Raw genomic sequence first — 57671 nt, 5'->3', positions numbered from 1 at the left:
CACGGTGGCGAAATCCAGCGGGCGGTTGGTGGTTTTTATGCCGAATTGCGGCCAATAGGTATGCAGTGCGTGCTGTTGTGCTTTAGTGATGCGACTGCAGCGTAGCGCATAGCTGCGTAGCGGGTATTGTGGTATCGGCTGTGCTAATACTTCGGGGTGTCCCATAGGCTAGAAGAATAATTGCTCCGAAGGAGACGATGCCGATGCAAACCGTCGTTTGGGCATGCGTCCAGCAAGCCATGCCAGATGTCCTGCTACCACTGCTTTTTTCATCGCCTCTGCCATCAATACTGGATTATGTGCCTCGGCTATAGCGGTATTCATCAACACACCGTCGCAGCCCAACTCCATTGCGATGCTGGCATCCGATGCCGTGCCTACGCCGGCGTCGACGATAACCGGCACCTTTGCGTTGTCGACGATAGTCATAATATTATACGGGTTACATATCCCCAAACCCGAACCGATGGGCGCAGCCAAAGGCATCACCGCAATACAGCCGGCATTTTCAAACTGCTTGGCAGCGATTGGGTCGTCGTTGGTATATACCATCACATCAAAGCCCTCTTTGACTAAAACTTCGGTTGCTTGCAGAGTTTCGACAACATTCGGGAACAAAGTTTCAGCGTCGCCTAATACTTCTAGTTTAACGAGCTTGTGTCCGTCCAACAACTCGCAAGCGAGGCGACATGTGCGTATCGCATCCTCGGCAGTGTAGCAACCGGCAGTGTTCGGTAATATCGTGTACTGTTCGGGCGACAACACATCCAACAAATTGGCTTGGGTTTTGTGCTGACCTATATTGGTGCGTCTTATCGCAACCGTTACAATTTCCGCACCACAGGCCTGTATCGCTTGTTTGGTTTCGGCGAAATCTCGGTACTTGCCGGTGCCGACCAACAACCGTGAACTATAGTTGCGACCAGCAATATTGAGCGCTTTGTCTATTTTTTGTGTCATTGCATATCGGTTTCAACCACCGCCGATAGCTTCTATAATCTCGACCTGATCACCGTCTTGCAATTGGGTTTGCTGGTGCTGAGATTGCGGTACTATCTGGCGGTTTATTTCTACTGCAATTTTGCGCTCGGATAACGCCAACATCTGCACTAACACTGCGACGGTGGTACCTTCTTGCACACCGCGCACACTACCGTTGACTTCAATCTGGATGTTGGTATTCATATGGCTATATTATACTGTAGCAACCTTCCTACATCGTTAAGGTTTTGCATAGCAGCAGGGTGTGTGCCATCACAAAAGCACACCTTGCTACCTTGATGCTGCCGACACTAAGACGACCATTCTATACTGAATAGATAATGACCACTGCGCGGGATGCAGCATTTATATTTCTGCCAAAAGTTATAGCCGTAAGCTCCCTCAGCGGATGCTTTGTCGCTCGACCAATCGTTTTCGCGGTTGGCGTGTTGATCAAAGGAAGCACATTCGGCTTCTGTTTCGGGATAAATCATCTGCCAGCGGTCGGTGCTTTCATCGCCCACATCGCGTTGTTGCACCGAATGTTGTTGCAGGCATTTTCCTCGTGTGCTGGATGGTCTGTTTTGCATCAATTGTTGCCAGCGTCCTCCTGAAGCAATGCATTTTCGGCGGTTAGGTGTCTGCGTATTGCCCCAGGTTTCCGGTCGCTCTTCGTTATGCACATCAGCGGCGGTTACATTTCGGTAGCCGGCAGGATTACGGACGACAATCTCAATCGCGCGTTGGGCGATGACTGCACCAGCGTGCACATCGTTCGGATTTAACACGGTGCCGCGCCGCGGATAGATACTGCCCCAACCGCTGTGTGGTAATAACGAGTCTGGGATAATGCCGTTCTGAGAGGTATTGCTTCTGCCGACCATTCGACTACTGAGCTGCCAACTTTCTATCTTGTCTGTGTCGGTCGCAGCTGTGCCTGGTGGTGCAGTCAAATCTATGCCACGCCAAGTCAACGCGTTAAGCCCCTGTCTGGAATTGAAATATATGTGCATTGGTTTTATGCGACTTTTGCATAGAAAGCGGACATTGAATCGATCTGTTAATGCAACGATAGGATTACCTATTACCATAGTATCTTTAAATTTCATTGCATAACGATCTGTGCGACCGCCTTGCCCGGGGTTGCCACCGCTTGTTTTATTGAGCAGTTGGTGGGCGATATTACTCGGCGAGCGCAGAGATAGCAAGTTTGCTTCTTGCCACGGGCATTGGCCGGGACTATTGGTAACGGTGAAATCAGGCAGATAGTGGGAAATTTTAGGCGTTGTTCTAATTTTGCATTTTGGGCTACATTTTAACCAGAAACATAAGCCGACGATTTTCCAATCTACACATTTGATTTGCATAGAGTTATAGAGCAACTGTGCGGTATTGAAGCCGCCGGCGTGACTTTGCTCAGGCACTAGGCATAGCAATAATACAGATGCTATGAAAGTGTATTTACCTATTGCTTGGATTGTTGCCATAACAAAAATCCTGCATAGACATCGTTGCCTTTGTATAAATAAAAGTTTTTCTGGTGTTCTATAACAGCGATGGGAAGGTCGTCAATCATAACATCGTAGCGGGTTTGTAAATCAAACAGATGCAGTTGTGCGGCAGCTAATTTTTGCAGGCGGTCATCGGCTAGCTGCTCAACCGCAGTTTTCATTTCAGCAACTGACAACTGTTGCTTTTCATCATTTATATAGGCGTTAAAAATTGCTTCCATTTCGGGAATAACTGACAGATCAATGATGTGTAGATCGGTAAAAGGCTCTTTTTTCAACTGCGATACGCCGACTAGTTTATTGGGTGCTACGCTATAAATCCGCACCTTAATCAACGCACTGTTAGGGTCCGATGCAATAGCAATATTAATGTTTAGCAACAGCATTAATATGAACATTATTATGGACATTATTATGGGTGGGCAGATGTTTATCGTGATACGAAGGTGCGTGCCATACCTGATGGGTTCGCTGAGTCGGTGGCACACGAAGTCAGTGCGCAAAATGGTATCCATAGCACCGATATATCTCTTATTAATGTCATTCATTGCTGCGAGTGCTTCTTTTGATGCCGAGCATCAGCGCGATAAAATAAGCGATGGCAAGCACCAGTGGCAAATACGCAAATACACTAGCGACAATTAGACGATCCATATTGACCGCAAATAATCCTATTCCTTGATAAAGGCTCTCGGTTACTTTAGCGCTCAGTGCGGCAACCACTGCATAGATCATCGGCATCGCCTGCACACCGGCAATCACTGCTGCATAGTAGCAAACACCGATTATTTTCAGACTGCTTGCCAATAAAAATAGCGGGATGAAAAAATAGAGTGCCAATAGCACTATCGGTTGTGCGTACGAGACTATCCTTTTTAGAAAATAGGCGCGATTAAAAGTAGCAGACACTTGCTCAGAGAGACCAGACAGCCCCGCACCCGACACATAGTCTGGTGCCGTTAGATTGAGACCCATACGGCTGGGCTGTGTCGCATGGGTCGCGGCAGATGCAGTTAGTTCTATCGGATTTGATTTAAGCATGGCTTTGATAATACGGTCTTCCAGGTTGCGGCTAGCCGAACCTGAGATCTGCGCAAGTTCCAAAGGTGGCAGCTGCTGTGTTGCTTGTTCAAGCAAAATCTCTCTCAGCCCTTTATTGGCTGCATTACCTTGCCACCACGCTTTGCAACTTCTGACCGCCTTAGGCTGCCAGCGATGCAATTGAGTCGGCAACAAGAAAGCATCGTAATAACCCGGCGTGTTCAAATAATAAGAACTTCCTAAGTAGGCGAGGTCATCGGCAGATGGTGGTGTGCCGCTACCGCGATGTCCGGTCTTTTGGTATTGATGGCGCGCAAGCCCATAACACTTTGTTGCAAAGAGACGATATTCATCGGCCAACGCCGGGTCTTGTATCTTGCTTGTTCTGATAATGGTTTCCACTGCTTGCCAGTCGGTGTAGCAATCTAATCCGTCAAATACCCGATAATAAATTCCCGCACCTATCTTATGCAGCAATGCCCATAGCAAAGGGATTTTTACATCAGCGGTATCGGCTATCAACTTTTGCTTGAGGTCTTCATCGACGGCAACGGGTTCAAATGCAATTTGCTTGCCGTATTCTTGACAGCTACCCGAGAGCGCCAAGACTTTTATGTTATCTACTCTAAAGATAGGGAAAAAAGCAAATACTACCACTGCTACGATTATCAATGTGCGCATCTCCAACTTTCTTTGCATGGCTTGCGAGACTTGCCCACTATCAGCTGCCGCTGACCATACTGAGACGAATGTGGCAATCATAACCACCAGCACGATACCTGACGAGAATAAAATATCGGTGTAGAAATTATTTAGCAACCAGCCGTATAATGTAAGCACCTTCTCCCATTCTGAGAATACTGACAACTCGACAGTCATCGCTAATCAAACCCGCAGACCCCAAATCAACGCTTCGTAAAAGCACAGCAAAACCAACAAACCTGAATGTGTCGCTATGCCTAGTGGGGCAAGCTGTTTCAGCTTGAAGCCAATGATTAGCTTACGCATTAAGATCTGCCAACATACGAATACCACTGCATAAATCGTATATCTGACTAAATCCAATACAAACAACATCTCGGAGTTAATCATTCATCTAAATAAAGCACAACAAAGCACAACAAAGCACACAGGGGGTTATGGTTGCACACCCGTGTAAGGCACATCGGGTGTGATAGTTTTGCCGGCATTTTGTCGTTGCTCGGCTCTTTCTAAAATCCGCATCACAAAATCGGAGACAACTTTACTGCGCGCATCGGCTTCCATCAGCAGCTGCGTAATCTCACCCTGCAGATGTGCCAATGCCCGATCTACTTCAGCGGTCACGAATTGCTTATGTGCATAAAGGTTTGGTTCTCTCGCACCTATCAGCAATAGTCGTCTGGCGAGCAGCGCTTCGTCCAAAGTCTGTGCAATTGAGATTTCGTTAGCAAGACGATCTATCAACCAATCTCTGTCGGGATCTATTTGCAAAGCGGTGAGTATCTGCGGTAGCATCTTTTGCGACTCCGAACTCAAAAATTCCAAGTCTTCATCGGCTATATCGTAGATGTTATCAGCTGATATTTGGGTCAGTTGCTTGAGCTTTGCTTTAATCAACGGTTCACGCACACCGACTTTAGTGGTGAGGCCTAAACCGGCATAGCTCTGCGGCGGTGGCGCGCCCTGATAGATCCAAAAACCAATGTCGCCGACGACATCAGTAATCCATTCTTTTAATTCGGTCGCCACAGGCCATGTTTGGGTATATTCGTTGTCCGCCGCCGACACTTCACAATCGCTGCGCTTCTCACCGTTCGCTATGCACCAACCAGCGGCGATGGTATGTCTTATCGGTCTGATTTGCCGTTGCCCGCGCCCGCCATGCTTGTTATTGCCGACCCAGTCTATGCCTTGGTCTCTCACCTCAGCCATCTGCGCTTGTACCTGCTCAGGAGTTTTGTTTGCTTGTTGACCTTGCGTCCAAGCATTCTCAACTGTCACATTGATAATATCTTGATAAGGATTGCGCCCTTGGGTGGCATCGGCGATCATTTTCTCACAGCTTTTGACCGCAAGATTAAAACGGCTTTCAAACCGCGCAATGTATTCTTGTGCCAGTTCACAAACTCCCGGCAATGCCCGACAAAAGACGACCCCAGGCAACGATGAGATCACTGTCTTCGGTATAGAATCTACCGTGCTCATCGTTTCTTCTAGACCAGTCATCGCCTGGTCTACTGATAGCTTGGGGTCGAACTTGCTACATGCCAACCGAGCATCCAAATTGACTTCTGCTCCTATGTAAAGACTGCTTTCTTGCGGCGGTGCCGGTGGGGTGCGGTATGCGCCGAACTCTATATAATCCTTTAAGTTGTCAATAATGAAGTTATCAATAATGTTATTTTGTGCGCGCACATCGCTAGCCATCAATAACATCAGCATACCCAGTGCGTATATCCCATATATCGTGCGTATCATGTATATATAAGGGGGGAGGGATTTCATTGCGTCCCGCCTTTTGCTCTGGTTCGTTTGATGCGCTCAGCAATTCGGTAGACCGCTTGTAGCTCGCTACATTGATGCTGCTTCATTATTTCCGCTCGTGCGGCTTTTTCTGATTTCTCAGTTTGTGCCAACGCCAAAGATAAGGGCGGCACGACGCTTCTAAACAAAGTGAGCAACACATCAGAGATGACCACACCTTCAACATAATCCCCCGACGCTTTTCGCGCTGCTAGCAACAGTGCTTTTTGATCTTCTGATAGATGCTTGAAACGGGCGATTTGCTCGACTTCGCCGCGATCCATAGACAGTGCGAGAAGCCATTCGGGTTGGTTTAGCATTTCCCTAGCATTCTCCGGAAACTGTGCCAGAGTCTGGGTTGCCAGCCACAGCCACGCCCCGAAAGTTCGCCACATCGCCATAATGTTATTCAGCGTCGGCACAACCAACGGGTTTTTAAGCAATATATGTGCTTCGTCGATGATAGTGAGTAGCTGTCGGCTTTCGTATTGGCTGCGTTCGGCAACCTCGTTAATTTTGTTGAGCAAACTTAAAATCGCTACCGACAGTTGCGCCTGATAGTCTTTCTTAGCAAATGCGCCTAATTCTATGATGGTGATATCTGCTTCCGGCCACAGACTACCTTCGCGATTAAAAACATCTCCGGTCATTCCTTGACAAAACAAATCCATCGCATTGGCATAACCTATCAGCTTATTGGCTGCCGCCGAGTTAAGCAATGTTGTATCGGCAGGGTCGTGGTTGCTTGCCAAGGTGCGCATCGCCTGCACGACATCTGAGGTTTTAGTGCGACGGTTCTGTTGGTCGGCAGTCTCTGCGGCATTGATGATAGCGCGTCTAATCATATTCATATCGGCGCGTCGCAGATCTGCTTCCTCGCGCATATCGCCACCAGTGATCATCAACCTGGCAATACTTTCCATCTCTGCTAATCGATCGCGCATGGGCGCATCGTCATCGTCTATTGCCAAGTGATCGCGGTGATGTTCACCCAGCAGTTGATGCGCGTCGGCAAACGGCGGCAGGCTGACATCGGCTTCGCCTATACGCACATAGTTGACGCTTATATCTAGGCTTTGTAGATATTGTGCGAGTAGTCCGAACGCCGGCAACGAAGTAATAATAAAAAGGCGCGGACGATGCACTGCAATCATCTGCAACAACATATAAATCAATGTTGCCGTTTTGCCAGAACCGGTAGGACCCAACATCAGTAAATGCGCGTTGCGCTTTCTATCTTCGGGATTCAAAATGTCAAAGCTAAGGGGTTCCGCACCTCTGTTCCAAAACAGCAATCCGGGATTACCCGTGCCGGTGCTACGCCCCCAAATCGGTGCAGTGCGCTGTATGTGCTCGCCGAACCATAATCGACTGCGGCGTATATACGGTCTGCCATCGTGGCGGCTATTGTAAGAAAAGGGCAGGGCGCGCAAAAAGCAGTCTTGGGCAATTAAGTCGTATTGCGGCGCCACCATGCGCAAACCGTGGGCGTCCAAAATAGAGGTTGCTTGCAAGACATTGGACTTCAGCTGTTGCAAATCATCACCGCGCACGAACACGCCGCCGTAGACGCGATACAGCTTATGACCTGCTGCGATATAATCTTGTGCGCGACGCGCCATTGTTCTTTTTGCCTCAGCCTCTGATGTGCCGCCGCCGGAGTTTTCTATCAGCTGCCTGATATGCTCGGCAATTTCGGCTTGTGCGCAAAACTGTATCGTCAAAGATAGTGTGCTCGCCGGTGGCATATTATCCCAAAGCACGCGCCGCTGCGTGCCGACCTTTTGCTCGGCAGTCAACAGCCCGATAGGAGGTTCGTCTGCTAAACTATCAAAACAAACAAAACGAGTCGCTTGCTTGCGAAAATACCAGTTGCCGTGCGCATCGCTACCCGGATAAACACCCTGACAAGCCCGCGCCACCAGATCTCCGCCATCGTCATCCAACAAACCAAATCCTACTCGTGCCGTTTGCTGTGCAGTGCCCGCATTTTTAATCTCGTTTGCCGCACCGGGTGCAAACCACCGCCTGAGCCAATCGTGCAAGTCAGCAGGCGTGCGCGCAATCAATTTGATGTTTGCTTGAGCAAAAGCGTTTTTCAGTTTCTCAGATACCTCGGCTAGCGTATTGCCATCCTCTCCTTGACCGTTATGCCACAGGCAAAGCCGCACGCGGCGCATGCGGGCGCGCCATATCCCTCCTGAGACTTGCTGGTCAAAGAATAAACCATTTGCTTGACCGGCTTGTTGCAAATGTGCCCGCAGATGCTCTAGCCAGTTTTGCGTATACCGGCTGTCCAACAAATGCGGTGCTATATATTTTTCTAAATGCCTATAAACACCTTCCAGCGATGCTTCGTCTTCCAAAAAGAACTGTACGAACCAAGTGTTTTTTTCGTCCTCTGGAATCACATTGGAGAAGGTCGGCACCGCCTTATTGAACAAACTTTGTATATATGAATCCGATTGTCCTTCAACACCGACCGGCACCAATTCAAATAGCCGTCCGATATTACTCAGGTTTCTCAATAAAATGTCGGTGCCGTTGACATCTGCACGCGGTCCCAAATAATCCAAAAAGCCCGGTGCCGAATAGAGGCAACGACTTTGCTTGCCGGGGTCGGCAATCTTCAAAAAATCGCGCTGTGTCAAATAAGACTGACCGCTACCATCCCAGTAAAAATAAGGTGCGACACCCTCTGGCACATAAGCCGGCGCTTCTGTGCGCTCATCTCTATATAGACCTATATATCTTTCCCACCAGTTGAATCGCGAGGTCATCTCGGATACTCCGCAGGCAGTGCATAATGATCTTTCTCATACAGATTAAAGCTGGTGGCGTAGCCCGGCACCGGCACACCTTCGGCAATGTGCGGAAATACATAGAGCACAATTTTAGGATTAGGCAATAACGGGAAAAGCACCTCCAACTCATTGTCGGCAGTTCTGGTATACGCCGCCAAGTCGGCATCGCCGTGTCGCAGTTCTCTATTGAGAGTAGGCGCACTGGCAATATGCTCTTGGTAAAGCTCCAACATCGGCTTGCGCTCAGTATCATCTCCCGGGAACTTAGAAGTGCACGCCGCCATCAACACGACAGCTGCTAACATTGTGACCGTCCGCAAAGGCGAACCCCAAAACACCATACCGCTTTTACATTTGGTCATAAATAAACTCCAACGATGATCCTGCTTAAAGTCAATGATACGAGTAACGATACATTGCCCGACACGGTAAATTTTCATCGTTCAGACGAACGGTCGCTGACAACCGACAAACGGCGAAAAGCCCTAAATTGGCTATGCATTGGCTATAAATTGAGGCTAGGTTAATCGGCACACCCTTTAGATATAATGGCCGATGAGTTTGCTAACATATATACTAGTAAGGATAGTTTCTTTATAAAGTATAAAAAAAGCAGACATCAATCTATTGCGTAAGGTGAGGTATGGACAAACCTAAAAAAACTCGTTGGCTACAACGCTTCGATAACTTTGACCAGTTCTTCCCCCAATTGACTCAAGCATGTGAAATAGCTGAATACGACGACCTTGGTCATGCTGGTCTTATTAAGACCTTTGAATTGTGTTTTGATTTATCTTGGAAAGTACTAAAGGATCTACTCTCCTACGAAGGTTACGATGTGACAGTGCCGCGTGAAGTGATCCGCAAAAGTTTTGAAGCGCACTATATCAACGAGGGCGACTGTGAAATACTGCTTGAAGCTCTAGACAAGCGTAATGTCCTCAGTCATGTGTATCGAGCAGACATCGCACTTGAGGTGGAAGCCTTGATTAAAAAGTACTACTATCCGACTCTACTGCGCCTGCACGCAACCCTGAACGAGAAAAGCAAACAACAAAGCAAACAATGAGGCAATGGCACACCAAATCAAAGATAAACACCGTAAGGCAATTATTAATATTATTTCTGGCTATAACAAAGTAGAGCGCGCTGTACTATTCGGTTCTAGAGCTACCGGCACTAACACCGCCACCTCGGATATAGATATTGTGCTATTCGGCGACCACATTAGCCTCAGCGACCAAGCTCGCATCGGCGCAGCCTTAGACGAAATTCCAATGGCACAAACAGTAGACCTGATACTATACCGCACTATAGACAACCCGACACTCCTTGAACACATCCGAGTATACGGAACCGAATGGTATAGTCGGGTGTAAGCTAAAAAGAAGTAGCATTGTGGATAGAGCTACGCTTAGACTCTCCTAAAGTAATGCTCATTTTATTGTCTTTTATCCAACAACATTTTTTGTATTTTTTACCGCTTCCGCAAGGGCACGGCTTATTTCTATGTGCACCTGCTTTACGTGGATGTACCATAGTGGATTCATAATCGTTTTGAGCTTCTTTTAATCCTTTAGATCCATGTGAATATTCGCCGACTGGTGGTATCTCTTTATACTTCGCATAGTAAGCTTGCCAAACAAAGTAAGGAAATACATCATTTATAACAAATTCACTCAAAGATTTCTTTTTCTTTTCTATGTCTATACCAAGGCAGCAACTACCATTGGGATATAGGTGCAAATCAGCATATTTTCTTTTAAGTTCTTTAGCAATTTGTTTTATTTTTCCTTCAAATTCATATACTCTTCCGGTTTTCAGATCAATGATAACGGCATATTCACCAGTAATAACTCCTTTTGCATTCGTATCACAGTGTTTTACTACCCATCCAGATATTTGAGTTTTATCTTCCACATAATGACAGGGTAAAACCTTAAGATCTATAGCTAATGTATTTGTATCTTTTTGATAATAGACTATTGATGTGGGGGGAAATTCTTTTATCTTCTGTAGTTCATCAAGGAATGGCTTGAACGACCGTACTTTTTCTGTATTTTTATCAGTAGCGTATGGTTTCTTTGCAGCCACAGTCGGGGTTACTAATGTTGTAGTGGCAGCAGTTTTAGTATTGTTAGAGTTTGACGACTCATCTTTTTTTAATTCACCAAAGTCATCTCCGAATATCTCTCTCCATTTTTTTACGCTTTCATTATGATCTGTCTCTTCATAAGCCTCATTTATCTTATCAGTATATAACTTAATTTTATCTCGGAAATTCTGATATTTATTTTGATCCCAATGTCTATTAAAGTTTTCACTAATAAGAGCAGGATTTGTAATAATAGGCATTGTCGTATAAGTTTGAAGAAAACGATTTAGACGGGTTGAAAGCGTTTTTAATGTTGTTGGAAGATCAGGAAAAATTTCGTCGTTTTCGTTATCATATACCTGATTACCCAATAGAGTGGTGAGTAGTATAGATTTGACTGAAAAGGTGTTTTTGTGGTCTCTTAAATACTTTAACAGTTTAGTCGTCTTTCTAAAATTATTGCTTCCTGCGCCGACAGTTTTGTTTTTTTCTAATAACCATTTTTTATAACTATCTCCGTCTGTTTCTTCATACTTTTTATCTTTGGGATTACAAATATAATGATTGCCATTATGTTCTATGCAAGGAACGACATCTAAGTGGAAGTCTCCTGTATATTCAATTGTTACACACCTAGTATTCTTTTTGACTTTATCTTTATAAGTCTTATTGTCTTTGAATACTCGATAGACTTGCTCTACGTAATCAGTGCGATATAGGTGGGGGTTAAAATTACTGTCTTTTATAAAAACTAAAATATCAGCATCAAACTCATCGTTATCGTCAACTGGTTTGATAATAGTTTTGAGTGCATACGAACCCTGATTACTATATGCTTGATAACTGCTATGATTTTCAGCGATAAAATCAGTGATAGCATTTACATGCTGTTTTAATTTATCAATTCTAGATTTATTTAAATTTACTGTATCTTCTAGAAATTTTTCAAAATATGTGCCGTGTTGCATAGTCGCCTCCGTTTCTAAAATATTTTATGTAGCATAATCAACCTCGTCGGTTAAAAAATTTTTAATTTGTGTTCGTTTATCTGCAAACTCTGTCTTAGCAGTTGCCGTCAATGTGGGGATGGCTTTGTAATTATCAAGTCTGCATTTTTTAATCTCTGGGTTAATGCGTAAGATACCTTCGCTATCAATCAGCTGTAACGAATTTTGAGGAAACATCGTCTGGCAGGACATAACAAAATCTACAAACTCTGTTCTTCTCCATCCAGTGCAGAATCCCCATGCTCCAAATCTCGGCCATTTATAAGACTGCTTTTTTATACCTGTTCCCAGTGAAAAAATTTTTATAGATGTAGCCTGAAAATTCACTTTTGCATCAACATACCCTACAAGCGCAGGATTGTTTGCCCAGAGACCGCCATCACAGACGAGAACCCCGTTTATATCTATCGGGTCGAAATAAGTCGGAGCAGCGCAAGAGGCCAAAACTGCCTTAAATAAAGGGGTATTACCATCTCTAGAATAATTCTCCTCCCCTCGTTGCTTTTTTTGGTAGCTTGACTTGAAAACATAAACACCACCATGGCTAGCATCTGTAGCATTAATAATCAGAGGTTTTTCTATGTCACCTAATTTTATATTTTCAAATGTTTGATGAAGGTGATCTTCTAATGGCTTGGAATCATATTTTGAACACCAGTGTATCCATGAGCCTATTCTTTTTTTCTTGAATACCTCTTTTGCCCATGTTGTATAGTTTCCTACAAGTTTTTCTAGTGGATATTTTATTGATATAGCACCTGCGGCAATACTTCCCGTACTTGTCCCCACTATAATATCAAAAGTGTCATATACTCTTATCCCAAGTTCTTTTTCTATAAGTGATAATAACTGGATAGAGAAAATGCCTTTTACTCCTCCTCCATCTAAGGCGAGGATCTTAAAATGTCTTTGAGTTTTTTCTTTGTTTGTTCTATTATCCACACTTATTAATAAATAACTGTTGCGATTGTGCTCATGTAATATACCTTATAAGTTATACTTTATGTTATAACATATAATATACGATTCTACACTAGGAGATCATATAATGCAAGAAAAATTAACAGAAATCAGAAAAAAACTTAGCTTAAGTCAAGAGGAGTTAGCTTCTAGGTTGGGTGTTTCTTTTGCGACGGTAAATCGTTGGGAGAATGGCAAAACGGCTATTAGGAAGTCAGCGAAAGAGAAGATTGATAAACTTTATGATGAGGTGTTGCATATAGATGAAACCGTTGACACTGATATGAGTTCGCAGCGTTCTAAAAGAGGTGTGACTAGGAGTCAGGTTTTGAGTACCCAGTCTATGGAGCAGATGCTGTGGAGTGCCGCTTGCTCTATTCGCGGCGCAAAAGACGCACCTAAATTTAAGGATTATATATTACCGTTGCTTTTCATTAAACGGCTTTCTGATGTGTTTGATGACGAGGTCAAGAGAGTTGCCGACGGAGTAGGAAGCAAAGAGACAGCATTGGAACTTATCAGAAAGGATAAAGCGCTTGTCCGCTTTTATATTCCACCATCGGCGAAGTGGTCGGTCGTTAGTGGAGAAGAAAATTTTAAGTGGCCTAAAGCTAAACGACCCAATTCTTTAGGTGAGCAATTGACACTGACTATGCGCGATATCGTAAAGGCAAATCCTAATCATTCCCTTAGTGGTGTGATTGATATAGTGGACTACAATGCATCGTTGCAAGGAGAGAGGGAAATCAGCGACGCTGCTTTAAGAGGGGTCATAGATGCTTTTTCTAATCCGCGTTATCGTTTAGGTTTACGAGATGTAGAACCTGACTTTTTGGGGCGCGCCTATGAATATCTGCTGAGGAAATTCGCCGAAGATAGCGGACAGTCGGCAGGAGAATTTTTTACACCTCGCGAGGTGGGTTTTGTTATGGCAAAAATTCTACGACCGCAAGGTGGAGAAACTGCTTATGATTTTGCCTGCGGTTCTTTTGGGTTATTGGTGAAGTTGCAACTGGTACTCAAAGAAAACGACCCATTAAACAAAAAGCCGCTTAAGCTATATGGGCAGGAGCTTGGCCGAGAAAATTTTGCCCTAGGTTGTATGAACAAAGTCCTCCACGATATTGAAGGCGATATACAAAGAGGGGATTCTATGGAAAATCCTAAATTTAAAACTAAGAGTGGGCGGTTGAAAACTTACGATATCGTAATAGCCAACCCAATGTGGAACCAGCCGTTTGATACAAAAATTTATGAAAATGATCCATGGGAACGTTTTGAAAATTACGGCGGCTTCACATCAGGGAAAGGAGATTGGGCATGGGTACAAGTAGCAGCGGCATCTCTTAACTCAAAGGGTAGAGCTGCAATCGTGCTGGATACCGGAGCAGTTACTCGCGGTAGCGGTAGTAAACACGATGATAAAGAGAAACTTATACGCAAGTGGTTCGTAGAACAAGACTTGATAGAGGGTGTGATTCTATTCCCCGAAAACCTTTTTTATAATACAACTGCGGCAGGTATTATTGTTTTCTTAAACAAACAGAAATCTGCTGACAAGAAAGGAAAAATTATTTTATTGAATGCCAGCCAAGAATTTTATAAAGGGAGACCTAAAAACCATATTTCCGATGAGAGTATTGAAAAAATAACCCAAGCCTTCATAGCAGGCAAAGACCAAGAGAAATTCGTCAAAGTCATCACGATTAAAGATGCAGAAAAGAACGACTACAATCTATCACCGTCGCGCTATATCAGCTTGAGCGATGTAGAAACTTATAGGGAAATTCCTGACATATTGACTGAACTAAAAACACTACACAGTCAATCTAACCGCTTGGATAAAGAGATGAATAAAATTATTTCTATGATTGAACTAAAGTGACTTCAGGATTACGACCATGATGCAAGAAAAAATGAAACAAACTGAAATTGGAGAGATACCAGAGAGTTGGAGTATTACTAAAATTAAAGAGATAGGGGAAGTGATAACAGGCTCTACACCCAGCACAAAAAATGAAAATTTCTACGGTGGTGAATACAATCTTATATCTCCTGCTGATCTTGATAATGGTAAATATGTCCAATCAGCACATAGAAAATTAACTCAGGCAGGATATGAGCGCTGTACTCCTGTACCTCAGAATTCTATTTTAGTTGGTTGTATTGGTAATATCGGAAAATTAGGAATGATTAACGATAATTATTCAACTACAAATCAGCAAATTAATTCTGTTATAGTAAATTCTAACTATAACCCACATTTTATATATTATATGCTTCATAACTGCCGGCAACGTTTAATCCAGAGTGCCGCAAAAGTAACAGTCCCAATATTAAATAAAAAAAATTTTGAAAATTTTTCTATCCCTATTCCTCCTCTTTCTGAGCAAAAGAAAATCGCTACCGTTTTATCAAAGATTGAACAGAACATTGATGCTAAAGATGAGCTTATAAAAACCATAAAAGAGCTCAAAAAATCCATGATGCAACATCTTTTCACTTATGGAACGAAGAGCGAAAAAACAAAAGGTAAAACGATTTATTGGAAGGGATGGCGGGAGATAAAGTTGGGGGAGGTAGCGGTTTTAAATTATGGTAAATCGTTACCAAAGCAGAAGAGAATTTTAGGTGATGTGCCAGTGTTTAGTTCTGCTGGCTTAATAGGAAAGCATAATGAACCATTGGTAACAGAACCAGGAATCATTATTGGTAGAAAAGGAACGATAGGATCTGTTTATAAGAGTGATATATCATTTTTCCCTATTGATACTACTTTTTATGTATCGAAAAGTGACACAAAATGTGATTTAGATTTTCTTTACTATTTGCTTAAGGGTCTTGCGTTAGATAGATTAAATTCGGATTCTGCGGTACCTGGTTTGAATAGAAATACCGCGTATGCACAAGATATAAAGATCCCGCCTCTTCCTGAGCAAAAGAAAATCGCCTCAATCCTTTCTATAATAGATGAAAGGATTGAAAACTATGAGGGGCAAAAATCTGCATTGCAAGCACTTTTCAAATCTATGCTCAATAAACTAATGACTGGACAAATTAGAGTAGATAAACTGGCTATTGATGTTTCGGAGTTAGAACTGCAGTGAAAGAATTTTTACAAGACCTTGGTTTGAATCACGATGCAGTATCGGAACTTTCTTATATTATTAAGGACTACTCTTATGCAATTGCAACTTTAGACGCATACGACCGCAATGCTCTGAGCATAGAGCAAACGACATCGCAACAAGGATCTGCTATTAATTATGAAAATGCCTCGTCTGCTATAGCACATCTGCAAAAGAAGCTCATTGAGAAAAAGCAAGCGACTGATTTATTCGGTAAAGAGAGAGAGCAAAGTGGATTTGATAGTTCGCTAAATGCTATCTATCAAACTTTCAGTGGCAAGGATCTTTATCCGAGTATTGAAGAGAAAGCGGCACACCTGCTTTATTTTATTGTTAAGAATCATCCTTTTGTGGATGGTAATAAAAGAATCGGCGCTTTCATCTTTATCTGGTTCTTAAACTTAAACAAACTTCTGTATTCGGCGAAAGGCAGTAAACGCATCGCCGACAATGCTTTAATTGCATTGACACTTTTGGTTGCCGAAAGCAAAACCAAAGATAAAGATACCGTTATCAATCTAATTGTTCATTTAATCAACAAAAGCAATCAATAATGTCTCGTTTGATAACCGAAAGGGAAGCCGTGCAAAAGCCTTTTATCAAATACGCACAGCATATTGGTTGGCAATATATAACAGTAGAAAAGGCATCGGCTTTCAGGGCAGGAACACAAGGCAAATTTTTCTATGATATATTGGCGCAAAATTTAGTACGGCTCAATCCATTTATAAATGAGGATGACGCACGAGGGATTATCAGAAATATAGAGAATATTCCGGATACTATGGAGGGTAACAAACAAGTTTTGGATTGGCTACAAGGACGCAGAAGTTTTTATGATCAGCAGGAGCGAAGAGAGCGACCTATCTTCCCTATAGACTTCGAGAATCCTGAGAATAACGAGTTTTATATCACCCAAGAATGGGCGCATGCCAGTATCTCACATAAAAATCGTTCGGACATTATATTCCTTGTCAATGGTATACCGCTTGCCATTGTAGAAAACAAGAATCCTAAAAATAAAGACCCTATGCAAGAGGCTATAACACAACTTGCACGCTATGAAGAACAAACGCCTGAGATGTTGTGTTGTCCGCAAGTCTTTAACATAGCTGATGTTTGCGAGTATTTCTACGGAGCTACTTGGAACTATTCAAGAAAAAATATCTTTAACTGGAAAAAAGAATTAAAGCACAAAAGAGAGAAAAACATCACTTGGGAAGAGGCGGTTAAATCTTTTTTTGATAAAGCCAACTTTTTGAGACTAGTTAGACAATGTGTATTATTTTTTTATAAGGATGATGAACTAAAAAAGACCGTATTGCAACAACATCAGATAAGAGCCATAGATAAGATTGATAAGCGATGTACGAAGGAGAAAAACAAAACGAGAGGGCTGATTTGGCATACTCAAGGATCTGGGAAAACCTTCACGATGATTACTGCGGCACGCATAATTTTAGAGAGGAAACCAAACGCAACGGTGATGATGATTATAGATAGACAAGAACTCGAAGGACAGCTTTCGGGTTGGATTGACCGCTTGATAGAAAGCCACCAAGAAATCGTGGTCCGTAAAGCCGAGAGTAAAATAGAATTGCAAGAAATATTAAAGGCGAATGCTGGTGGTTTGATTATTTCAATGATCCATAAGTTTGATCAAATTAAAAATAACAGCTGCACTCGTCAGGATTTTTATGTTTTGATTGACGAGGCGCATCGTTCAGTTAATAAAGATTTAGGAAATTACCTTACCGCTGCCTTGCCCAATGCCACGCTATTTGGCTTCACCGGAACGCCGGTAGATAAAACCGCTAGCGGCAAAGGCACCTTTAAGATTTTCGGTAAGTACGATAAAGAAGGCTATCTGGATAAATATTCAATACGAGAGTCCATAGAGGATGGTACAACTTTACAGCTAAGGTATGAAAATGTCCCCAACCAATTAAAACTTTCTGACGAGTTGTTGGAAGAGGAATTTCTACAGCAAGCAGAGAGCGAGGGTGTTAGCGATATAGACGATTTGAACGAAGTGCTTAGAAAAGCTGTGCGCCTTAAAACTTTTTTGAAAGCCGATGACCGGATTGATAAGGTTGCCGCATTTATTGCCGATCACTTCAAAGAAAAGGTGCAACCGTTAGGTTATAAGGCTTTTGTTGTTGCCGTTGATAGAGAGGCTTGTGCACTTTATAAAGAGGCGTTAGATAAACTTTTACCCGGAATGTCGCAAGCAATTTATTCAAAAGGGCATAATGACCGAGGAATACTTGATAAATATCAAAAGAGCGAAGCCGAAGAAAAACAAACTAGAGAGTTTTTTAAGAAAGCGGATAGCGAGCCTCATATTTTGATAGTGACCGATAAACTACTGACCGGCTACGATGCCCCTATACTCTACTGTATGTATTTGGATAAACCTATGCGTGATCATGTATTGTTGCAGGCTATTGCGCGAGTCAATAGACCTTATGAAAATAGCACAGGTATTCGCAAACCTTGTGGATTAATAGTAGATTTTGTTGGAATTTTCAAGTCTATGAGTAAAGCATTAGCCTTTGATGCCAACGAAGTGAATGCTGTAATAGAAGATATAGATCGCCTGTTTGATAGGTTCAAAAACCTAATAGATGAGGAGTTGGGTTATTTGCCTATGATCTTGGCAACCCAAGACGATAAATTAGTAGAAAAGCTACTTTATGAAGATTTCAAAGACTCTAAGATAAGAGATGAGTTTGTAGCAAAAGCAAAAGAACTGGAAGATGCTTACGAAGTGCTTTCTCCAGATAAAAGACTACAACCTTACATGTCCAAATACCAAAATATTATCGAGATTCAGCGACTTTTAATTAGAGCATATAGCGGAGATCCCGATGCGAAGGAAACTAAATTTTTGGATGAATTAGGCCGAAAAACGGAAAGATTTATCCGAGAAAATCTACAAGCACATACATATAAGGTTGACCAAGTTTTTGAAATTAATGCCGAAACTTTAACGAAGCTCAAAAAAGATAAAACTACCAGCGAAATTATCAAAGTGATGAATCTTCTAAAATCCATAATAAAGATGGCAAATGAGGAGCAAAACGAAAATCCGGCGCTTATTTCTATAGATGAGAGAGCAAATGAAATACTAAAAGAATTTAAGGATGGGCAGGAAAAATCAAGGGAAATCTTACGAAAGGCCTATGAACTGTCTAATGAGGCTATAGAAAGTCAGAAAGCACAAAAAGAATTGGGGTTGGATAAAGAAACATTCTTAATCTATTGGTGTCTTAAAAAAGCAAACTTGGAAAATCCTAAGCAACTAGCCATAGAAATAAATACTTCTTTTGAGAAGTTCGAAAATTTCAACGACAATACCGACGAGAAACGACAACTTAAATTAGAAATCTATGCGAGACTGGTGCCACTCATGGAACAAGACAATATGTTAGATGTAACGGACAAGATTCTAAAGCTAATGGAGAAAGTCTATGGGAGTAGATAAATTAGAGAGAGACTTTAGATATAAAGTGAATGCATGGGCTAGAAAGATACGGGTTTTCCCACACGATGTTCGTATAGAAAGGCTCGAAAAGAAGTGGGGATTCTGTACTGCGGATGGATTTGTAACCTTCAATAGCGAGCTTTTGTTTCTAGATGAAGCAATACAGGATTATGTAATCATTCATGAACTGCTACATCTTAAAGTTTCTCACCATGGCAAATTGTTTCGTTCTTTAATGAGTGTTTATTTGCCAGATTGGCAAAAGCAAGAGGTAAAATTGTCTAAAGAAGCAACTCGCATTTAGGATAATCGATCTAGGGCGGTAGTTTTGATACGAGTGATTAGTATCTTTTCTTATCTATTTGCCTATGTTGGATTAGGTTCGGGGATGTCGGGCGATGTGGTTTGTTCGCTTATGCTAGAGTCATTGAGAACTTCCAGCACTTGATCTCTTAATACCAGTCCGATAATTTTCAGAAATTTTTCTATTTCAACGCCTTCTTTATATCGTAACTTATGGCTTAGATTTCTCCAGTAATTCAGTAATTGCTTTTGCATTTTTTCTAATAGGCTCAAGATCATCCAGTTTGAATTCTGCCTCCGTTCGCCACTTAACAAAGGAGAAGTATGCTTTCATAATGACAAGAGCAAGCAAGCCACCCAACAAGGCTGCTACTGTCAGTATTGCTTGGTAATAATTTTGCAAAAAATTAATAATATCCATTTTTCTCCTCGTCTATGTTTATATTATAGGCATACGCTATAGGTATTCAACATAGCACGCACGCATCTCAATCAAGGCGAGAGCTACCCGTATCGTTGCCAACCTTAAAGGCGAACATTGAACTATCGTATAGTTTTTGTCCTGGGTCATAAATAAACTCCAGTGGTTGATCTACATTGATGACGACTTGCTGTTCGGGAGGCACATATATTGCATCCCAAACATCGTATCTAGAAGCCAGATAATTCCTAACATTGCCGACTGATTTAGCGAAGCCTTGTCCGATGAGTACCCGCACTTCTTCGCCGGTGATGCTCTCCACCGTATTGCCCTCAGGGCTCACTGTGCGGGTTCGTTGTGTGTCGGCATAGCCTTCGCCTATGCCTTGGGCGATGCCTAGTATGGCTTCTGCGGTCATTTGCTTGGCAGCGTTGCTGACGAGTTTGCCTTTCAGGCAGGGTTGCCCGTAGCTATCGCTTAAATAACCTAAGCCTTTGTCGGTATCGGATGCTTCTACATAGCTGACTACGGCGCTGGGTAGCACCGAAGTTACCCGAGTGAGCACAACCCGCACGCATTCAAAATTAGCATCACCGAATGCTTTACCATCCCATATCATTTGTGCGGCATCAACGGTGTATCCGTTGGCGGCATAACCTTCCATAGTGCTGATGACTTTAATCGGCCAAGGTTCGTTCAACTGCCCGCGCACTGGTAGGCGGCCTATAGCAGCGGTCAATGTGACACCGCGGATGATGGTGGCAGGTGGAATAATAAGCGAGGTGTCATCGCGCACATTGTCGGTTACAGGAATGGTTTGCAGGCTATCTATATTCAAGTATTCAAGCCCTTCATTCGTCAGGGTATCGGATTGATTATTAAAATCGTATGTTGATGCGCTGAGGTCTTCTATCCATAGCCAAGCCGGTGGCTTTTGGGTGGTGGGTGGGGTGACCTTTGGTGGTTCTTCGTAGTAGGGTGCAATCGGTTCCGAGCCGCGTGTTGTCGGGTTCAATGGTTGGCGGGTGGTCTCCGATGATAGATTGGATGGACGACCATCGGTTGGATAGGGGTTGGTACTCGGGCGGTTGTTAAGTTTTGTGATTGCGCTGTTTAATGTCCGTAATTCGCGGTGTAGCTGTTCCACCGTTTGATTCATATCTGCCTTAAAGGCGGATTGCTCTGCGCGCAGTTGATTAATTTGCGAACCGACTGCCTTCACCGCCTCCGAAGGGTTGTCGCTATCTGCGGCTAAATAGTCGGGTGCAGATTGCGCAGACGCTACGCCATTGGGTGTCGGTAATAAATGATCGTCGCTGCTATCGGCTATCAGTATCAATAGCACGACTATGCTGAAGCCTATCGCTAAGATATAGACGAAGGGGTTGCGCTTCATTGGGTTGCTATGGTGTAGTAGGGTGTTCTGCTACTGATGTTCTATCCAGCCATCGTTGTTTTGCTATTGAGCGGCTTAAGGGTTTGTCGCCGATGACGACTAGCGCGGTCACCGATTGCGCGCTGTCGGCAGCTTCTAATCTATGATGGGCGAATGCCGCGGCCTTAAAGTCGCCGACGATAGCACGAGGGTCTAGAGTGATAGCGGTTTGCAATGTGTTTTTAAGTTCCAACAAACTGGCATAGAACTCAGTCGTGCGCCACGCCGCAATGGGAGCTGCCATCACACCACCGCCGCACACAGCTTCATTAATCTTCAAACAGCGCATGATGTCTATCATATCTTTAGGATAGTTCGTGGCTCTGATACAAGGGTTTCTATTTAATAAACGATGCGGTGCATAAGCCCATTGCAGTGCATAGCGCACCAGTGCTACCATCCCGATAGCGCAATCTTCATTATCTGCATCAGCTAATAAATTATCCTGCCCAGAGCTTAAATAGATAGTCTCGCCTGCTACATAGTTTACTGATGCAGAGAGTTCTAATATCATCTGGGTGGAAGGCGTTTTGAGCAGAATTTTCTCATCGGCAAAACTATAATCGGCACGCAGCCATACTTGCGAGCCTATCGTCGTCACCGATAGCTTGTCGCGCAAAGATGCCGGCATACCGACTTTGACCGACGGCTCAGACATCAAAATAATGTGTTGTTCTTGTCCGACTTGCAGTTGCATTTGCAACGGTTCGTGCTGATAAAAGATATGCGAGCCTTCGCTTGCGCTCAAACATTGACTTGCCGATAACAATATGAGTGCTATGAAAAAGCCTCGCATCATTGATTGGCTCCCTTAGCATACTGCAGGTCTTCGTCTGCGGTTTTGGGAATACGGATGAATGGTTGTTGGGGCACATCTAAAAGTAAACCCCACGGGTTATACGCTGAGTTAATGTCTTTGTAGATAACGGGTATATGTTCGCGCACTGCGATGCGGTCTTTGATTTTGATACCGTTTAGGCTTTCATTCAATATCAAATCCAGTTGCACGACCCAGGCATTCTTTGCTGTCTGTTTGACTAAACCGCCTTGGTAAACACCGGCTGGCTGCAGATTGCGTTTGCGTCCCTTGAGTTCACCGCGCTTTGTTAACTCGCTGTGTTTTTGCATTAAGAATTGATGAAAATCATCGGTTATCAGATAGCGCAGCCTCTGTATGTTATCGGAAAAATCTGCGTTACCATCTTGCAGCCACAAATAGAGCTGTTGGTATACTGACCCGGCGAATAGATAAACTTCCTGTGGTTCTATAGCGCCGGTAGTTAGCTTAGAGCCGAAGCGCAAATCAGGCGGCAGCGATAAGCGATGTTCGCGTGCCACCCAAAACAGCGCGGCAGTCAGCAACAAGCAGATAGTGAAGAGACCTGTGCCGACCATCCTCAGAGTTTTGATGTGGGCAACTAGATTGGCTTCCGCCGAATGATAGCGATTCATCTTATCGTCCTAAAACTTATGCGCTCTAAAGCTACCGATGTGCTGGCATTGATGGAAGTAGCCAGTCCAATGCAAACGGTGTGCTAAATATTGCAAATGCCAACGCCGAGGGCGGCTGTTTTTGAGGTGGCTGTACCAAACAGTTATTAGCCATACCGTTATAGGAACCGTTATCATAAATAGTATAAGACCGACGAAGATATTCCACAGCGTTAAACTCACTACCACCGACAGAAACAGCCAAAAGATAGCCGAGGCGATTATTACAAAAGTTAACTCCGAACCAGTGCAGCCTTTTAACATCAAGGGTTCGTCGTCTAAAAAGTCGGCGGGTTTCATACCAATCTCTGCTCTATATTTCGTTGATATACTGGATGATCTGAACAGTGCCGAAGATAATCAACACCAACACTAAGATGGTTGCAATCACGGTAATTGCGAAATGCCCCCACTCGCCTTGCTCGCGTCCCTTTTTCAGCGCATTCAACAGTCCCCCACCGGCACCTAGTACCGCCATAATCAACAATGCCACTGCGGCGACTGTGAAAATGGCGATCAGTGCGTTTCTAAAATATTCCCAAAAATCACCGCTGCTACCGCCACCGAAACTAGGCGGCGTAGGTAGTTGTGCTTGTGCTAGCGAATATGCTAGGAACATTAAGGCTATGGCAATTATGGGTTTAAGTATCAATTTATTTTTGGACATAAAAACTCCTATTCGAAAATCTCCTATTTGAAAAACTCCTATTCGAAAAACTCCTACTCATTTATGAGGAAAGTAAATAATGGGCGAAAGCCATAATCAGAATAATCAAAGCTATCGTCCGTAGCACTTGAAACAAAAAAGCAGTTTCGGACAATGCACCGTGTTGCAGACCTCTATACAGTGCCATGAGTCTGTATACAAACCACATAAAGATAAGAATGCTCAGCGTGGTAGAAAACAACAACTCTAGATTGGCCGGCGAAATGCCGCTGGCGACGACAAAGGTGTTATCGTTATAGTTTCTATTCAACATCTGAGTACCTCGCTTTTAGTCGGTTCGGCGGCAATGCCTGAAAGCCGCGCGGGGTGTAATCGTCGGCTGCCAAATAACGTTTGATAGCAAAGATAACGGTGTCTACATCTATTTCATAAGCACTGTAATTGAACACTTTGCGTTGCTGAGGTGGTACTTGTGTTTGCGCGTTCGCCGCCAGCATTTTAGTCTGTTCCAACAGTTGCACGATATTTTTCAAATAAGTCGCTTCTTCGGTATTGTCGCTGCGCAGTGCACTATTGGCGCGTAGCGTTGCAGGTGGTAGCTGCATTGCCAGCGGGCGTTGAAAAAAATCTTGTTCAGGATAAGAAGCCATAGGTCTATCTTGTTCAAAAGTCATCCATGGATATGCCTGACATCCACTGAGTAGGATGGCTGCTAAGATGCATACCGCTAATATCGTGTATGCAAAGATGCGTGACGATATTTTGCCAGTCAAATACATCTGCTGAGCATACAGTTTGTATCGCATAGCAATAAGCCTCATTACTGAAATATCGAGCAGCGCGCATCACCGACACACACTTGCCGAGCAACGAGTACCCGCAGCCTATCATTCTGTCGCTGATGGTGTATCCCACACATAAACTCTCGGCGGGTGTTGTTTATGGGCACATTTGTTGGCCATGCCGTATATGGGTATTCGCTCTCGCCAGCAGGCGATATAACTCTCTCCCATCAGCAAACCGCCTAGGGTCAATTCATAGGAACCGCCCAGAGTATGTGTGCATAATTTGGTGCCTTTAGCAAAGTGACACATGATGCTAGTTTTACCTGCATATTTTTCATTTTCTGTTTCACAGAGCGATCTGCCTTCTCTGTATCTATATTTAGAGCAAGTCAATTTAGGTGTATATTTTTGTATTGCCAGTCCGCCGGCATGCTCGATCACTTTATACCTTAAATCTTGTTCATAGATTGAGTAGTCACCGCTGTTATCGACCGTGGCTCGCAGTCCAGCAAAAGTCTCTTTGATATCTGCTCGGGTCAGCACGGTCAAAGGATTAGCGTTATCCATCACTTTGAAATCACTCTCTTTCATTTTCTGTAAGTTTGTTGAGTCCTGCGCCGGCTGCGCTAATGCAGTAGCGGTGATGAAAAGTGCACACCAGAAAACGATGTACAGATTGAAGTTCTTAAACATAATATTCTCCTCTAAGTTGTGTTGGGTTAAGGGGGGTTAGTCAAACGAGATACCTCTTCTAAGTAAAGCGTTTCAAAATTCTTCGTATCGTTGATTAGTTTTGTGCGGATGCGCGCGGCTGCGCGTGCGTACTGTTGTCGCTTAGCGGTATCCTGTGCAAGTATTCCTAATACTTCGTGAGGGGATAATCTGTCGGTATTCAGATAACCCTGATAGATCTCTCGCTTGAGTAAAAACTCGCGCATCTCGGATTCTTGCAGACCCAAATGCTGCATTTGGTTTTTTTGCAGTGGGCTCAGTTCTAAATTGATAAAGTCAACATTATTGTCAGACATGCCAAGCATAAAGAACAAAACAGTGACTGCCGCTGCCGCTATAAAATAGCGTATATATCGATGTTTTATCTTCATTGCCCCGGCGCCTCCTTATAGACGATGGCGTCGGCGTAGAGCGTATAAAGTTTGTCGGTTGCTGGTTCGTACAGCGTAAGCGATTGTTCGGCAACCGATAGATTTTCAACTTTCAGTCCGGCAAAAAAATTACCCACTGATAACCCGGTTTTTCTATTGCCCAAAGATACAATTGCCACTGCGCCGTCGTCCCAGATAGAAACACTTAATAATTTCAAACCGACTACTGGTAACTGGTTGGCTGATGGTGGCTGCGGCTCAGTGTTAATTGTTTGTATAGAGGCTTCTATACGAGCAACAGTATTGCTCAATGTATTGTCGGTAGCCACTAATTCAGCCATCCGATTCTTCAGGCTTCGCATTTCTGCGGCCAAGCCCTGCGATGTCTCCACTGCCGTGCTATTGTAGTTTGATAGTTCACTTTGCAGTAGCACAGCCGATTGTTCTATAGCTGTCAGGCGTTCGTCTGTGGCATCCAAACGACGACCGAAGTCGGAGACCCCAACCGTATCGTCGATCGCTAAACCCGTGCTTTGCTCTAAATCGCTTTGCCGATCGGCTAACGGATTGAGTAGCACCTTTGTCTCGTTGTAGGTATACGATGGATCATCGGATTGATAGACCATGAAAATAGTGGTAGCCGAGAGTATAAAGATAATAAAAGCACTGGCTAAGACAATTTGTGCTCTAGACATCGTCTTTGTTGCGATAAACATTCTCATCGCCTCAATCATGAACTGCGCCTCAATTTCCGCTGCCTATCGATAAATTAAGTTGCTGCAATTCTTGCCACACTTCTTTTACTTTAGTTCGGTATCTTTGCGAGAGAGGTGCTGTACTTGAATGATAAGCACCGACCCCCTCCCATAGGCCTTTGCGTTTAATATTATTGGCTAGGATCCAAGCACCCACCGCGATATTGGTGCAGGGAATTTCTAAATCGTTGTAGTCAATGCCGTAACGATGTAGTGTGTCTCTCCAGACCGTATTGATTTGCATCAGCCCAATGTCCCAAGAGCCGTTTTTGTTATAGCGTATGGGTGTGTCGGTTCGATCAGCGGTCTCGACATATTTCACAGCTAGCAGCAGCAATGGATCCAAATTGTGTTGATGTGCGGCGCTTGCAATGCACGCGGCAATCTCGGAAGTTAGATTATAGTCAGGGTCTATATTTGCCGCTGCCGAATGGGCTAACGATACTATGAGTATCAGTGCGTATTTAATGTAATTGATCATTTTCTGAGCTCCTGTCCGATTTAAAGTAAATAACGAAAGTAAAGATACTGCGGTTGTCCTATCAAAAAATCATAATTCCGACAAACGGTCGTTATCAGCAGACAAGCGGTAAAATCTCAATATATATGGCTATATGCGTTGCGTGTTATAGAATAGACCCTCAAATCAAGTAGAAATAAAATTACTAAAGCATGATATCCACTGAGGCCTATCTGAGAGTTGACGACCGCCATATCTTGTATGACTATCAATTACCAGTTACACCGCACTGGTTTAACCGCTATGAATTATTTGAAATTGCACAGGTGTCTGGTTATACTGAAGCAGGACGCAACGGTTCAATTTTCTTTAAGTTCGACGACGACGAACAGGAGTATCTGCTCAAGCATTATTACCGCGGTGGTGCGGTGCAGCGGTTGCTAAGAGATTATTATCTATATATTCACAGTAGCTATGTCAATGTGTTTGTAGAATGGCGGCTGTTGCATCAGTTACAACGCTGGCACCTACCGGCGCCGGTGCCCTGTGCTGCGTCTTATGTTGACAGGCTCATTTTTTATACCGCTGATATAGTACTGCAGAGCTGCCGACCGGCTAGACCGATATCAGCCTTGTTGTGCGAACAGCAGATAGAAGAAAAGCATTGGCAATTAATTGGCAGGACTATCCGTCGTTTTCATGATAAAAATGTTTATCACGCAGACCTCAATGCGCATAATATTTTACTGTATCCCGAAAAAGATCAGGCTTACTTAGTCGATTTTGATCGCAGTTGCATATGCGTTAGAAGAAGTCCCTGGCGGCAAGCCAACCTTAATCGTCTAGCGCGTTCATTGAAAAAGTTATCTGCTAAATACGGCAGTGATTTTCACTACGCAGAGGATAATTTTTCCGCTTTGGTGGATGCTTATCATCAAGGTTGAAAATTCAGCGATACCAATTCAGCGATATAATTTTGTGCCACATCGGCGCGCTGTGCTAGATAGTTTTTTGCCGCGACAGCATTCTGTTGATAGTAGTTCGGTTGTTGGACAACACGGGTGAAAATATCAGGCAGCGCGTTGGCACTATCAACAATAATAAGTCCGCCAGCTTGATTGAGCGCCTGTGCCTCTTCGGCTATGTTGTCTAAGTAGAAACCAGTGACTTGCGGAGTACCTAGCATTGCAGCTTCTAATATATTATGCCCACCTTTGTCAATCAACGAGCCACCTAAAAAGACTAGATGCGCATGCTTGATAAGTTGAGGGAGCTGGCCGATACGATCATATACAACGGTATCGCCATCGCCGATGGTCGCATTGGGGTGATAGCAGTGGGCGCGTATACGATGGCGGTTTAGGGTGTGCAGTATCTTTTGTAGCCGTTGCGGATGGCGCGGTGCGATGACCAATGCGAAATTACCGTGCTCTATTTGTTGCCATGCTTTGGCGATTTGCAGTTCTTCGTCGTCGTGAGTGGAAGCGGCGAGTATATAAGGTTTGTTAATCAGGTTCGGTAACTGCCGGTCAGCGAATTGCACAGCGTATTTTAGATTGCCTAAGGTTTTTATTTTCCACGGCACAACTCCCACCCGCATATAGGTGTCTCGGTCGCGTTCAGATTTTGCATAGATAGCTTTAGTCAAAGCCAGGCTCTGCTGGTAATAGCGGCGCAGCCAAACATTCGCTTCAGCGGTGCGTTTTGATAGGCGAGCGTTGATAATTACGCTCGGGATATTCAATTCGGCACAACCGTGAAACAGATTAAACCAGACTTCGGTCTCCATAACAATCGCCACCCTTGGCTTGAGAGTCTTTAGAAAGCGCATTATCGACCACCTATAATCTAAGGGCAAATAGCAATGCTGCATACGCGCATCGGCTTTTGATGCAAAGACTGTAGCGGCACTCGTCGTCGAGGTGGTGACGAGTATTCGGTCTTCAGGGTATCTATCAAGCCATTGTTCTAATAACACGAGCGCAGTGTTGAGTTCACCAACCGAAACGCAGTGTATCCATAATGGTTGCTTTGACATCGCCGGCAGTCGCAAGCCGAATCGTTGCAGGATGTAGCGAAAACTACGAGATCTAACACCTACGGTAATGGTATAAAGCAGTAGTAGCGGTAGCCCGGCCCATAGTAAAAGCCGATAGGCTATAGAGAGCATTTATCTACAATCCGCCACTCGCCTTAACGAAGCCACTGATCTATTTGCTGTATGTCGGTTGCCGAGAGGATACCTGCTACTCTTTTCAGATTGATTAAATCGACGACATAGCGATGGCGGGCAGTGATATAGTCACGCTTCGCAGCGAACAACTCTTCTACTGCAAGTAGCACATCTACTGAAGAGCGGGTGCCGACACTAAATCCGATTTCATTTGCCTCGTAAGCACTTTGTGCCGATTCCACGGCGCGTGCTAACGCCTGGGTTCTGCTGATGCTCGCCAGCACATTCAAATACGACTCCTGTGCTTGTTGTTTGATCATGCGATGTGTTTCTTCAAGTTGCTTGCGGTTTTCCAGTGCAAACTGCGAGGCTTGCTTGGTTCTGTAGTAGTTTTCGCCACCAGAAAATAGTGGGATTTGCAGTTCTATACCTAACTCAGTGCCTCGTACTGTATTTTCAGTTGGTATATTCCCAAATGTTTCGTTTTCGTTGCGCCGCACATAAGCGTCCAATGTTGGGAAATAATTGGCGCGTTGTCGCTTCACCTCGTCTTCGGAGATATTGACCGTTAACTTTTGTGCAAGTAGTTCCAGGTTTTGTTCTGTGGCAGTACCCACCCAAGCGTTTATATTTTTGGGTTCAGGGTGCACGATAGGGGTATCTTCCGAAATAGTTTTTAGCGCCCATACATGCTCGTTGATGATGACTTGCAGCTTAGACAGATTGACCGACAATTCGGTCTCGTCAGAGATTTCATTGGCAACCGTCAGGTCGTAAGAGGCTTCGGCTTCTTTAACATCACTAATCGTTGCCAAGCCGACATCAAAGCGCGCACGCGCCTGTTCCAACTGCCGTTGCACGGCTTCCTTCTTGGCGCGGGTAAACTCCAATTGCGTTTGTGAATCGAGCACCGTGAAATATGTCTCGACCATACGCTGCATCAAATCGTGCTGTGCGGATTGCAGTTCAAGCTGGGCGCGTTGCGCTCTAGAGCGAGATTGGGCGAGCTCTATATAGTACTTTCTGTTGAATATAGACTGGTCAAGTGATAGTGTCATATTGCGTCTTTGATAACTGAAATTACCTCCTCCTTCGAATGTGACACCTCTGACCTTCTGGTCGTTTACTTTAGTGCGGTTTGTTCTAAACGAGACGCTCGGCAATAACTGTGCGCGACTGATATTCGGTTCCAATGAGTTTGCTTCAAAATTAGCGACACTGGCTTGATAACGCATATCGTGTTCTGTTGCCAGCTCATAGAGTTCTAGCAAACCGCGCTTTTCTGCTGCCCGCATGGTATTGGGTTGAGTTGCAGTTTCGGCGTATGCAAAGGCGCATAGACCCATGACCGCAAATAGCAAGCCGCTCGTATTTTTAACTATTGAACCATAGCTGTCCTTTTTCATAAGTTTTGCTTTTTTATAAGTTTTAGATGTTATATCATTATACTTCAACGATAGGTCGGCATACTGTGATCTACTTCATGCGCCCAGGCATCTATACCGCCTTTTAAGTTAATGACCTTTTTGAAACCTTGTTGCTCTAAATAAAGGGCTGCTGCGCGGCTGCGTATACCGTGATGACAAATCACCACAACTTCGGCATCTCGGTCTAATGTGTCCAGTTGTGTTGGTAATTTTGCCATCGGCACCAATTCAGAATTCGGCAGATGGACGATATCGTATTCCCACTGTTCGCGCACATCTATCAACAACGGTGGATTGCTCGCTTCGCTCATATAGTGCTTTAGTTCTTTAGGGTTTAACTCTTTCATGCAAATTACCCCAATTTCTGTTCTATCATGTTGTCGTTCTGCCCAAATTGCTGTTCTGTCATGTTGCCGTTCTGCCGTGTTTGTTCAACGGACGCGACTACTGTGTTGCCTGTGTAATCCTAACGGTGCCAGCATAAATACTCTGAAGTTTTGTTGCAGTTAATCTGGGTAATCCAATAGCCGTGCGTTTGTATCACCTATTTAATTTTTGTTGCTTGCTGTTTTGCTCAATGCTTAGCTGTGTCTTGCGTGTCGAACATACCACGGGTGCCTGCATAACCTAAACACTCACTTATGCATAGCTGACTGCTATCCTTAACATTATCAGCTCTAGCCAGCTATCGCGCTCTGAAATGTCATCTGTTTCGTGCCAGTTATAGGCATTGTTATTACTCTGCCTTGACGAAAGCCTAGTATAGCATGCCGACCTACAAGGTCGTGCTTTCTGTACGATGCTGTTAAACCAAAGCACAAATTTAGGGGTGAGCTTGTAATCTAAATCGTGTAAGTTTTGACCTTCCCCCCGAAAACCGGGCCATGACAAAGATGAGATTTCCAGTTAAATTAGACAACAGGAGGAAGACGATATACAGAAGAGCAAATTGTAGGTGCGATTAAGCTTCACGATGCAGGAAAGAAGACAGAGGATATCTGTCGCGAGCTCGGCATCTCACAAGGCACCTTTTACAATTGGCGTAGCAAGTATGGTGGACTAGAAATAGAGGAGAAATCGCATTGAAATATTTAATTTTTATTACGGCTTTTGTTTCTTTGGCTTGTAGTGGTTATGATTCTACTAAAAATTCTCCTGATATTGTTTCAAACGCAGAGCTAAAATGGGAAAAGCTAAACCCTGCTAGAGGAGAAAAAAGCCCTCAAGCAGCTGTACTATGGGGTGATCTTAAAGGCAATAAAATAGCTACGGGTTTCTTAGTAAGGTTTATAGATGGTTTTGAGTCTCCTCCACATATTCATAATGTAACCTATAAAGGGGTTGTCATAAGCGGTTTAGTGCATAATGACGATCCAAAAGCTGAGAAGCTATGGATGCCTACTGGATCATTTTGGAAACAGCCTCTTGGAGAAATTCATATTACTGCAGCAAAAGGTAAAAACAACCTTGCCTTTATTGAAATTGAAAGTGCTCCTTATTTGGTTATGCCTCCTGAAAAAGCCTTTCTCACTAAAGAAAAACCTATAAATATGTTTCCCAGTAATATTATATGGCTTGATGATCAAAGCTCTAGCTGGATAAGCGGTCCTCATCTTAGGATTGCGTATTTATGGGGTCAGCTAGATAAAGAGCATAAGAATGGTACTTTTCTTAAATTGAAAAAAAGATATTCTGGAAGATTTAAACATAACTCTAACAATTTAAAGTTAGTTATTATTACAGGTAAGATAAAATTAAAAATCAATGGGGATGAAAAAAAACTCTCTCCTAGTAGTTATGTAGGCTTCAATAGCCCTGTAAATCATGAGATTTTATGTGAATCTAGTGAAGATTGTATTTTTTATGTGAAGTCTCTGGGAAAGTATGAATTTGCCCAAGCAAGAGAATAAAAAGAACAAGAAATATAAGAATTAGAGTTTTTTATAGATTTGACCTGATGCCTTATTAAAAGTCAACTCTTTGTAAGATGCCACCACACATGAGCGAACTTTTAGTTCATATCTGGCATTGGTGTGTCACCTCTGGCTTCCCAGGCATTGCATATGCCCAAGCGTTTAGCTTACAGTAAATAAGCTGAGTCTAAATATCCCTATCTGGCATTAATACACAACCTGTTTGGTCGCTGGTCGCACTCTACACCGTGGCAGCGACCCTATTGTAAACCCTCGCTTGCGCATATATCGGCATTAGGTGATAATGATAGGCACAATGAGCAAAACACCCGAACAGTTTGAAAAGATAACTTTGCCTGCGGCACTTAAGCAAGAGGTTTCACGTAAAATCCGCGTAGCTGGTTCGCGGTCTGATTTACGGGTAGCAATGCGAGAGATTATACAAAGTGACACACCTAGTGAGAGTGGCCCTATAGCCAATCCGCCGATTCCAGTGTACGACACTGCAGGTCCCTACAGCGACGATTCTATAGCAATAGATTTATATCGTGGCATAGCAAAGACTCGCCATTTATGGATAGACGAGCGTGCCGATTGCGAGACAGTCTCGTCTAACAGCCATGCGCCGGCGGTGCGCCGCGCTACTAAAGGGCGTTGTGTCACGCAAATACACTATGCGCGCAAAGGCATCGTCACGCCAGAGATGGAATATGTTGCGCTACGCGAAGACACTCGGCTGAGCGAGATTAAAAAAGATCCGGCTTATGCCGATTTATTATGCCAGCATAGAGGTATGCGTTTCGGAGCCGAGATTCCAGATACGATAACCCCTGAATTTGTGCGTGAGGAAATTGCTAAAGGACGGGCGATTATGCCGTCTAACATCAATCATCCGGAGCTTGAACCGATGATCATAGGGCGTAATTTTCTGGTCAAGGTTAACGCCAATATAGGTAACTCTGCCATCCGTTCTTCTATTGCCGACGAGGTCGAAAAGATGATCTGGGCAGTGCGTTGGGGAGCAGATACCATTATGGATCTCTCCACCGGCAAAAATATACACGAGACCCGAGAGTGGATTATTCGTAACTCGCCGGTGCCGGTAGGCACTGTGCCTATCTATCAAGCATTGGAGAAAGTCGGCGGCAAAGCTGAAGATTTAAGTTGGCAGATTTTCCGCGATACACTGATTGAACAAGCTGAGCAGGGCGTCGATTATTTTACGATTCATGCCGGTGTGTTATTGCGTTATATTCCGTTGACTGCTGAACGCGTCACTGGTATCGTTTCTCGCGGCGGTTCAATTATGGCGAAGTGGTGTTTGTCGCATCACCAAGAAAATTTTCTCTATACGCATTTTGCAGAGATGTGTGAGATTATGAGACAGTACGATGTGTGTTTTTCATTAGGCGATGGGTTGCGCCCTGGCAGTATCGCCGATGCTAACGATGCTGCACAGTTTGCCGAATTACAAACTTTGGGTGAATTAACCCGTATTGCTTGGCAACACGATGTGCAGACTATGATAGAAGGTCCTGGACATATACCGATGCATCTAATAAAGGAAAATGTTGATAAGGAGTTGCACGATTGTATGGAAGCACCGTTTTACACGCTAGGTCCTTTGGTAACCGATATTGCCCCAGCTTACGACCATATTACCTCGGCGATAGGGGCTGGGATGATTGGTTGGTATGGCACTGCAATGTTGTGTTATGTAACGCCTAAAGAGCATTTGGGTTTACCGGATCGTGAGGATGTGCGCGATGGCTTGGTTGCTTATAAGATAGCAGCTCATGCTGCAGATTTAGCGAAAGGGCATCCAGGCGCACAACTGCGAGACAATGCCTTGTCTAAAGCTCGTTTTGAGTTTCGCTGGCAAGATCAATTCAATCTGAGCCTAGACCCCGAACGAGCTAGGGAATATCACGACCAGAGTTTGCCGCAAGAAGCTGCCAAGCTCGCTCACTTTTGCTCGATGTGCGGACCGCGTTTTTGCTCGATGAAAATTACCCAAGATGTGCGTGCCTATGCAGCAAACATTGGGGCTAGTGATGTAAAAGTGGCGGTGCAAACAGGACTGAAAGAAAAAGCCGACGAGTTTAGGGACAGTAGCGCAGAAGTTTACCGTAAGCTATAGATATTATCTGCCTGGTTGAAAAAATTGTTGCGAAAATTGTTGCAAACATTACACTAGCCAATCCGTAGTCCGAGATGTAGTATTTCACGGATAGATATACTGGGTGAATAAAGTAAATTAAATAGAAGAGCGAATTAAAATATCAGCTAAAATATCAGCTACACATTTGTAAGGCGACTCATTTATCTTCTATTGCTTTGCTGAGCGAGTAAAAATATTGGCATCCGTTTGCCATATAATAATTGCTTTATACTAAGGATCATTTTATTTTTACAGATATGACCGAAAAAGATTTTTCCAATTCCGTAGGTTTAGTTGAGTCTACACAGCTCAATTTTAACCAGAGTTTAACCTTGGATTGTGGTCATGTGCTCCCTGAGTTTACGCTGGCTTACGAGACCTATGGCACGCTAAATGCGCAACACTCCAATGCCGTTTTAATCTGTCATGCATTGTCGGGCGACCAGCACGCGGCAGGTTATCATAGTCAGTCGGATAAAAAATCCGGTTGGTGGGATAACTGTATAGGCCCCGGTAAACCTTTCGACACCAATCATTTCTTCTTTGTTTGTCCGAATAATTTGGGTGGTTGTAGCGGCAGCAGTGGTCCTAATAAGATTAATCCTAAAACGGGCAAACTGTATGCGTCCGATTTCCCTATCGTTACCGTTAAGGATTGGGTGCGTAGCCAAAATATGTTAAGAGAGACTTTTGATATACCTTGTTGGGCAGCAGTGATAGGGGGTAGCTTAGGAGGTATGCAAGCTATGCAGTGGGCGATAGATTATCCCGACAAAGTAGCCCACGCTTTTCTTATTGCTTGCGCACCGAGGTTGTCGGCGCAGAATATCGCATTCAACGAGGTGGCAAGACAAGCGATTGTGTCGGACCCTTTGTTTTGCAACGGTAATTATTACGACAAAGGTGTTCCTGCTAAAGGACTGATGTTAGCGCGAATGTTAGGGCATATCACTTATTTATCGGATGATGCGATGCGGAAAAAATTCGGCAGAGAACTCAAAACACCTAAACTAAGCTACGGGTTTGATGTTGAATTTCAAGTTGAAAGCTATCTGCGTTATCAAGGAGAGTCTTTTGTCAATCGTTTTGATGCAAATACTTATTTATTGATGACCAAAGCGTTAGATTACTTTGATCCAGCAGCGGAATACGAAGGTGATTTAAGTAGCGCATTCAGACAGACTAGTTGCGGTTTTTTAGTCGTTTCTTTCTCTGCTGATTGGCGATTTTCCAGCACGCGCTCGCATGAAATAGTCAAAGCCCTCGTACAATCTAATAGCCGTGTCAGTTATTGTGAGATTGAGGCGCACCACGGACACGATTCTTTTTTGATGCCAGTACCCAGCTATCATAAAATTTTGCGTGCGTATATGGAACAGATAGCGAAGGGGTTATGATGCGTGCTGACTGGGAGCTCATCAGTAATTGGATTAAGCCGAACACGCGAGTGCTAGATTTAGGCTGTGGCGATGGTGCGTTATTGAAATATCTGCGCTCAGAGAGGAATGTATCTGGGCTCGGATTGGAAATAAGCGATGACAATATCGTGCGTTGTATAGAGAACGGCGTTGATGTGATACAAGCCGACCTTGAGGGGCAGTGGCACAATTATTTTTCCGACTACAGCTTTGACTATGTGCTGATGACGCAAACCCTGCAAGCGGTGCGCCACCCAGATAGAATTTTGGATGAAATGCTACGCATTGCTAATCAGACGATTATCACTTTTTATAATATGGGATACTGGAAGAGTCGGTGGGAGCTATTCAATGGCCGGATGCCAGTTACAACCGTGTTGCCGGCGCAATGGTACGAGACCGAAAATATCCATCTGTGTACGATCTCTGATTTTGAGGCGCTCTGTGCTAAAAAAAATATCCGTTGTATAAAAAATGTCGGAGTGAATCACTCGTACCAAGTTTCTCCGACTACACGCTGGATGCCTAATCTGATGAGTGAGGTTGCACTCTATTTGTTGAGCATCAAATAACTGGCCGGATACATCCACCCTTCGTGCGAGGCAAATCGCGGGTGCGACCTTAGAGAACGGCATAGTGTAAGTTCAAGCAAATAGTATAAAATGGAGTATAAAATGGATAGCTTTAGATCAAAGAGGTAAAAATGGATATAAAAGATCAATCAAACTCTAATCCGCAAAGCAACAACGAAAGCTGGGCACAAAACACGCTGCGTTCTTTGCTGGAAGATTATACGAAAGAGCAGCGACGGACAAGACGCTGGCGTATTTTCTACCGACTTTTAATCGTTGGCATCATCGTATCATTTGTGATATCGTTGAAATCGCCAGAGGGGATACAGCCGACGCTAGTAGACGAGCATACTGCGTTGATAAAATTGGAGGGGCCAATTATTGAGGGCACACCAGCATCGGCGGCTGATATCATTGAAACCTTGCAGCAGGCATACGAAAGCAAAAGTGCGAAAGCGGTTATCTTGCAAATTAATAGTCCTGGCGGCAGCCCAGTGCAAAGTGCGCATATCAGCGATGAGATTTTACGCCTGCGATCAAAATATGCCGATAAGCCGTGCTATGCGGTTATCTCAGATATCGGTGCATCAGGGGCTTATTATGTTGCTGCCGCTGCCGATGCAATCTATGCTGACCGCTCCAGTTTAGTCGGCTCTATAGGCGTCATTTTCAACGGCTTTGGTTTGGTTGATGCAATCCACAAACTAGGAATAGAGCGTCGTGTGCAGAAGGCTGGGAAATATAAAGATATGCTTGATCCTTTTGCAGTCTCTAATCCGGTCGTCGATGCGCACATGCAGGGATTGCTAGAGCAAGTGCATCAGCAATTTATCAACCGTGTAAAACAGGGACGAGGCGACAAACTCGCTGCAGAAGAGCGGTTGTTTTCCGGCTTAATATGGACTGGTGAAGACGCTAAAGATTTAGGTTTGATAGATAATTTTGCTTCACCACAGCAAGTTGCGCGAGAAGTTGTAGGGGTTGAAAACATCGTAGTTTATCGACCACATAAAGATCTGTTAGATAGAGTTGTCGATAGACTCGGCACACAGATTAGCAGTTTGCTATTATGGCGGATGCAAACCCCAGCATTATATTAAAGCAACGCTAACGGATAAAGTCCTGCCATGCCAACCTTTTATCGCTTCTTTACGCTCAGCTCGATGGTGTTCTATATGACACACGCGACACATTTAATTTAAAAACTTTATCATCAATCCGGCGGCTGTGACAATTATTCCCGCAACCGCATATATTCTATTGGTCAGCCTAGTCTCTAGGTTTGCTAAACCTGTTTTTAAATCTGCCTTAGTCTCTACTTTTAGCTCTACTATATCGGACTTAGTTGCTACTTCCTTTGTGCTCGTAACATCAGCAACCGCCTTCTCTACTTCGTCATCAGTAGCATCAGGTATCCGCTTCAATAAATTATATAAAGCTATCTCGGTCATAACTAAAACTCCATAACTCGCTGTCTATCAAAACGACGGATAAACTCTAAATCAAAACGACTTAATGCACCGCCGGCATCTTTCACTTTTAGCACTTCAATGAAACGCCTGCGACTAGCGGCACGCTGTCGCAACTGCCTCTCTATCGTCTTACTTGTATCAATTAAATTGCCTTGTTTGTTTTCCATACCGTCATTATAGTAGAACTAAATAATATGCAACTTCATCGTCGCCTTGCAATTGCCACCAAGTTCCTTCCATCTTGCATCTAATCCTAAATGCAAGGTCTTTGATAAAGTGCGATACCGGTGTCGCGTGTCCGTCATAAAACCGTAACTCACCTGACGCATACATTCGCTCGTACACATTACCGACACCGTCGCTCTGACCGCGTGCCTTCAATCCCGGCTTATTACCAAACGCACCAATACACTCTAATCTGCCGCTCTCTACCCAGTACATCACTGCAGCCGTCATACTACTGCTTAAGCCAATAATGACACACCAGCTTGGTCAAGCATTTTGGCCAGCGTGATTAAAGGCAATCCGAGCATCGCACTTGGGTCGGCACTTTGAATACTATCGCATAGTGCTATTCCCAAGCCTTCCGAGCGATGGCTACCACAACAATCGAAAGGTTGTTCTATACGCACATAAGCCAGTGCTTCTTGGCTACTAAAAGGGCGGTAGTGTATCCGTGTTAACACACTTTCGTAGCGATGATGCCGATGTTTAGTATCAAACAGACACAGTCCGGTATGAAAAACAACTTCTTTACCCGAACATAATGCGAGTTGTGCACACGCTTGCTTGGCATCGGCCGGTTTGCCGATGATTTGCCCGTCAACTTCGCCACATTGGTCGGAACCTATGATCAAAGCATTTTGATAATGGTCGGCAACCGCGACTGCTTTTGCACACGATAATCGTTTTGCCAATTCCGCCGCTTGTTCGTTGGGTTGTGCGGTCTCGTCTATATTAGCTGCATGAACTTCAAACTGGAGCTTCAGTCTCTCCAACAATCGTCGGCGTGAATCGGATGCCGAGGCTAGCACAATTTTTGTTTTCATAATAGCGAAGGAGATGCGTGTCGCACGGTTCGGCATAGCTGATTTATGGTTATGCGCGCCAGGCACCCTATCAAAGTATGAAAGTACAAAGTATGAAAGTGCAAAGTATGAAAGTACATTGTTAGAGCAGATGTATTCAAGGCGTATTCAAAAGGTAGAGCATTATAGCATTTACGAGGTATCTTTCCGCTGTACTTGGGGTTGACATGTACTTGGGGTTGACATGTACTAGTCGGTGGCTAATTGGTCTATTATCCGTTGTAGAGAATCAGGCAGTGCAGCCTCAAATGATAATACCCGATTGTTCCAATTAAACGACACGCGATGGGCGTGCAAAAAAATACGCTTGAGACCTAAGCGGACAAATTTGCGATTTTCAGCAAAATTGCCGTATTTTTTATCGCCTACCACAGCGTGTCGACAGTGTGCAGCGTGGACGCGAATTTGATGGGTGCGTCCGGTAATTAATGAGACTGACATTAGACTATAGTCGTTAAATAGCCGTATAGGCGAGAAATCAGTGACTGCATACTTGCCGTTATCAGCCACCGTTTGCTTCTGTGTTACACGGCGCAGTGGCATAGAAACACGCTGCGGTTGTTGCCAACGACCCACCACTAGTACTTGATAGATTTTCTCAACTTGCGAGTCGCGAAACAACCGCTGTAGGCGAAGCAGTGGCTCGTATGACTTCGCAACAACTAGACAACCGCTAGTATCCTTGTCAAGGCGATGTACAAGGTTCAGGTCGCTATTTGCGTATTTATGTTTGAGTAAATCAATTAGACCGAAACTATGGGCAGTACCGCTATGTGCAACAAGATGTGCCGGTTTATCTATCACTAATAACTCGTCGTCCTCGTATAGGACACACTTCGCTATGGAATCCACATCAGTATCCAATAGGCGCGGGGGTGGCGAAGCCTTGTGCACCAGCGGTGGCACTCTGATTCTATCTCCGTCGGTCAATTTATATGAAGGTTGCACGCGCCCGCTATTCACGCGTAACTCACCTGAACGAATTATGCGATAGATATAGCTCTTGGGCAGATTTTTATATTCTCTGAACAAAAAGTTATCAATGCGCTGTCCGCGGTATTCCGCAGACACTCGGATATAACTAACACCTTGCTTTTTAGACTGGGTTACCATAGTGGCTATCATACTGAGCAACGCTTTGTTTGGCACTTTTGCCGTATATTCTTGGCTGGTTAAGAAAAGGGGAATTATATACTATTCTGCGCCTAGTCATTTAGTCATTTAGGTATGAATAGGTATGAACAGCGACGGATATTCCTTACCTAGTAGGGAGATTAGAATGGAACTGTATAAGTAACTTGACAACTTGGAATGGTTGTTTAATATATTACTAGGGCTAGTTGTTCTAAAAACCCAACGAAAACCCGACTAAGCCAATGCCACGGTTGGGAGTGCCGTAGCGACTGCTGAGATTGCAAGTTGGTCTGTAAGGCGTCAATCATTAGGTTGGTTTTTGTTGAGCTGAATAGATTCCCATTGCGACTTAAAAGGGAGGACAATATGAGTGCTATAGATTTACAACGTCTTGCTTCTATAATGGGCAGATCGAATGGTTATTTGACTGTCAACCGGGATAATCAACTAGAGCTTAAAGGTACCACCTTTATTGGTCGTGCGGTGCATTGGGTGCGCTTTAAATTTAACCGTAGTTATAGGCAATCAATCTCAGATGCTAAAGAAAGAGTCGTCAATACCTTAGTATCTGACGACACATATGGCACCGACTTTCAAGACAAATTAAATAGTAATCTTGAAGATAAGTTCTTGTCAGACTCTAAGCCGTTGCGAGCCAGAAAAGTGAGGCTTTTTATTGAACAAGTGATGGATGAAAGAGACTCTAGCGTCAAGAGTGCTACGGATTTTGTTAACTGGTTTAGCGGTGCGGGCGGATCAACTGAGAGCAAAGATAATTTTTCAGAGCGTTGCGACGAGGCACTTGCGGAAAAAATGAAGGATGTGCAAGGTGGTTTAAAGATTGATGATATAGATACCAGCACTCTGCAGCAAGAAGTCCACGCAGCAGCCTTAAACGATATACCAGCACTTAGCACCATAAAGAATAGGAAGCAAGCTCAAACGCATGTAGATAAGGTGCTTTCGGTTGCATTGGACAGACATATCGACGAAGCGCGTCTGAAATTACATAATCGTTTAATCCGAGCGCTTGAGGATGTTGGTTTACCTACAAGACAAGAATCAGAATTGGCTGACAAGATTATCGATGGAAAGATTACCACTAGTAAAGAATTAATGGCAGTCGTTAACGAATTAGTATTGAAACAAATAGACGATAAATTTGACAGTTTGTTGGAACAGGTTATGGCACATCAAGGTGTCGACGAACCATTCGGCCCATCACCAGAAGTCAAGGAGCGAGTACAAGCAAATCTTGCCGAGCAAAGTCAATCGCAAATGCTATCTGTAAACACCGCGCGCAAGCAAGCAGCTGCTTTGCTAACCCAATGGGTTAAAGGTAAAAAAGAGGTACTCGAAGTGATTAAACCAAGTCCATTCAATAGTGCCTATGCGCTAATGAAAGAAATGGTAGAGCAAAATCCTTATGTCAACAAAGCCGAGGCTGAAGCTATGCAACAAGGTGTTAACAAAGCTATAACAGAAGCTTATGTAAAAGATAAGGACGCCTACGAAGCACTGGGTATCAATAAAGAGAAATTTTTGTCTAATTTGTTGCAATACGAACACAAAGATGAATTACTTGGTAAATTCAAAGAATTACTACAGCAGAAACCAGGTTCACTATCCGAGCGTAGCAGCCAGCTGGGGACGGATGCTGAAACAACGGTGTCGGATTTCATAAAAACCTTATATGCACCTGTTGTCGAAAACTATAAAAAAGTAGTAGCCCTTAAAGAACAAATACCGAAGGAGTATTATAAAGTTTTGTTAGAAAAAATCCAACAGGGTCATACCTGGGATTACGATTTTGTATCCGAAATCAATCAACTGTATATACATTCTCTAACATCTAACAATTATAAGGGTTATTATAAAGTATTACAAAGTCCGCAGGTTGCCGAAAAAAGAGTAGGTAGTAAAGCAAACCTTGAACATTTCACATTGAATGAGTTGATTAAAAAAGTATCAGATAATTCGACTACAGAAAGTACGGCAGCAAGTCTAAAGTCAAGTATGAAGTCAAGTATGAGAAAAGCCAGCCACACACGGCAAATGATAGATAAAGTTATACCCATGCCAGTTAGAGGAACTCTACTGGAAAATTTGCAGTCACAGTTAACCAAGGTCAGAAGCAGAGTTATGAACCAAGCCGATGCCGAAGCTTTGTTTCAACGAGGTATGCTTCGGTTTTTAAGAGATCAGAAAATTAGCTTTGAAACCATGAAAATGACTTCCTCAAAGGAATCAAGAGTTATCTAGCAATTATAGATACTCGTTTATGAATCGGGTTTAATAATGGATCTACAATCTCTAAGCGCTATAGTCAACCGTAGGCACGACGGCTATCTAAGCCTAAACAGTTCTACGAATGCGATTGAAATCGGCGGAACTAATATTTTCGGTAGATTGATAGTATGGTTGCGTTATAAAACAAGCAGTAGTTATCGCCAAGCAGTTATGAAAGCAAGACAACCGCTTATTGATGCAATGAAAGTTGATCAGACCTATGGTAAGTATTTTGATCTGAAACTAGTAGGTGGTAGCAACATTAGATTCTTAAGTGAAAATAGACCCATTTCAACGAGGGAAGTTCGGCGCTTTATTGAAGATGCAAAGGTAGAAGCAGACAGACTTATTCGCATAGAAAAACACCGCCTTCGTGTTGAGGAAGTAAAAACTTGGTTTAGCCAGTTGGCGGCACAAGGTGACTATGCTGATAGCCACGACCACCTAGCAGCACTTGATAATAAAATTGAGACTATGCTGTCGTGGAAAACCGAAAATCTAGCAGATATTGACGCCGGAGATGTCGAGCGCGACGGCATCAGTGAGATGCTTTACAGCCAAGCAATGGCTCAGGAAGACACTACTGAGCAAATAAAGGATGAAAACCAGGCGGAGAATTTAATAAACAAACTGCTAGCAAATATACTCGATGACCGTATCACCAAAGCGCAACAGCACCATCAAGAGGTACAAAAGGAACTAAAAAGCAAGTTATCCGCCACTGGCCTATCATCAGTAAAGCAACAAGAGATTAAATCCGAAATTGATAGTGCCAAAATAGCAACCGGAGCAGCGCTTAATACACGCGTCAATGGTTTGGTTGTAGAACAAGTAACCAAGCGTTTAGATACATTGTTGGATGAAGTATCTAAACAGGATGGTATTGATAGACAGTTCTTAGAATCGCTCCATATAGAAAATTATTTAGAGGATTATCTACTTAGCGATAACAATCAAATACTAACTGAAGATTCAGCAGCCCAGAAGATTCGTCTATTAATACGCGAAGGAGCGTCTAGCAAAAAAGCTGCTGTCAAGGAATGGATAGCTAAGTTGAGCGCTGCCGATGGTAGTGCTGATAGTGAAGGGCAACTTCATTCCCGTATAGATACAATGTTTCAAGCTAAAATTGCTGATCAACCAGGATTGAGCCGGTTGAATGTCTCACTATTGGGGATAGATGTAGAACTACGCAAAGCGGCACAAGACGCGTTTAAGGATTTTGCTCCTTTAGATAACGAAAAACAAGCAGGCGAACTAATGGATCAGTTGATAGCCACTGCTTTAGATAATCGTATCAAGCATGGGCGCGATCAACTAAAACTAAGATTGAAAGAAGAATTAGCGGAAGCTCATATACCTGAACAGACACGAGAAGAGATAACTGCCGGCATAGACAATCTCAAAATTACTAATTCCTCTCAAATTAAGAGAATCATCGCCGATCTAGTTCTAAAAAAAATAGGTAACTTTGATGCGCTACTGTCAGATGCCGCTACTAGATATAAGTTTAATAGGGATATGCTGGTAAGTCCGCGAACTGGAGAGCGACTTATGAAAAATCTGGACCAGCGGTTGATGGCTTGCGAAGAGCTTGAAGAATTGTCCACTATGCCAGTACGCGACGAAGCCTTAAAACTGCTCAACCGCCAAAGAATAGATTTGGTTGATAGTTGGATAAAAAAACACACTGGTTTAGATGAGGTAGATAATGCCGAAAAGTTTGCGAGCGAGGTAAATCAAAGGCTCTCTGGCAAGTTGGATGCCGCGCCCGATAGCGAAATAGACTTGATGTCGCCCGAAAGTATTGGTCATCAAATCAGAGAAGATATCTTAAAAGATGGCGATAGTCTGATGGCAATAAGCAATGAACACGATGCCCGAACTATCGTTTTGAACAAGCTGTCTGCTGTTATTAAACCGCGCGTAGAGCAAGCGCATCAGCAAGACCAACTAGAATTATACAACCACCTAAACGAGTCTGGTTTGTCTATAACTGATGCCTATAGAGACTTGGAAGGCGCAATTGACAATATGCAGATTACAACCCTACCACAATTAAATCGTGCAATTAGTGAAGCGGTGGTGAAACAGGTCGACACAGAATTTGATGCTCTGGTTCAAAGAGTAAAAAAAGGATACAAATTTGACGAGCCGGTCGCTTCTTTGTCTACGGTTAGAGAACAATTGCGAAGGAGACTCGGCGAGCGAGAAAATCTATCACTTAGCAATACCCGTAATAGAGCGATGAGACTGTTAGAGCGATGGCTAACAAATAAAATCGAGGCACTGGGAGCGATCGCGTCTAGCAAATTAGCCGGTAGTGAATCCTTGATGAAGGAACTCGTGTTGCAAGAGCCATATATAACTAAACATCAGGTGCCAAATCTTCAAAAAGCAATAGAGAAGACAATGAAAGAGGCCTATAGCCGCAACGCCAAAACCTACGATGCTCTGCATATCAATCAGCAGAATATGATTGCAAAGCTGAAACAAATAGAAGGTGGCGATACGACCTTGCTTGGTGATTTAGGAACACTCGTACAGAGAGCTATGAAACCCCCTTCGATTTTCAGCAACCCTGCTTGGCAGATAGCCGATGTAGGAAGCGGAGTGGAACGCTCTATAGCGAGCTTAACTGCGCTTCTCGTCAATACCTCTAGACGAGTCAAGCAACTGAAAGGGCAGATTCCTGATACGGTTTATCAAGGCGCTAAACAAACTATGAGAGAGAAAGGCATGATATGGGGAGAAGATTTAATCGGTAATATAAATGCACATTATGCGAAAGCCCTAAAAGACGACACCACTGAATTTTATAACTTGATGGAAGCACCTCTAGTTGCTCAACAAAGATTGAACACTAGATCAAACGATAGCCCGTTCACACTGAGTGATTTGGTAGATTTTACAATAGCGAAACCAGAAGATGTCAAAAAAGCAAAGCAAAGGCAAAAAGCTATAGATAAGTTACTACCTGCTGCACAAAAAGATGATTTATTGGCAATTATCGGTCGCGATTTGTCGCAGCAGCGTAGCGCAGTAATAACGAGTAGCGCGGCAAATGAAATATGCCGGAGAAGTGCTCTCAATGCTCTGCAAAACGCAAAAATAGATTTTGACAAGAAAATTATAGTTTTCAATCGGGATGCGAGCCCACAGCTTGCTCCTTATACCGAAACATCCTTATAAGGATATGTCTGTGCATCTAGATGCGCAACTATAAGAGTGATGCGGTGTGATTTTCACAACTTACCGCAGTTCGGATGTACGTTGCTATACCACATGCCAAGTAGCGCATGTGCTTTGGTATCGCATTAGGTTGATTCTATAGCGGTATCAAAGATCAGCCGAAATCCCATTGCATACTGCTTCGGCGGTTGCCATCGCTGCGGTCCAGCCCAAACTACCGTGTCCGCTATTCAACCATAATCGTTTGTGGTATGCATTGCCTACATAAGGCAAGTTCGAGGGAGTAGCAGGTCGTAGTCCAGCCCACGATGTGTATCGATTTATTGATACTCCGGGAAGATGCCGATGTACCCATTGCTTGAGGTAGGCGATGCGCTGCGGGTTTAGCTCGAGATCGTAATTGTTCAGTTCGGCGATGCCTGCTATGCGCAGTCGTTGCCCTAAGCGACTTGCAACTATTTTATACTGGTCGTCAAGCAACGAGACTTTAGGGGCGCTCATCTGCGATTCATCATCGTCTAACTCTAAGGTAATTGAATAGCCTTTGAGTGGGTAGATATGCAACAGTATACCTATCTTTTTCAATAGCAACGGTGTATAAACGCCTAAACAGCACACCACATGGTCAGCACGAAAATCACCTTGACTAGTATCGATCAGACTCTCTCGATATTTTAGTTTTAAGTCCTCTATACGAGTGTTATATAAAAACTCTACGCCGCGCTGCTTGCATATACGCTCTAGTTCTAGGCAAAACAGTCTAGCATCTCCTACTGCATCTTCCGCACTATAAAAGCCGCCGACGATATGCTCAGAGAAAGCCTTCAATGCCGGTTCTATCTCTATTATTTTATCTTTGTCTACTGTTGTTCGTATTTGTGGTGCAACTTGCCTGAGTAAGGCAGTTTCGTGTTGTGCGATTTTATAAGCGGTGTTATCAAAATAGAAATGCAATATCCCCGACTTTGAAAGATCAAATTTCATATCGATCTGCTCGAATAGTTGATAATACAGTTCTTGCGAGCGCACGCACATCTTTGCTATGCGTATTAGATTAGCTTCGGCAACGGCGGCTCGACAGTTGCTGATAAAATGATATATCCAGCGCCATTGGCTAGCTGAAAAATGCAATTTGAAAAACAACCCACCTTTATTTTTAACCAGGCTTTTGTATAGATGAAAAAAGACTGATGGATGTGCCATTGGTAGCGCATTGCTGACTGAGAGTTGTGCACCGTTGGCATAACTTGCACCCATAGCAGGCTCAGGTTCTCGCTCTATTACAGTTACATTCATACCTCGAGCGCTCAACTGATAAGCGGTAGTTAATCCGGCGATACCTGCTCCTAGAATAAAAATATGCACATCAAATTTATCTTTGGTCTAAGCTAACTATACATTATTAGATATTTTATTACCAAATATTACAGTAGCATAAACGCCTCATTGGCTTTTCGTGGATGATGCATTTAGCGTATTATTGCTAAAGTTTCGCAACAAGTAAGGTAGACACACTACCGCGGGCTACCGTGGCATACCGCGCATTATATTTTCAACCATTGCGACAGCTTCTGTCTCGCTTGCTCTACTCCTTGTTTGTTATGAGCGGAGAATAATTGCACTGTTGCACGATAGTTGCTTAAGGCAGCCGATGTCTTGTCAAGACATTGTGCGGTTTTGCTTTGCTTTAGTTTGTCGATTTTGTTGAGTAACACATGGAAGGCGATATTGTCTAGCCAGTGTATCACTTGCCAATCGTTTTCCATAAGTGGACGGCGGGCATCCATTACAATGACAACACCCTGTAAACTCTTGCGTTCAGCGAAGTATTGGCTAATGGCAACTGACCATTTTTGCTGTTCGGTTGCGGCTGCCCGAGCGTAGCCGTAGCCGGGTAAATCAACTATCCGTTTACCTGCTTTTACCGCAAAGAAATTGATCATTCTGGTGCGCCCAGGAATTTTGCTAGTCCGGGCGAGTTTGGGACGAGTGCAAATCGCATTGAGCGTACTTGATTTGCCGGAATTGGAGCGTCCGATTATTGCGACTTCGTTGCCGTCATCGTGCGGATATAGCTCAGGGCGTATCGCAGATTTTAGAAAGTGTGTCTGCTGGAAATAGTTGCTTGACATCTTTATGCAATATAATCGTGTGCTATTTGCTACTCGGTCATCTCCTGCGCTTGAAAAAATCAATTAATATAGTGCTACATTTATCTTCAAGTACGCCGTGATGAACTTCAAAGCGATGATTAAACATGGCAAAGTCTCTAAGGTCTATCGCACCACCTAGCGAACCTTGTTTGGGATCTGATGCACCGAATACCAGCCGACTTATGCGCGCCTGTACCATTGCCGCAAAACACATTGCGCAAGGCTCTAAAGTAACATAAAGCGTAGTTTTGAGCAGACGATAATTATCTATGCTTTGGCAGGCTTTGCGTAATACCAGAATCTCTGCGTGTGCCGATGGATCGTTCATTTCAATCGGACTGTTGTGACTTTTAGCCAACACCGCATCGTTTAAGGTTACCACCGCACCAATCGGCACCTCACCTTTGCTAAGTGCGATGTTGGCTTGCTGCAATGCTTGTTCCATAAAAGCAGTGTCTGTGTTGTTAGTCATAACCGCTGGCGTATAGTCACTTCGATGGCTGATTAAGAATTAATGTGTAGTAAATCTATTTTCCGCTCATCTGGTCGTACCGACCTGATGGCAACTTCTATTACTTGTCCTATTTTATATATTTTGCCACGGCGCACACCCCTTAAGCGGTTCTTGGCCTCGTTAAACTCGTAAAAATCATCCTTCAAAGATTTTACATGTAACAAGCCACTGATTCTCAGCTCGCTTAGTTCAATGAATAGTCCGAAGGCAACAACTGCAGTGATTACGCCGGTATATTTTCGTCCCATTTTGGTTTGTGCTAGTAGACATAAAAAGTACTGTTCTAAATCTCTCACCGCTTCGTCGGAACGACGTTCGGTCATCGAGCAATGCTGTCCTTTTGATTCAAGTTTGTCTGCACCATACAGATAGCCGGCGGTTGAGTTCAATACTGCGTGTATAGCACGATGCACCAATAGATCCGGATAGCGGCGTATTGGTGAAGTAAAATGTGTGTAGTGTGTCAAAGCCAACCCGAAATGTCCTTTCGTTGAGGGCGCATAAATTGCCCGTTGTAGCGAAGATAAAATCATGGTGTGTATAATCTCTTTGTTTTCGTGTTCAGATGTCTGCTCTACTATACGCGCTAAGTCTTGCGACTTGGTGCCAGTTAAACGCAAACCTAAGTCGCGCAGAAAATTATTGAGCTGCGGCAACAACTCTTTTTTCATGCCTTCGTGCACGCGACTCAAAAAACACAAATCCTGCGACGATAAATAACGCGCGGCGGCAATATTCGCACAAATCATAAACTCTTCTATCATGCAGTGTGTATCGTTTCTTTCCCACAGCATTACTTTTTCTATGTGTTGTTTTTTGTTAAAGCATAATAGCCTTTGTGGAATATCCAAATCCAGCGCACCTCGCAGTTGGCGAGATTTGCGCAATGCTTTGTAGAGCTTAGCAGTGGTTAATAACATAGAGGATACTTCGGCAGAATCAAAAAAACCAGGCGGGTTTTTGTCAAAAAAGGTCTGTACCTGATGATATGTCAATCGGTAGCGAGAACGGATTAATGCTTTGCTAAAGTGGTATTCCGACAACTGTGCTTGATTATCTATGACCATTCGACAAACTATCACTGGACGGTCTTCGGCTGGCAATAAAGAACATAAGCCGTTTGATAGCAACGGTGGCAACATGGGTAGCACTCTACCTAGTAGGTAGGTAGAATTACCTCGCCTAAGCGCTTCTTTGTCGAGTAGCGATCCAACGCGCACATAGCTGGCAACATCGGCTATAGCCACCCATAAAACTGTGCTGTCACCTTGCGGTTGGCAATAAATAGCATCATCAAAGTCTTTAGCATCTTCACCATCTATAGTCACAAAAGGCAAATGTCTAAGATCTGTTCTATCTGCTTCGTTGATAATATCGTCGGAGTGCGCCGCACATTTTTCCAACTCAGTCGCTGTGCCCTCCTGCCAATCATCATTTAGACCGAAGCGATTTATTATTTGGTCAATTTCCGAATGTGTATTAGATTTGGACATTATTTAATATTTTTAATAATCGTCATAGAGCTCGGAAAGGTCATTAGATTATACAATATAAACTTATGTTATGCGCACGCACAGCACTCGCTCGATAGGTATTCTAAACTGTGCCTATCATTAGGATGCTACGGTGTAGAACATACCTTATAATAAGGGTTTAATTATTAAGAAAGATGCCTTTACTCAACATAGCTTTTTGGTTTCTAGCGGGTATGATAGTTGGCTGGTTTTTAGCTACCACACCTGATAGCGACCGTGACTACATAGCACAATCTATTACAAAAAATCAGTCCAAGCAAAATATAGCAAGGATACAATCTGCGACTACAGAAGGCAATGAGATAGCAAATGTTCCTATAGAGGACTATAACGAAACCGATATCATTGTCATAGAGCAATTTGAAGAATCGCTGCAAGAAGACCAAAAGCAAGCAGTCATTATTTACCAACAAGAAGTGCGCACAGGTAACGACATTGCCCAGCAAATGCGCAATCGCCTGATTGCACGCATCGTTGCATTGATGCGTTCTAATCAATACGAAGAGGCACAGCAACTGATAACTGCGTACTTAGATAGCAATGCTTACGACACAGAGGTCTTGGTGTTGCAAGCGCGCTTATATCAGATCGTTGGCCGTCATCTAGAAGCACTCGGTAATGCCTATGACGCAAAAATATACGGCGACCAAAGCGTCGAAGGGCAAGCTATAGATGAACTCATAACTGAGATATTAGATGAATACGAGCAGCAGCTAACTGAGAAAAGAGATTGGGACGCTCTAGCTACCCTTTACGGTTTAGTGGTAGAAAAAGATTATAGCGAACTTCAATCCTCTTACTATTACAAACTGGCACACGCTCAATTCAAGCTAAGCGATTACTACACTGCGCTTGCCAGTGTCAGTCAAATTGTTGGACATCCTTTATGGAATAGAAAAGCCTTATATCTGCAGAACAATATAGAAAAATTTATTGAAGGCGAGGGCATCGTCGCCATTCCGATAGAACTGACTGAGCCTCATAAATATATAATAATTGCAACGATTAACGATACTATTGAAGCGGAACTGCTAATTGACACTGGAGCATCTCTATCAGTGCTTAGAGAAAAGTTCGTTGATGATGTTGAGTTGCCTATTAAAGATGAGGAGCCGTTAACATTAACCACCGCTAGCGATACCGTAGAAGCGCGCACTATAAAATTAGATAGTTTCGGCATCGGCGATGTCAAATTTGCCGATATGGCTATAGGTGTTACCAAAATGCCCGATGATTTTCTCCCTGACGGTCTGCTAGGTATGGATTATCTAAGCGAGTTTCAATTTAACCTAGACCAAGAGGCTTTAACGCTTTACTTATATAGCTTATAAACGGATAGATGAGCTTCTCAGTTAGGGTTTTATAGTGAAAGAGATTATACACACTTACATATCCTCACTTATTAAATTCTGTGACTAAAACTTTCTAGTGTCCCCATTTGTGTTTACACAGCATCGCACAGCAGTATGGTGTATAATCCAGTAATTATTGCAGACGCGAATCAAACAACTAAAAGTTTATAATCTCATATTGAAAATGAAGATACACAAAATAGTTGACAAGCTCCTCGTAAGAGTAGATAGAATGAAATTCACAAATCAATTTTTACTATTTATATTCTTAGCAACTATATTGTGGCAACCTGCGATTGCGCAGGAACCTTTGTTGCCTGCTTGTACTCAGTTCATAGAGGACACTGATAACGACGGTGTCTCAGCGGCTATGGATATAGATAAAGATGGAGATGGTTTGATAGAACTGTGTAGCTTAGAGGGGTTGGATGCGATACGTCATCAGTTGGACGGCAGTGGCTATAGAGCGAGTAGAATCGCGACCTCAATAATGACAGGTTGTCCTGAGGATGGATGTCGTGGCTACGAGTTAGTTCGGAGCTTAGACTTTGACGATGCTGGTAGTTATGACAGTGGGCGCATTAATACGGCGTGGATAACGGCTCAAGGATGGCTACCGATAGGTGGGAGCTTTCAACCATTGAATGCGACATTTGCAGGTAACGGCCATACGATATCTAACTTAATGATAGATAGATCTGTTGATGGGGTAGGTTTATTCAACACGATAAATTTTGATTCTAGAATTATCAATGTTGGTCTGTTAAATGTAGATATCACAGGACGCGGTACCGTGGGTGGTTTAGTCGGCGCCAATGTTGGTGGTATAACGAACAGCTATGTGATAGGTGATGTGACCGGGAGCGGCATGCAGGTAGGCGGTTTAATCGGCAACAATAATGGGAGTATAACGAACAGCTATGCTAGAGTTGATGTGACTGGGAGCAGTCAGCAGGTAGGCGGTTTAAGCGGTAGCAATATTGGGAGTATAACGAACAGTTATGCGACCGGCGATGTGATGGGACAGTCAAGTACAAGTATAGGCGGTTTAGTCGGCGCGTCCGATGGCACTATAACGAACAGCTATGCGACGGGCAATGCGATGGGACAGTCCAGTATAGGCAGTTTAGTCGGCTTCTTATCTGGCACTATAACGAACAGCTATGCGACGGGTGATGTGAATGGACAGATAGGCACTTTAGTCGGCACTGATTTTGGTGTTATCGACAAAAACAGTAGTCAACAGACCATTGAGGCACTACTGTCGCCTACTACGGCAACTGGTATATATAGCGGGTGGGAAACTTCCAACTGGGATTTCGGTAATGGCTCACAATTCCCAGCACTGAAATATGCCGGTGCCGATCTCAGCAACCCAGCGTGTGGTATGGCTGGGCAACCCGAGTGTGGTAGTTTATTAGCCAATCAATTTCCCATGCCGAGCAGCGATGCGAGCTTAAGTGGTTTGGAGCTAAGGCAAACGAACGAAACACTGCTTCAACTGGATGAGAATTTTGTGTCGACAACGACAACCTATACGGCGAGGGTAGCAAACACGGTAGCACAAGTTCGAGTAATGCCAACAGCGAATCACCCTAATGCGAGTATCCGAGTGGATAGTGAAGCAGTGGTGAGTGGTGAAACCAGTAGAGATATTGAGCTAACGGAAGGCGGCGTGACAATGATTACGATTGAAGTCACAGCGCAGGACGGCATAACGATGGAAACTTACACGGTGGCTGTGTCTCGTGCACTGAGTAGTGATGCAAGTTTAAGCGGTTTGGTATTAACGCAAACGGACGCAACACCGATTCCACTGAATGAGACCTTTGCGCCGACAACAACGACCTATACGGTGAGTGTGTCAGCAAGGCAAGTGCGAGTGATGCCAACTACGACTGATGATAATGCAACTATCACAGTGGATGGGAGGACAGTGGCTAGCGGTACTATGAGTGACAGTATTATGTTAGCTGCAGGTAGCGTTACAACGATTCCGATTGAAGTCACTGCACAGGACAGAGTCACAATAAGGAATTACGCGATAGTTGTGACCCGTGCAACGAGTAGTGATGCGAGCTTGAGTGATTTGGAACTCGTGGATAATCAGGGAAGAACGATAAATCTATCTCAAGATTCATCGACGACCTATGCGGTAACAGTGTCAAACACATTGGCGCAAGTGCGAGTGAAGGCAATAGCGACCGAAGGTAGTCAATCAGTGATTATGGTGAATGCCGATAACTTTGTCACAGAGACTGTGGTCAGTGGTGCTGAGACTACTGCGTTTGTTCCTTTAGAGGAGATTGGTGCGCGTACCATAATCAATGTGGTGGTGACGGCACCGGATGGAGAAACAGAGATAACTTATAGCATAGCTGTGGTTCGTGTCACTGGTTTCGCTTTATGGCGAGATTTTCCCGGGGGTGCCATAGCGGTTTGTGATGACGCCGATATAGATAACGATGACGACGGTTTGATAGAGATCTGTTATCTAGAGGATGTCGATGCGATTCGTTATCGTTTGGATGGTTCGGGTTATCAACCATCTAGCACTGCTACTTTAGTCACTACTGGTTGTGGGGGAGGTGTCGGCAATGCTACCTGCAACGGCTACGAGTTAGTGCGCGACTTGGACTTTAACGACGATGATAGTTATAGAGATGCGCCAGCGAATAAATCTAGTTGGACAACGGGTGCCGGCTGGCCTTATATAGGGAGTGAGTCTGCCGGTGAAACTTTTTTCAGCGGTATCTTAGAAGGCAACGGTCATATTATCGCCAATTTATTCGTCAATGCTCCAACTGGCGATAAGCGATACGGCAGATTCATCGAGAGGATTAGTGGCACAGTGCGCAACTTAGGGCTTAGGGATGTCGATATTACTATAACGGCAGGCAGGGAAAGAGGTGCTATTTTCACTTATACGTTAACCAAAACAGGTCGTATTACAAACTGTTATATCACAGGAGTATCCAATTATCGCGGTGCCAGTAGTTTCTCCACTTTTGTGCGAGACAATAACGGCAAGATATCTAATAGCCATGTAAATATTGAGTTTAGCGGCCTTATGCACGGGTTTTTCGTCGGTGAAAATCGTGATGAATCAGGCGAGTCTGAGGTCTCCAATAGCTATATTATTGGGGACGCCAGAAATGCCACCATTGCCCTTGATGGTAGCCGAGCTTTTATGCGCACGAATCGAGGGGTCATAGAGAATGTATATTATGCGGTTGAGACCAATCCACGCACAGGTGGACGCGCTATAGCGCAGGATAATACAGGGACCATTAGAGGGAGTTACTTTGATAACGATAAGTGGGGAGGAGAAGATCGCGTTAGTGCTGCTAGTAGTAATATAATAAACTCACGCGGATATAGCACGACAGACTTGCAAATGCCAACAGCAGCGAACCCTGATAATGCGGATAGCCCATATTATCAGTGGAGTGAAGATAATTGGTCATTTAGAACAAGCACGGAATATCCGCTACTTAAATATGGCAGCGGTGATGATCAAGATAACAATCCCGCTTGTGGCAATTCTCAGCAACCGCAATGTGGCACTTTATTGCGCGGACAAGGAATTTCGCCTGACGCAACCTTAGCTGCTCTGGTGCTAACCAATACTGACGGTGATATGATTAAATTGATGCCTGCTTTTGTGCCAACGAGGACTAGCTATACGGCAGGCGTATTGCATACGGTAGCTGAAGTGCGAGTGATGCCAGTAGCGACCGAAGGCATGATGGCAACGATTATGATAAATGGTGAGACTGTAGACAGTGGTGATTCATATAACATCAGATTAGGGGAAGCTGACACAGATACAGATATAGAGATAGTCGTGACCGCACCAGACAGAAATACGATGAACAGCTATACGATGACTGTGAGATCTGTGAGCCAAGCACTGAGTAATGAGGCGAGCTTGAGCAGCTTAACACTAACCGATACTGATAGAGATACGATTGAATTGATGCCTATTTTTGCGTCAACGAGGACTAGCTATACGGCAAGCGTAGCGCATACGATAGCTGAAGTGCGAGTGCTGCCGGTAGTGACCGAAGGCACGCTGGCAACGATTATGATAGAGGGTGAGACTGTAGATAGTAGTGATTCATATAATATCAGATTAGGGGAAACTGGCACAGATACAGATATAGAGATAGTAGTGATCGCCCTAGATGGAACGACGACGAATAGTTATACGGTGACAGTGAGTCGAATGCCGAGTAGTGATGCGAGCTTGAGTGATTTAGTGGTATCGTCAGGCACATTAAACCCAGCCTTTAGTAGCACAACACGGAACTATACAGTGAGCGTTGCAAATGCGACGCAAACAATAACAGTGACCCCGATGGCGAGTCATCCGAGTGCAACTATCACGGTGAATAATATAGCAGTAGATAATGGCAGTACAAGTAATGCCATTCAATTAGTCGAAGGTGATGTCACCACGATTATGGTGGTAGTGACTGCTCAAGACGACGCAACAGAGGAGCGCTACACGATAACAGTGAGACGAGCGGCGAGTGCAGATGCGACTTTAAGCGCATTGACAGTATCGTCAGGCACACTAAGCCCGTCCTTTAGTAGCACGACACGGAACTATACAGTGGGCGTTGCAAATGCGATGCAAACGATAACAGTGACCCCGACGGCATCTAATGCCGATGCAACTATCACGGTAAATGGTAATGATGATCCAAGCCAGCCTATTGATTTAGTCGAGGGTGGTGACACGATAATTACGATAGAGGTGACCGCTCCGGATGGGATGACGACGAATACTTATACAGTGACTGTGAGCCGAGATCCGAGTAGTGATGCGAGCTTGAGTGATTTAGTGGTATCGGCAGGTACACTAATCCCGGCTTTTGGCAGCACGACACGGAGCTATACAGTATCAGTAGCCAATGCGACGCAAACAATAACAGTGACCCCGATGGCGAGTCATCCGAGAGCAACTATCACGGTGAATGGTAATGATGATCTAAGCCAGCCTATTGATTTAGCTGAAGGTGATGCCACGATAATTACGATAGCAGTGACTGCGCAGGATGAAATGACGACGAGTAGCTATGTAGTAACAGTGAGTCGAGCGCCGAGTACAGATGCGACTTTGAGCGCATTGACAGTATCGGCAGGCACACTAAGCCCGGCCTTTGGTAGCACAACACGGAACTATACAGTGAGCGTTGCAAATGCGATGCAAACAATAACAGTGACCCCAATGACGACTAATGCCAATGCAACTATCACGGTGAATGGCAATGATGATCCAAGCCAGCCTATTGATTTAGTCGAAGGTGATGTCACGATAATTACGATAGAAGTGATTGCGCAGGATGGAATGACGACGAGTAGCTATGTAGTAACAGTGAATCGAGCGCCGAGTACAGATGCGACTTTGAGCGCATTGACAGTATCGGCAGGCACACTAAGCCCGGCCTTTAGTAGCACAACACCGAACTATACAGTGAGTGTTGCAAATGCAACGCAAGCAATAACAATGACACCGACGGCATCTAATGCCAATGCAACTATCACGGTGAATGGTAATGATGATCCAAGCCAGCCTATTGATTTAGTCGAGGGTGGTGACACGATAATTACGATAGAGGTGACCGCGCAGGATGGGATGACAACGAATAGCTATGTAGTAACAGTGAATCGAGCGCCGAGTACAGATGCGACTTTGAGCGTACTGACAGTATCGGCAGGTACACTAAGCCCGGCCTTTAGTAGCACAACACGGAGCTATACAGTGAGCGTTGCAAATGCGACGCAAACAATAACAGTGACCCCGATGGCATCTAATGCCAATGCAACTATCACGGTAAATGGTAGTGATGATCCAAGCCAGCCTATTGATTTAGTCGAAGGTGGTGCCACGATAATTACGATAGCAGTGACTGCGCAGGATGGAATGACGACGAGTAGCTATGTAGTAACAGTGAATCGAGCGCCGAGTGCAGATGCGACTTTGAGTAGTTTAATGTTAACAGATAGGGTGGGTCAGACTCCGGTTATAGTAGAACCAGATATTTTTGATGAGCAAACATTTGAGTACAGTGCACGCGTGCTAGATACGGTGTCGACGGTTACAGTGACGGTGTCGGCGACTAATGAGAATGCAGAGATTAGAACGGATGGTGTTGAATTGGAAAGCGGCACAAGTTTTGATGTGGCATTGGGTGATCGAGGTTCTGCCACAGTTATAGAGATAGAGGTGACTGCGCAGGATGGAGAGACGACTACGACCTACACGATAACCGTGAATCGTGCTACGCCACCAGCGTCAGATGATGCGAGCCTCTTTGATTTAGCATTAAT

At 43.9% G+C, this 57671-nt stretch carries 55 protein-coding genes (1 of these 55 running past the window's edge); 18 read left to right on the top strand and 37 right to left on the bottom strand.

The annotated features are described in order from the left end of the window. The 10 genes from trmB to GDA45_06430 all read right to left on the bottom strand — a co-directional run. A protein-coding gene (gene trmB, locus GDA45_06475) for a tRNA (guanosine(46)-N7)-methyltransferase TrmB (protein MBC6414508.1) crosses the window boundary here: on the bottom strand, window positions 1-165 show its 5' end (the start). 579 nt of this gene lie to the left of the window's left edge; 165 of the gene's 744 nt are visible here — the first part of the coding sequence; the start codon lies at window positions 163-165; its stop codon lies beyond the left edge, outside the window. A gap of 3 nt (window positions 166-168) precedes the next feature. Beyond that, window positions 169-960 (bottom strand): thiazole synthase, encoded by a 792-nt coding sequence (locus tag GDA45_06470; protein ID MBC6414507.1) that lies wholly within the window; start codon window positions 958-960, stop codon window positions 169-171. A gap of 12 nt (window positions 961-972) precedes the next feature. Continuing rightward, window positions 973-1185 carry a sulfur carrier protein ThiS gene (gene thiS / locus GDA45_06465; protein ID MBC6414506.1) on the bottom strand — a complete coding sequence of 71 codons (213 nt, stop codon included), beginning with the start codon at window positions 1183-1185 and terminating at the stop codon, window positions 973-975. 107 nt (window positions 1186-1292) lie between these two features. Then, window positions 1293-2468, bottom strand: a complete 1176-nt coding sequence (locus tag GDA45_06460; GenBank protein ID MBC6414505.1) for a TraU family protein — start codon at window positions 2466-2468, stop codon at window positions 1293-1295. After that, window positions 2447-3040 (bottom strand): hypothetical protein, encoded by a 594-nt coding sequence (locus GDA45_06455; protein ID MBC6414504.1) that lies wholly within the window; start codon window positions 3038-3040, stop codon window positions 2447-2449. The genes GDA45_06460 and GDA45_06455 overlap by 22 nt, the downstream gene beginning before the upstream one ends. Then, window positions 3033-4412: a conjugal transfer protein TraG N-terminal domain-containing protein gene (locus GDA45_06450; GenBank protein MBC6414503.1), complete on the bottom strand. Its 1380-nt coding sequence runs from the start codon at window positions 4410-4412 to the stop codon at window positions 3033-3035. The genes GDA45_06455 and GDA45_06450 overlap by 8 nt, the downstream gene beginning before the upstream one ends. 6 nt (window positions 4413-4418) lie before the next feature. After that, window positions 4419-4625: a hypothetical protein gene (locus GDA45_06445; GenBank protein ID MBC6414502.1), complete on the bottom strand. Its 207-nt coding sequence runs from the start codon at window positions 4623-4625 to the stop codon at window positions 4419-4421. A gap of 45 nt (window positions 4626-4670) precedes the next feature. Further along, the gene (locus GDA45_06440; protein MBC6414501.1) at window positions 4671-6020 is read right to left on the bottom strand and encodes a hypothetical protein; all 1350 of its coding nucleotides are present in this window, start codon (window positions 6018-6020) and stop codon (window positions 4671-4673) included. Then, window positions 6017-8818 (bottom strand): conjugative transfer ATPase, encoded by a 2802-nt coding sequence (locus GDA45_06435; GenBank protein MBC6414500.1) that lies wholly within the window; start codon window positions 8816-8818, stop codon window positions 6017-6019. Before GDA45_06435 ends, GDA45_06440 begins: the two co-directional genes overlap by 4 nt. Beyond that, window positions 8815-9183, bottom strand: a complete 369-nt coding sequence (locus GDA45_06430; GenBank protein ID MBC6414499.1) for a TIGR03751 family conjugal transfer lipoprotein — start codon at window positions 9181-9183, stop codon at window positions 8815-8817. The genes GDA45_06435 and GDA45_06430 overlap by 4 nt, the downstream gene beginning before the upstream one ends. Window positions 9184-9485: 302 nt before the next feature. On the opposite strand from GDA45_06430, the gene GDA45_06425 reads away from it, so the two are divergent. Further along, on the top strand, window positions 9486-9911 hold the full coding sequence (locus GDA45_06425; protein ID MBC6414498.1) for a nucleotidyltransferase substrate binding protein: 426 nt from the start codon (window positions 9486-9488) through the stop codon (window positions 9909-9911). Window positions 9912-9915: 4 nt separating this feature from the next. Beyond that, window positions 9916-10221, top strand: coding sequence for a nucleotidyltransferase domain-containing protein (locus tag GDA45_06420; protein MBC6414497.1), 306 nt, complete (start codon window positions 9916-9918; stop codon window positions 10219-10221). Window position 10222: 1 nt separating this feature from the next. Here the strand turns inward: GDA45_06420 and GDA45_06415 are convergent, their stop codons facing one another. Next, window positions 10223-11905 carry an SEC-C domain-containing protein gene (locus GDA45_06415; GenBank protein ID MBC6414496.1) on the bottom strand — a complete coding sequence of 561 codons (1683 nt, stop codon included), beginning with the start codon at window positions 11903-11905 and terminating at the stop codon, window positions 10223-10225. A gap of 24 nt (window positions 11906-11929) precedes the next feature. Next, window positions 11930-12886 carry a patatin-like phospholipase family protein gene (locus GDA45_06410; protein MBC6414495.1) on the bottom strand — a complete coding sequence of 319 codons (957 nt, stop codon included), beginning with the start codon at window positions 12884-12886 and terminating at the stop codon, window positions 11930-11932. 106 nt (window positions 12887-12992) lie between these two features. On the opposite strand from GDA45_06410, the gene GDA45_06405 reads away from it, so the two are divergent. From GDA45_06405 to GDA45_06385, 5 genes are read left to right on the top strand one after another with little or no spacing between them, the layout of a single operon-like run. Beyond that, on the top strand, window positions 12993-14789 hold the full coding sequence (locus GDA45_06405; GenBank protein ID MBC6414494.1) for an N-6 DNA methylase: 1797 nt from the start codon (window positions 12993-12995) through the stop codon (window positions 14787-14789). 16 nt (window positions 14790-14805) lie between these two features. Next, window positions 14806-16011, top strand: coding sequence for a restriction endonuclease subunit S (locus GDA45_06400; GenBank protein ID MBC6414493.1), 1206 nt, complete (start codon window positions 14806-14808; stop codon window positions 16009-16011). After that, complete coding sequence (locus tag GDA45_06395; protein ID MBC6414492.1) at window positions 16008-16586, top strand: Fic family protein; 579 nt, start codon at window positions 16008-16010, stop codon at window positions 16584-16586. The genes GDA45_06400 and GDA45_06395 overlap by 4 nt, the downstream gene beginning before the upstream one ends. Continuing rightward, complete coding sequence (locus tag GDA45_06390; GenBank protein MBC6414491.1) at window positions 16586-19519, top strand: HsdR family type I site-specific deoxyribonuclease; 2934 nt, start codon at window positions 16586-16588, stop codon at window positions 19517-19519. Before GDA45_06395 ends, GDA45_06390 begins: the two co-directional genes overlap by 1 nt. Next, entirely contained in the window at window positions 19506-19823 is a 318-nt protein-coding gene (locus GDA45_06385) for a M48 family metallopeptidase (protein ID MBC6414490.1), read from the top strand. The genes GDA45_06390 and GDA45_06385 overlap by 14 nt, the downstream gene beginning before the upstream one ends. 62 nt (window positions 19824-19885) lie before the next feature. Here the strand turns inward: GDA45_06385 and GDA45_06380 are convergent, their stop codons facing one another. From GDA45_06380 to GDA45_06320, 13 genes are all read right to left on the bottom strand, one after another. Then, window positions 19886-20077, bottom strand: a complete 192-nt coding sequence (locus GDA45_06380; GenBank protein ID MBC6414489.1) for a hypothetical protein — start codon at window positions 20075-20077, stop codon at window positions 19886-19888. After that, window positions 20034-20243, bottom strand: coding sequence for a hypothetical protein (locus GDA45_06375; protein ID MBC6414488.1), 210 nt, complete (start codon window positions 20241-20243; stop codon window positions 20034-20036). The genes GDA45_06380 and GDA45_06375 overlap by 44 nt, the downstream gene beginning before the upstream one ends. A gap of 67 nt (window positions 20244-20310) precedes the next feature. Beyond that, window positions 20311-21639, bottom strand: coding sequence for a hypothetical protein (locus GDA45_06370; protein MBC6414487.1), 1329 nt, complete (start codon window positions 21637-21639; stop codon window positions 20311-20313). Between the two features lie 7 nt (window positions 21640-21646). After that, window positions 21647-22477, bottom strand: coding sequence for a DUF3438 family protein (locus GDA45_06365; protein ID MBC6414486.1), 831 nt, complete (start codon window positions 22475-22477; stop codon window positions 21647-21649). Next, window positions 22474-23130 carry a DUF2895 family protein gene (locus tag GDA45_06360; GenBank protein MBC6414485.1) on the bottom strand — a complete coding sequence of 219 codons (657 nt, stop codon included), beginning with the start codon at window positions 23128-23130 and terminating at the stop codon, window positions 22474-22476. Before GDA45_06360 ends, GDA45_06365 begins: the two co-directional genes overlap by 4 nt. 9 nt (window positions 23131-23139) lie before the next feature. Beyond that, the gene (locus GDA45_06355) at window positions 23140-23469 is read right to left on the bottom strand and encodes a DUF3487 family protein (GenBank protein MBC6414484.1); all 330 of its coding nucleotides are present in this window, start codon (window positions 23467-23469) and stop codon (window positions 23140-23142) included. A gap of 13 nt (window positions 23470-23482) precedes the next feature. Continuing rightward, window positions 23483-23836 carry a hypothetical protein gene (locus tag GDA45_06350; protein ID MBC6414483.1) on the bottom strand — a complete coding sequence of 118 codons (354 nt, stop codon included), beginning with the start codon at window positions 23834-23836 and terminating at the stop codon, window positions 23483-23485. 61 nt (window positions 23837-23897) lie between these two features. Then, on the bottom strand, window positions 23898-24149 hold the full coding sequence (locus tag GDA45_06345; GenBank protein ID MBC6414482.1) for a TIGR03758 family integrating conjugative element protein: 252 nt from the start codon (window positions 24147-24149) through the stop codon (window positions 23898-23900). Further along, entirely contained in the window at window positions 24139-24642 is a 504-nt protein-coding gene (locus tag GDA45_06340) for a hypothetical protein (protein ID MBC6414481.1), read from the bottom strand. Before GDA45_06340 ends, GDA45_06345 begins: the two co-directional genes overlap by 11 nt. Window positions 24643-24723: 81 nt before the next feature. Then, complete coding sequence (locus tag GDA45_06335) at window positions 24724-25314, bottom strand: hypothetical protein (GenBank protein MBC6414480.1); 591 nt, start codon at window positions 25312-25314, stop codon at window positions 24724-24726. Between the two features lie 26 nt (window positions 25315-25340). After that, complete coding sequence (locus tag GDA45_06330; protein ID MBC6414479.1) at window positions 25341-25724, bottom strand: hypothetical protein; 384 nt, start codon at window positions 25722-25724, stop codon at window positions 25341-25343. Beyond that, window positions 25721-26419 (bottom strand): hypothetical protein, encoded by a 699-nt coding sequence (locus tag GDA45_06325; protein ID MBC6414478.1) that lies wholly within the window; start codon window positions 26417-26419, stop codon window positions 25721-25723. Before GDA45_06325 ends, GDA45_06330 begins: the two co-directional genes overlap by 4 nt. A gap of 49 nt (window positions 26420-26468) precedes the next feature. After that, a complete protein-coding gene (locus GDA45_06320; protein MBC6414477.1) occupies window positions 26469-26960 on the bottom strand; it encodes a lytic transglycosylase domain-containing protein in 492 nt (163 codons plus the stop codon). Window positions 26961-27151: 191 nt separating this feature from the next. Between GDA45_06320 and GDA45_06315 the strand changes: the two genes are divergently transcribed. Then, window positions 27152-27883, top strand: a complete 732-nt coding sequence (locus GDA45_06315; GenBank protein ID MBC6414476.1) for a 3-deoxy-D-manno-octulosonic acid kinase — start codon at window positions 27152-27154, stop codon at window positions 27881-27883. On the opposite strand, the gene GDA45_06310 is transcribed toward GDA45_06315, so the two are convergent. The 3 genes from GDA45_06310 to GDA45_06300 are packed head-to-tail and all read right to left on the bottom strand — an operon-like array spanning window position 27874 to window position 30886. Next, window positions 27874-29109 (bottom strand): hypothetical protein, encoded by a 1236-nt coding sequence (locus GDA45_06310; protein MBC6414475.1) that lies wholly within the window; start codon window positions 29107-29109, stop codon window positions 27874-27876. The two genes, GDA45_06315 and GDA45_06310, sit on opposite strands and share 10 nt — an antisense overlap. 23 nt (window positions 29110-29132) lie before the next feature. Then, on the bottom strand, window positions 29133-30518 hold the full coding sequence (locus tag GDA45_06305; GenBank protein MBC6414474.1) for a TolC family outer membrane protein: 1386 nt from the start codon (window positions 30516-30518) through the stop codon (window positions 29133-29135). 44 nt (window positions 30519-30562) lie between these two features. Then, complete coding sequence (locus GDA45_06300) at window positions 30563-30886, bottom strand: sulfurtransferase (GenBank protein MBC6414473.1); 324 nt, start codon at window positions 30884-30886, stop codon at window positions 30563-30565. 601 nt (window positions 30887-31487) lie between these two features. Here GDA45_06300 and GDA45_06295 point away from each other — a divergent pair. The 6 genes from GDA45_06295 to sppA all read left to right on the top strand — a co-directional run bounded on the left by GDA45_06295 (window position 31488) and on the right by sppA (window position 37703). Then, a complete protein-coding gene (locus tag GDA45_06295) occupies window positions 31488-31625 on the top strand; it encodes a helix-turn-helix domain-containing protein (protein MBC6414472.1) in 138 nt (45 codons plus the stop codon). A 74-nt stretch (window positions 31626-31699) separates the two neighbouring features. Next, window positions 31700-32449, top strand: a complete 750-nt coding sequence (locus tag GDA45_06290) for a DUF4437 domain-containing protein (GenBank protein MBC6414471.1) — start codon at window positions 31700-31702, stop codon at window positions 32447-32449. 319 nt (window positions 32450-32768) lie between these two features. Next, the gene (thiC, locus tag GDA45_06285) at window positions 32769-34592 is read left to right on the top strand and encodes a phosphomethylpyrimidine synthase ThiC (GenBank protein ID MBC6414470.1); all 1824 of its coding nucleotides are present in this window, start codon (window positions 32769-32771) and stop codon (window positions 34590-34592) included. Between the two features lie 278 nt (window positions 34593-34870). Next, the gene (locus tag GDA45_06280) at window positions 34871-36010 is read left to right on the top strand and encodes a homoserine O-acetyltransferase (GenBank protein MBC6414469.1); all 1140 of its coding nucleotides are present in this window, start codon (window positions 34871-34873) and stop codon (window positions 36008-36010) included. Further along, the gene (gene metW / locus GDA45_06275; protein MBC6414468.1) at window positions 36010-36603 is read left to right on the top strand and encodes a methionine biosynthesis protein MetW; all 594 of its coding nucleotides are present in this window, start codon (window positions 36010-36012) and stop codon (window positions 36601-36603) included. Before GDA45_06280 ends, metW begins: the two co-directional genes overlap by 1 nt. 131 nt (window positions 36604-36734) lie before the next feature. Then, window positions 36735-37703 carry a signal peptide peptidase SppA gene (gene sppA / locus GDA45_06270; protein MBC6414467.1) on the top strand — a complete coding sequence of 323 codons (969 nt, stop codon included), beginning with the start codon at window positions 36735-36737 and terminating at the stop codon, window positions 37701-37703. Window positions 37704-37796: 93 nt separating this feature from the next. On the opposite strand, the gene GDA45_06265 is transcribed toward sppA, so the two are convergent. The 5 genes from GDA45_06265 to GDA45_06245 all read right to left on the bottom strand — a co-directional run bounded on the left by GDA45_06265 (window position 37797) and on the right by GDA45_06245 (window position 40312). After that, the gene (locus tag GDA45_06265) at window positions 37797-38054 is read right to left on the bottom strand and encodes a hypothetical protein (GenBank protein MBC6414466.1); all 258 of its coding nucleotides are present in this window, start codon (window positions 38052-38054) and stop codon (window positions 37797-37799) included. A gap of 2 nt (window positions 38055-38056) precedes the next feature. Beyond that, on the bottom strand, window positions 38057-38242 hold the full coding sequence (locus tag GDA45_06260) for a hypothetical protein (GenBank protein ID MBC6414465.1): 186 nt from the start codon (window positions 38240-38242) through the stop codon (window positions 38057-38059). Window positions 38243-38249: 7 nt separating this feature from the next. After that, window positions 38250-38531 carry a hypothetical protein gene (locus GDA45_06255; protein MBC6414464.1) on the bottom strand — a complete coding sequence of 94 codons (282 nt, stop codon included), beginning with the start codon at window positions 38529-38531 and terminating at the stop codon, window positions 38250-38252. 8 nt (window positions 38532-38539) lie between these two features. Next, window positions 38540-39124, bottom strand: a complete 585-nt coding sequence (gene maf, locus GDA45_06250) for a septum formation protein Maf (protein ID MBC6414463.1) — start codon at window positions 39122-39124, stop codon at window positions 38540-38542. A gap of 228 nt (window positions 39125-39352) precedes the next feature. Continuing rightward, on the bottom strand, window positions 39353-40312 hold the full coding sequence (locus GDA45_06245) for an RluA family pseudouridine synthase (protein MBC6414462.1): 960 nt from the start codon (window positions 40310-40312) through the stop codon (window positions 39353-39355). A gap of 351 nt (window positions 40313-40663) precedes the next feature. On the opposite strand from GDA45_06245, the gene GDA45_06240 reads away from it, so the two are divergent. Beyond that, complete coding sequence (locus GDA45_06240; GenBank protein ID MBC6414461.1) at window positions 40664-42559, top strand: hypothetical protein; 1896 nt, start codon at window positions 40664-40666, stop codon at window positions 42557-42559. Window positions 42560-42595: 36 nt separating this feature from the next. Beyond that, window positions 42596-45778 carry a hypothetical protein gene (locus GDA45_06235; GenBank protein ID MBC6414460.1) on the top strand — a complete coding sequence of 1061 codons (3183 nt, stop codon included), beginning with the start codon at window positions 42596-42598 and terminating at the stop codon, window positions 45776-45778. Between the two features lie 147 nt (window positions 45779-45925). Here GDA45_06235 and GDA45_06230 read toward each other — a convergent pair whose 3' ends face one another. The 4 genes from GDA45_06230 to GDA45_06215 all read right to left on the bottom strand — a co-directional run bounded on the left by GDA45_06230 (window position 45926) and on the right by GDA45_06215 (window position 49938). Then, window positions 45926-47143 carry an FAD-dependent oxidoreductase gene (locus GDA45_06230; GenBank protein MBC6414459.1) on the bottom strand — a complete coding sequence of 406 codons (1218 nt, stop codon included), beginning with the start codon at window positions 47141-47143 and terminating at the stop codon, window positions 45926-45928. A gap of 179 nt (window positions 47144-47322) precedes the next feature. Beyond that, window positions 47323-47910: a YihA family ribosome biogenesis GTP-binding protein gene (locus GDA45_06225; GenBank protein ID MBC6414458.1), complete on the bottom strand. Its 588-nt coding sequence runs from the start codon at window positions 47908-47910 to the stop codon at window positions 47323-47325. Between the two features lie 37 nt (window positions 47911-47947). Further along, on the bottom strand, window positions 47948-48403 hold the full coding sequence (gene tadA, locus GDA45_06220; GenBank protein ID MBC6414457.1) for a tRNA adenosine(34) deaminase TadA: 456 nt from the start codon (window positions 48401-48403) through the stop codon (window positions 47948-47950). 32 nt (window positions 48404-48435) lie between these two features. Further along, window positions 48436-49938 (bottom strand): VacB/RNase II family 3'-5' exoribonuclease, encoded by a 1503-nt coding sequence (locus GDA45_06215; protein ID MBC6414456.1) that lies wholly within the window; start codon window positions 49936-49938, stop codon window positions 48436-48438. Between the two features lie 176 nt (window positions 49939-50114). On the opposite strand from GDA45_06215, the gene GDA45_06210 reads away from it, so the two are divergent. Continuing rightward, complete coding sequence (locus tag GDA45_06210; protein MBC6414455.1) at window positions 50115-51311, top strand: clan AA aspartic protease; 1197 nt, start codon at window positions 50115-50117, stop codon at window positions 51309-51311. A gap of 253 nt (window positions 51312-51564) precedes the next feature. Then, the coding region (locus GDA45_06205; GenBank protein MBC6414454.1) for a cadherin-like beta sandwich domain-containing protein at window positions 51565-57671 on the top strand (6107 nt) is incomplete at its 3' end.

It is taken from the genome of Chromatiales bacterium (genome assembly GCA_014323925.1).
In the GTDB taxonomy this organism is placed as follows: domain Bacteria; phylum Pseudomonadota; class Gammaproteobacteria; order Poriferisulfidales; family Oxydemutatoraceae; genus SP5GCR1.
Note: the sequence above shows the minus strand (reverse complement) of the source record. Positions and strands in the feature narration are given on the sequence as shown.

Coding starts and splice junctions, on each gene's coding strand:
- GDA45_06405 (MBC6414494.1), top strand. CDS start 12,993: ATGCAAGAAAAATTAACAGAAATCAGAAAAAAACTTAGCTTAAGTCAA.
- tadA (MBC6414457.1), bottom strand. CDS start 48,403: ATGACTAACAACACAGACACTGCTTTTATGGAACAAGCATTGCAGCAA.
- GDA45_06360 (MBC6414485.1), bottom strand. CDS start 23,130: ATGAATCGCTATCATTCGGCGGAAGCCAATCTAGTTGCCCACATCAAA.
- GDA45_06455 (MBC6414504.1), bottom strand. CDS start 3,040: ATGAATGACATTAATAAGAGATATATCGGTGCTATGGATACCATTTTG.
- GDA45_06320 (MBC6414477.1), bottom strand. CDS start 26,960: ATGATCAATTACATTAAATACGCACTGATACTCATAGTATCGTTAGCC.
- GDA45_06340 (MBC6414481.1), bottom strand. CDS start 24,642: ATGCGATACAAACTGTATGCTCAGCAGATGTATTTGACTGGCAAAATA.
- GDA45_06345 (MBC6414482.1), bottom strand. CDS start 24,149: ATGTTGAATAGAAACTATAACGATAACACCTTTGTCGTCGCCAGCGGC.
- GDA45_06430 (MBC6414499.1), bottom strand. CDS start 9,183: ATGGTGTTTTGGGGTTCGCCTTTGCGGACGGTCACAATGTTAGCAGCT.
- GDA45_06235 (MBC6414460.1), top strand. CDS start 42,596: ATGGATCTACAATCTCTAAGCGCTATAGTCAACCGTAGGCACGACGGC.
- GDA45_06350 (MBC6414483.1), bottom strand. CDS start 23,836: ATGTCCAAAAATAAATTGATACTTAAACCCATAATTGCCATAGCCTTA.
- GDA45_06330 (MBC6414479.1), bottom strand. CDS start 25,724: ATGAAGATAAAACATCGATATATACGCTATTTTATAGCGGCAGCGGCA.
- GDA45_06380 (MBC6414489.1), bottom strand. CDS start 20,077: ATGCAAAAGCAATTACTGAATTACTGGAGAAATCTAAGCCATAAGTTA.
- GDA45_06420 (MBC6414497.1), top strand. CDS start 9,916: ATGGCACACCAAATCAAAGATAAACACCGTAAGGCAATTATTAATATT.
- GDA45_06215 (MBC6414456.1), bottom strand. CDS start 49,938: ATGTCCAAATCTAATACACATTCGGAAATTGACCAAATAATAAATCGC.
- GDA45_06370 (MBC6414487.1), bottom strand. CDS start 21,639: ATGAAGCGCAACCCCTTCGTCTATATCTTAGCGATAGGCTTCAGCATA.
- GDA45_06435 (MBC6414500.1), bottom strand. CDS start 8,818: ATGACCTCGCGATTCAACTGGTGGGAAAGATATATAGGTCTATATAGA.
- thiS (MBC6414506.1), bottom strand. CDS start 1,185: ATGAATACCAACATCCAGATTGAAGTCAACGGTAGTGTGCGCGGTGTG.
- GDA45_06385 (MBC6414490.1), top strand. CDS start 19,506: ATGGGAGTAGATAAATTAGAGAGAGACTTTAGATATAAAGTGAATGCA.
- GDA45_06255 (MBC6414464.1), bottom strand. CDS start 38,531: ATGACGGCTGCAGTGATGTACTGGGTAGAGAGCGGCAGATTAGAGTGT.
- GDA45_06280 (MBC6414469.1), top strand. CDS start 34,871: ATGACCGAAAAAGATTTTTCCAATTCCGTAGGTTTAGTTGAGTCTACA.
- GDA45_06445 (MBC6414502.1), bottom strand. CDS start 4,625: ATGATTAACTCCGAGATGTTGTTTGTATTGGATTTAGTCAGATATACG.
- thiC (MBC6414470.1), top strand. CDS start 32,769: ATGAGCAAAACACCCGAACAGTTTGAAAAGATAACTTTGCCTGCGGCA.
- GDA45_06450 (MBC6414503.1), bottom strand. CDS start 4,412: ATGACTGTCGAGTTGTCAGTATTCTCAGAATGGGAGAAGGTGCTTACA.
- GDA45_06325 (MBC6414478.1), bottom strand. CDS start 26,419: ATGTCTAGAGCACAAATTGTCTTAGCCAGTGCTTTTATTATCTTTATA.
- GDA45_06265 (MBC6414466.1), bottom strand. CDS start 38,054: ATGACCGAGATAGCTTTATATAATTTATTGAAGCGGATACCTGATGCT.
- GDA45_06210 (MBC6414455.1), top strand. CDS start 50,115: ATGCCTTTACTCAACATAGCTTTTTGGTTTCTAGCGGGTATGATAGTT.
- maf (MBC6414463.1), bottom strand. CDS start 39,124: ATGAAAACAAAAATTGTGCTAGCCTCGGCATCCGATTCACGCCGACGA.
- GDA45_06225 (MBC6414458.1), bottom strand. CDS start 47,910: ATGTCAAGCAACTATTTCCAGCAGACACACTTTCTAAAATCTGCGATA.
- GDA45_06415 (MBC6414496.1), bottom strand. CDS start 11,905: ATGCAACACGGCACATATTTTGAAAAATTTCTAGAAGATACAGTAAAT.
- GDA45_06315 (MBC6414476.1), top strand. CDS start 27,152: ATGATATCCACTGAGGCCTATCTGAGAGTTGACGACCGCCATATCTTG.
- GDA45_06425 (MBC6414498.1), top strand. CDS start 9,486: ATGGACAAACCTAAAAAAACTCGTTGGCTACAACGCTTCGATAACTTT.
- GDA45_06305 (MBC6414474.1), bottom strand. CDS start 30,518: ATGAAAAAGGACAGCTATGGTTCAATAGTTAAAAATACGAGCGGCTTG.
- GDA45_06470 (MBC6414507.1), bottom strand. CDS start 960: ATGACACAAAAAATAGACAAAGCGCTCAATATTGCTGGTCGCAACTAT.
- GDA45_06240 (MBC6414461.1), top strand. CDS start 40,664: ATGAGTGCTATAGATTTACAACGTCTTGCTTCTATAATGGGCAGATCG.
- GDA45_06260 (MBC6414465.1), bottom strand. CDS start 38,242: ATGGAAAACAAACAAGGCAATTTAATTGATACAAGTAAGACGATAGAG.
- metW (MBC6414468.1), top strand. CDS start 36,010: ATGCGTGCTGACTGGGAGCTCATCAGTAATTGGATTAAGCCGAACACG.
- GDA45_06310 (MBC6414475.1), bottom strand. CDS start 29,109: ATGCTCTCTATAGCCTATCGGCTTTTACTATGGGCCGGGCTACCGCTA.
- GDA45_06365 (MBC6414486.1), bottom strand. CDS start 22,477: ATGATGCGAGGCTTTTTCATAGCACTCATATTGTTATCGGCAAGTCAA.
- sppA (MBC6414467.1), top strand. CDS start 36,735: ATGGATATAAAAGATCAATCAAACTCTAATCCGCAAAGCAACAACGAA.
- GDA45_06355 (MBC6414484.1), bottom strand. CDS start 23,469: ATGAAACCCGCCGACTTTTTAGACGACGAACCCTTGATGTTAAAAGGC.
- GDA45_06375 (MBC6414488.1), bottom strand. CDS start 20,243: ATGGATATTATTAATTTTTTGCAAAATTATTACCAAGCAATACTGACA.
- GDA45_06390 (MBC6414491.1), top strand. CDS start 16,586: ATGTCTCGTTTGATAACCGAAAGGGAAGCCGTGCAAAAGCCTTTTATC.
- GDA45_06300 (MBC6414473.1), bottom strand. CDS start 30,886: ATGAAAGAGTTAAACCCTAAAGAACTAAAGCACTATATGAGCGAAGCG.
- GDA45_06440 (MBC6414501.1), bottom strand. CDS start 6,020: ATGAAATCCCTCCCCCCTTATATATACATGATACGCACGATATATGGG.
- GDA45_06400 (MBC6414493.1), top strand. CDS start 14,806: ATGATGCAAGAAAAAATGAAACAAACTGAAATTGGAGAGATACCAGAG.
- GDA45_06460 (MBC6414505.1), bottom strand. CDS start 2,468: ATGGCAACAATCCAAGCAATAGGTAAATACACTTTCATAGCATCTGTA.
- GDA45_06335 (MBC6414480.1), bottom strand. CDS start 25,314: ATGTTTAAGAACTTCAATCTGTACATCGTTTTCTGGTGTGCACTTTTC.